The 57,671-nt window shown below is 69.4% G+C and carries 45 protein-coding genes (2 of these 45 running past the window's edge); 23 read left to right on the top strand and 22 right to left on the bottom strand.

Translation table 11 applies throughout. From position 1 onward, the window contains the following. Positions 1 to 1,255, top strand: the 3' portion of a protein-coding gene (locus GF068_RS01240) for a hypothetical protein (protein ID WP_153817457.1). The gene continues 296 nt to the left of window position 1, outside the view; the window shows 1,255 of its 1,551 coding nt (coding positions 297-1,551); its start codon lies off the left edge, out of view; it ends in the stop codon at positions 1,253 to 1,255. A 7-nt stretch (positions 1,256 to 1,262) separates the two neighbouring features. Here the strand turns inward: GF068_RS01240 and GF068_RS01235 are convergent, their stop codons facing one another. The 4 genes from GF068_RS01235 to GF068_RS01220 form a co-directional block, all read right to left on the bottom strand. Next, on the bottom strand, positions 1,263 to 3,938 hold the full coding sequence (locus tag GF068_RS01235; RefSeq protein ID WP_153817456.1) for a transglycosylase SLT domain-containing protein: 2,676 nt from the start codon (positions 3,936 to 3,938) through the stop codon (positions 1,263 to 1,265). An 83-nt stretch (positions 3,939 to 4,021) separates the two neighbouring features. Then, positions 4,022 to 4,912 carry a cell envelope integrity TolA family protein gene (locus GF068_RS01230; protein WP_153817455.1) on the bottom strand — a complete coding sequence of 297 codons (891 nt, stop codon included), beginning with the start codon at positions 4,910 to 4,912 and terminating at the stop codon, positions 4,022 to 4,024. Between the two features lie 77 nt (positions 4,913 to 4,989). After that, positions 4,990 to 5,652 carry a nucleotidyl transferase AbiEii/AbiGii toxin family protein gene (locus GF068_RS01225; protein WP_170319242.1) on the bottom strand — a complete coding sequence of 221 codons (663 nt, stop codon included), beginning with the start codon at positions 5,650 to 5,652 and terminating at the stop codon, positions 4,990 to 4,992. Continuing rightward, positions 5,633 to 9,040 (bottom strand): hypothetical protein, encoded by a 3,408-nt coding sequence (locus GF068_RS01220; protein WP_153817453.1) that lies wholly within the window; start codon positions 9,038 to 9,040, stop codon positions 5,633 to 5,635. The genes GF068_RS01225 and GF068_RS01220 overlap by 20 nt, the downstream gene beginning before the upstream one ends. A 600-nt stretch (positions 9,041 to 9,640) precedes the next feature. Here GF068_RS01220 and GF068_RS01215 point away from each other — a divergent pair. From GF068_RS01215 to folD, 6 genes are all read left to right on the top strand, one after another. After that, positions 9,641 to 10,297, top strand: a complete 657-nt coding sequence (locus GF068_RS01215) for a hypothetical protein (RefSeq protein ID WP_153817452.1) — start codon at positions 9,641 to 9,643, stop codon at positions 10,295 to 10,297. A gap of 606 nt (positions 10,298 to 10,903) precedes the next feature. Continuing rightward, positions 10,904 to 11,434 (top strand): hypothetical protein, encoded by a 531-nt coding sequence (locus GF068_RS01210; protein WP_153817451.1) that lies wholly within the window; start codon positions 10,904 to 10,906, stop codon positions 11,432 to 11,434. Positions 11,435 to 11,451: 17 nt separating this feature from the next. Beyond that, positions 11,452 to 11,934 (top strand): hypothetical protein, encoded by a 483-nt coding sequence (locus GF068_RS01205; RefSeq protein WP_153817450.1) that lies wholly within the window; start codon positions 11,452 to 11,454, stop codon positions 11,932 to 11,934. A 47-nt stretch (positions 11,935 to 11,981) separates the two neighbouring features. After that, complete coding sequence (locus GF068_RS01200; RefSeq protein WP_153817449.1) at positions 11,982 to 12,863, top strand: hypothetical protein; 882 nt, start codon at positions 11,982 to 11,984, stop codon at positions 12,861 to 12,863. A 77-nt stretch (positions 12,864 to 12,940) separates the two neighbouring features. Next, positions 12,941 to 13,396, top strand: coding sequence for a thioredoxin (gene trxA, locus GF068_RS01195; RefSeq protein ID WP_206079375.1), 456 nt, complete (start codon positions 12,941 to 12,943; stop codon positions 13,394 to 13,396). A gap of 27 nt (positions 13,397 to 13,423) precedes the next feature. Then, complete coding sequence (gene folD / locus GF068_RS01190) at positions 13,424 to 14,278, top strand: bifunctional methylenetetrahydrofolate dehydrogenase/methenyltetrahydrofolate cyclohydrolase FolD (RefSeq protein WP_153817448.1); 855 nt, start codon at positions 13,424 to 13,426, stop codon at positions 14,276 to 14,278. Here folD and GF068_RS01185 read toward each other — a convergent pair. The 5 genes from GF068_RS01185 to lspA (GF068_RS01165) form a co-directional block, all read right to left on the bottom strand. Then, complete coding sequence (locus GF068_RS01185) at positions 14,275 to 14,955, bottom strand: helix-turn-helix domain-containing protein (RefSeq protein WP_153817447.1); 681 nt, start codon at positions 14,953 to 14,955, stop codon at positions 14,275 to 14,277. The two genes, folD and GF068_RS01185, sit on opposite strands and share 4 nt — an antisense overlap. 45 nt (positions 14,956 to 15,000) lie before the next feature. After that, a complete protein-coding gene (locus GF068_RS01180; protein WP_153817446.1) occupies positions 15,001 to 15,828 on the bottom strand; it encodes a hypothetical protein in 828 nt (275 codons plus the stop codon). Positions 15,829 to 16,018: 190 nt separating this feature from the next. Next, a complete protein-coding gene (locus GF068_RS01175) occupies positions 16,019 to 17,041 on the bottom strand; it encodes a prolipoprotein diacylglyceryl transferase (RefSeq protein WP_153817445.1) in 1,023 nt (340 codons plus the stop codon). A gap of 6 nt (positions 17,042 to 17,047) precedes the next feature. Beyond that, positions 17,048 to 17,743 (bottom strand): signal peptidase II, encoded by a 696-nt coding sequence (gene lspA / locus GF068_RS01170; protein ID WP_153817444.1) that lies wholly within the window; start codon positions 17,741 to 17,743, stop codon positions 17,048 to 17,050. A gap of 91 nt (positions 17,744 to 17,834) precedes the next feature. Beyond that, positions 17,835 to 18,473: a signal peptidase II gene (gene lspA / locus GF068_RS01165; protein ID WP_153817443.1), complete on the bottom strand. Its 639-nt coding sequence runs from the start codon at positions 18,471 to 18,473 to the stop codon at positions 17,835 to 17,837. A gap of 113 nt (positions 18,474 to 18,586) precedes the next feature. Between lspA (GF068_RS01165) and GF068_RS01160 the strand changes: the two genes are divergently transcribed. Beyond that, positions 18,587 to 20,926 (top strand): DEAD/DEAH box helicase, encoded by a 2,340-nt coding sequence (locus tag GF068_RS01160; RefSeq protein ID WP_153818305.1) that lies wholly within the window; start codon positions 18,587 to 18,589, stop codon positions 20,924 to 20,926. Between the two features lies 1 nt (position 20,927). On the opposite strand, the gene GF068_RS01155 is transcribed toward GF068_RS01160, so the two are convergent. Beyond that, positions 20,928 to 21,440 (bottom strand): hypothetical protein, encoded by a 513-nt coding sequence (locus GF068_RS01155; protein ID WP_153817442.1) that lies wholly within the window; start codon positions 21,438 to 21,440, stop codon positions 20,928 to 20,930. A gap of 10 nt (positions 21,441 to 21,450) precedes the next feature. Further along, the gene (locus GF068_RS01150) at positions 21,451 to 22,854 is read right to left on the bottom strand and encodes a sulfatase (protein ID WP_153817441.1); all 1,404 of its coding nucleotides are present in this window, start codon (positions 22,852 to 22,854) and stop codon (positions 21,451 to 21,453) included. Between the two features lie 94 nt (positions 22,855 to 22,948). Here GF068_RS01150 and GF068_RS01145 point away from each other — a divergent pair, with 94 nt between their 5' ends. Continuing rightward, complete coding sequence (locus tag GF068_RS01145) at positions 22,949 to 25,057, top strand: DUF4139 domain-containing protein (RefSeq protein ID WP_153817440.1); 2,109 nt, start codon at positions 22,949 to 22,951, stop codon at positions 25,055 to 25,057. 130 nt (positions 25,058 to 25,187) lie between these two features. On the opposite strand, the gene GF068_RS01140 is transcribed toward GF068_RS01145, so the two are convergent. After that, complete coding sequence (locus tag GF068_RS01140) at positions 25,188 to 27,008, bottom strand: aconitase family protein (RefSeq protein WP_153817439.1); 1,821 nt, start codon at positions 27,006 to 27,008, stop codon at positions 25,188 to 25,190. Between the two features lie 378 nt (positions 27,009 to 27,386). Between GF068_RS01140 and GF068_RS01135 the strand changes: the two genes are divergently transcribed. From GF068_RS01135 to meaB, 6 genes are all read left to right on the top strand, one after another. Continuing rightward, positions 27,387 to 27,743 carry a roadblock/LC7 domain-containing protein gene (locus tag GF068_RS01135; protein ID WP_153817438.1) on the top strand — a complete coding sequence of 119 codons (357 nt, stop codon included), beginning with the start codon at positions 27,387 to 27,389 and terminating at the stop codon, positions 27,741 to 27,743. Next, positions 27,740 to 28,207 carry a type II 3-dehydroquinate dehydratase gene (aroQ, locus tag GF068_RS01130; protein WP_338046151.1) on the top strand — a complete coding sequence of 156 codons (468 nt, stop codon included), beginning with the start codon at positions 27,740 to 27,742 and terminating at the stop codon, positions 28,205 to 28,207. Before GF068_RS01135 ends, aroQ begins: the two co-directional genes overlap by 4 nt. A gap of 115 nt (positions 28,208 to 28,322) precedes the next feature. After that, positions 28,323 to 28,799, top strand: a complete 477-nt coding sequence (accB, locus tag GF068_RS01125; protein WP_240806561.1) for an acetyl-CoA carboxylase biotin carboxyl carrier protein — start codon at positions 28,323 to 28,325, stop codon at positions 28,797 to 28,799. Positions 28,800 to 28,826: 27 nt separating this feature from the next. Then, on the top strand, positions 28,827 to 30,164 hold the full coding sequence (gene accC, locus GF068_RS01120; protein ID WP_153817437.1) for an acetyl-CoA carboxylase biotin carboxylase subunit: 1,338 nt from the start codon (positions 28,827 to 28,829) through the stop codon (positions 30,162 to 30,164). A 126-nt stretch (positions 30,165 to 30,290) separates the two neighbouring features. Continuing rightward, positions 30,291 to 34,070, top strand: coding sequence for an FAD-dependent oxidoreductase (locus tag GF068_RS01115; RefSeq protein ID WP_153817436.1), 3,780 nt, complete (start codon positions 30,291 to 30,293; stop codon positions 34,068 to 34,070). A 13-nt stretch (positions 34,071 to 34,083) separates the two neighbouring features. Continuing rightward, the gene (gene meaB / locus GF068_RS01110; protein WP_338046150.1) at positions 34,084 to 35,100 is read left to right on the top strand and encodes a methylmalonyl Co-A mutase-associated GTPase MeaB; all 1,017 of its coding nucleotides are present in this window, start codon (positions 34,084 to 34,086) and stop codon (positions 35,098 to 35,100) included. Here meaB and nth read toward each other — a convergent pair. The 3 genes from nth to GF068_RS01095 form a co-directional block, all read right to left on the bottom strand. Further along, complete coding sequence (gene nth / locus GF068_RS01105; protein WP_153817435.1) at positions 35,097 to 35,906, bottom strand: endonuclease III; 810 nt, start codon at positions 35,904 to 35,906, stop codon at positions 35,097 to 35,099. The genes meaB and nth overlap by 4 nt on opposite strands. 120 nt (positions 35,907 to 36,026) lie before the next feature. Next, positions 36,027 to 37,793 carry a Fic family protein gene (locus tag GF068_RS01100; protein WP_240806560.1) on the bottom strand — a complete coding sequence of 589 codons (1,767 nt, stop codon included), beginning with the start codon at positions 37,791 to 37,793 and terminating at the stop codon, positions 36,027 to 36,029. Between the two features lie 306 nt (positions 37,794 to 38,099). After that, a complete protein-coding gene (locus GF068_RS01095; protein ID WP_170319241.1) occupies positions 38,100 to 43,433 on the bottom strand; it encodes a serine/threonine-protein kinase in 5,334 nt (1,777 codons plus the stop codon). 208 nt (positions 43,434 to 43,641) lie between these two features. Here GF068_RS01095 and GF068_RS01090 point away from each other — a divergent pair, with 208 nt between their 5' ends. Genes GF068_RS01090 through GF068_RS01080 form a run of 3 tightly spaced genes read left to right on the top strand, consistent with a single transcriptional unit; the run spans position 43,642 to position 47,338 of the window. After that, positions 43,642 to 43,941 carry an FtsB family cell division protein gene (locus GF068_RS01090; protein ID WP_338046149.1) on the top strand — a complete coding sequence of 100 codons (300 nt, stop codon included), beginning with the start codon at positions 43,642 to 43,644 and terminating at the stop codon, positions 43,939 to 43,941. A gap of 48 nt (positions 43,942 to 43,989) precedes the next feature. Then, positions 43,990 to 45,639 carry a GspE/PulE/PilB domain-containing protein gene (locus GF068_RS01085; RefSeq protein ID WP_170319240.1) on the top strand — a complete coding sequence of 550 codons (1,650 nt, stop codon included), beginning with the start codon at positions 43,990 to 43,992 and terminating at the stop codon, positions 45,637 to 45,639. A 19-nt stretch (positions 45,640 to 45,658) separates the two neighbouring features. Then, positions 45,659 to 47,338, top strand: coding sequence for an acyl-CoA mutase large subunit family protein (locus tag GF068_RS01080; protein ID WP_153817431.1), 1,680 nt, complete (start codon positions 45,659 to 45,661; stop codon positions 47,336 to 47,338). 454 nt (positions 47,339 to 47,792) lie between these two features. Here GF068_RS01080 and GF068_RS01075 read toward each other — a convergent pair whose 3' ends face one another. The 5 genes from GF068_RS01075 to GF068_RS01055 are packed head-to-tail and all read right to left on the bottom strand — an operon-like array spanning position 47,793 to position 52,672. After that, positions 47,793 to 49,160 carry a sigma 54-interacting transcriptional regulator gene (locus GF068_RS01075; RefSeq protein WP_153817430.1) on the bottom strand — a complete coding sequence of 456 codons (1,368 nt, stop codon included), beginning with the start codon at positions 49,158 to 49,160 and terminating at the stop codon, positions 47,793 to 47,795. A 38-nt stretch (positions 49,161 to 49,198) separates the two neighbouring features. Next, complete coding sequence (locus GF068_RS01070; protein WP_153817429.1) at positions 49,199 to 50,530, bottom strand: protein kinase domain-containing protein; 1,332 nt, start codon at positions 50,528 to 50,530, stop codon at positions 49,199 to 49,201. A 50-nt stretch (positions 50,531 to 50,580) separates the two neighbouring features. After that, complete coding sequence (locus GF068_RS01065) at positions 50,581 to 51,621, bottom strand: hypothetical protein (RefSeq protein WP_153817428.1); 1,041 nt, start codon at positions 51,619 to 51,621, stop codon at positions 50,581 to 50,583. Beyond that, on the bottom strand, positions 51,588 to 51,998 hold the full coding sequence (locus tag GF068_RS01060) for a hypothetical protein (RefSeq protein WP_153817427.1): 411 nt from the start codon (positions 51,996 to 51,998) through the stop codon (positions 51,588 to 51,590). The genes GF068_RS01065 and GF068_RS01060 overlap by 34 nt, the downstream gene beginning before the upstream one ends. After that, on the bottom strand, positions 51,995 to 52,672 hold the full coding sequence (locus GF068_RS01055) for a hypothetical protein (protein WP_153817426.1): 678 nt from the start codon (positions 52,670 to 52,672) through the stop codon (positions 51,995 to 51,997). The genes GF068_RS01060 and GF068_RS01055 overlap by 4 nt, the downstream gene beginning before the upstream one ends. 229 nt (positions 52,673 to 52,901) lie before the next feature. Between GF068_RS01055 and GF068_RS01050 the strand changes: the two genes are divergently transcribed. Beyond that, complete coding sequence (locus GF068_RS01050) at positions 52,902 to 53,348, top strand: hypothetical protein (RefSeq protein ID WP_153817425.1); 447 nt, start codon at positions 52,902 to 52,904, stop codon at positions 53,346 to 53,348. Positions 53,349 to 53,364: 16 nt separating this feature from the next. On the opposite strand, the gene mutY is transcribed toward GF068_RS01050, so the two are convergent. Continuing rightward, positions 53,365 to 54,453, bottom strand: coding sequence for an A/G-specific adenine glycosylase (mutY, locus tag GF068_RS01045; RefSeq protein ID WP_338046147.1), 1,089 nt, complete (start codon positions 54,451 to 54,453; stop codon positions 53,365 to 53,367). A gap of 44 nt (positions 54,454 to 54,497) precedes the next feature. After that, positions 54,498 to 55,799, bottom strand: coding sequence for an aminopeptidase P N-terminal domain-containing protein (locus GF068_RS01040; RefSeq protein ID WP_153817424.1), 1,302 nt, complete (start codon positions 55,797 to 55,799; stop codon positions 54,498 to 54,500). Between GF068_RS01040 and GF068_RS01035 the strand changes: the two genes are divergently transcribed. The 4 genes from GF068_RS01035 to GF068_RS46810 all read left to right on the top strand — a co-directional run. Further along, positions 55,770 to 56,516, top strand: coding sequence for a hypothetical protein (locus GF068_RS01035; RefSeq protein ID WP_153817423.1), 747 nt, complete (start codon positions 55,770 to 55,772; stop codon positions 56,514 to 56,516). The genes GF068_RS01040 and GF068_RS01035 overlap by 30 nt on opposite strands. A 33-nt stretch (positions 56,517 to 56,549) precedes the next feature. After that, positions 56,550 to 57,113, top strand: a complete 564-nt coding sequence (locus GF068_RS01030; RefSeq protein WP_153817422.1) for a hypothetical protein — start codon at positions 56,550 to 56,552, stop codon at positions 57,111 to 57,113. Beyond that, complete coding sequence (locus GF068_RS01025; protein WP_240806559.1) at positions 57,110 to 57,598, top strand: hypothetical protein; 489 nt, start codon at positions 57,110 to 57,112, stop codon at positions 57,596 to 57,598. Before GF068_RS01030 ends, GF068_RS01025 begins: the two co-directional genes overlap by 4 nt. 61 nt (positions 57,599 to 57,659) lie before the next feature. Next, positions 57,660 to 57,671: the 5' end (the start) of a phosphodiester glycosidase family protein gene (locus GF068_RS46810; protein ID WP_153817421.1), read on the top strand. The gene runs 1,206 nt beyond the window's last position; 12 of the gene's 1,218 nt are visible here — the first part of the coding sequence; the start codon lies at positions 57,660 to 57,662; its stop codon lies off the right edge, out of view.

The raw sequence follows: 57,671 nt of genomic DNA, 5'->3' as shown, positions 1-57,671 counted from the left end.
GTGGGCGATCGTGCGTGTCGTGTTCGGGCTCATCGTGCTGACGGCCGTGCTCGCGTTCAAGGATCCGTTCCTCGCCGTGATGCAGGTCGTCGTGAGCGGCTCGCTGTTGCTCTTGCTCGTCGGGGACGCGGGCAAACCTCGCGTGGCCGTGGGCGGCGTGCTCTTCGGCGTCTACGCGCTCATCAACGTGCTCGGCCTGTCCGCGACGCTGACGGGCACGAACCCGATCGCCGCGCTCGTGTGGACGGCCCGGGGCGACATCGAGTCGGAGCCGGCGGGCGTGGTGACGGGCGACGCGTCCCATTACCAGCTCCGCGCGCCCTCGGATCGCTGGCGCATGCGCAAGCCCGAGTCGGCGAAGAAGGACAACCCGCTCGCGGATCGCTGGATCACGCGGCCCGATCTCGACGCGCACGTGATGGTCATCGCCGAGAAGGTGCCCGGCATGCTGGTGCTGCCCGACGCCCTCGCCGACGCGGTGATCGAGAACGGCAAGACCAGCGCCACGGCCTTCGAGCTCGTGGGCCGCGAGCCGCTGCGCACGCACCCGGAGAACGGGCGCCTCGTGCACACGCGATCGACGACGAGCGGGATGGAGGTCGAGACCTTGACGGGCGTCGTGGCGACGTACGAGCGCGGCTACCAGATCCTCGCGTTCGCGCCGAAGAAGTCGTTCCCCCAGGCCGAGCCCGAGCTACGCGCGTTCGTGGAGTCGTTCGAGCTGCCGACCGACGAGGTGCCGGGCCTGCCCGCGGACGCCGAGCCGCTGCCGGCCGGCAGGCTCACGGGCGTGTCGACGAACTACACGCTGCTGCCCCCGAGCGAGCGCTGGGCGCTTCGCAAGGACGAGGCCGCGAAGAAGGACAACCCGCTCGCGGATCGGTGGATCGTTCGTCCGGACAAGGACGCGCACGTCTTCGTGGTGGCCGAGCACGCGCCGGGCGCGGTGGTGGATCTCGAGAAGTACACGGACGCGGTGGCGAGCACGATCAAGGAGCGCATGGGTGGGACGATCGAGTCGCGCGAGCCCTTGCGCACGGACCCGAAGAACGCGCGCCTCTTGCACGCCCGCGCCGACACGGAGGGCATGAAGCTCGTGTATTATTACGGGCTCTTCGCGCGCGGCGACCGGGGGTTCCAGGTGATCGCGTTCGCGCGGGCCGAGGTGTTCCCCAGCGTGAAGGACGAGCTCGAGAAGGTGATCGAGACGTTCGAGATGCCGCCGGAGAATACGGCGGCGAGCACCAAACCCTGACCCCGCCTCACCTCGGCGCCGTCGTCACCACCACCCGGTGCCCGCGCGCGAGCGTCCTTCGCAGCACCGTCTTCATCGTCTGCACGCTCATCTTGTCGAGCTCCTCGATCAGCGCCTCCGCGGCGCCGGGCGCGAGCGCCTCGCGGATCCGCGCGCTGTTCGCGAACTTCGGCGCGTTCTGCACCACCGGCCCGCGCTGGCTCGCGATCTCCTTCTTCAGCCCCGCCTTCAGGTGCGCGACCGCGTACGCGATCTCCACGCCCGTCGGCCCTCCCTGCACGAACGCGTCGATCTCCGCGTCGAGCTGCGGCTCCACCGCCGCGAGATCGTGCGGCACCGCGGGCACGATCTCCACCACGGCCACGCTCGCGCGGCTGCCCGCGTCGAGCATCGCGCGCACCTCCGCGGCGTACCCCTTCTCCACGAGCGCGCGATCGAGCCGACCACCTTTGGTGCTCGAAAGGATCCACATCGCCACGCGCATCGCCGCGTGATCCCGCACGTCCTCTTCGCCCGGCGCGATCCAGCCGTAGAGCGCACGCGCCGCGGGGACGTTTTGCTCCACGGTCAGCCGCTCCTCGCGCGGGTGCGGGCCGATCGGCCGCGTGTCCGCCGGCGCGGGCATCGTCGCGAAGATCCGCTTCGCGAGATCCTCGACCCGCGAGCGGCTCACGTCGCCGATCACCGTCACCGACGCGCGCGTCGGCGTGCGCTCGGCGGCCATCGACTCCGCGAGCAGCAGATCCCGCGCCACGGCCGCGTCTTCACGAGCGCCGAGCACGTGCCCTTCGAGCGGATGTCCCGCCGGGAAGAGCGCGTCGCCGAGCGCGAGCCACGCCGGACCGTACGCCATCGACTCGAGCGCGCGGCGCCGCGGCAGCGCCGAGAAGCGCCGCAAGCTCGCGAGCTGCGCGCCCGACGTCTCGCCGAGCAGGAGCCGCAAGCGACCCGCCGCGAGCTCCAGGCCGAGATCGAGATCCCGCTTCCCCACGGTGATCGTGTGCCGCGTCTCGCCCGCGCCCGCTTCGCCCGCGGGTTCACGCGTGCCTGCGAACTTCCCTTCGTCCGGCGCGATGCGGATCGTGATCGCCACGCGCGGAGCCGCGGCGTCCTCGCGCACGCGCATCGCCACGCCGCTTGGCAGCACGAACCGCTGGAAGTTGTCCGGCGGCGGCTCGAGGCGCGCGGCGGGCGGGATGAAGCCGAGCTGCTTCTCGAGGGCCGCGCCGCCGAGCCCCTTCGCGTGCGCCGCTTGCGCGCGGCGCTCCTCGGTGGCGAAGACCGCGAGCGGATCGTCCGGGCGGTTCGGCTGCCAGCCGACGCCGCCGCCGATCGAGACGTACGGCAGCTTCGCGCCCATCGGGCCGAGGCTCGACATGGAGAGCGCGGCCGGGCCCTGGCCTGGAAGGACGAAATCGGGCAGGCGATTCCTGCCGATCGGCGAGGGCCGCGGCGGCAGCGGCGCGTCGTCCTCCTCGGCGTCGTCGAAGCCCGGGACCTGCGGCGCTCGCATGGCCGTCGCGGTCTCGACGACCGGATCGGCGCCTGGATCGTCGACGCGCTCGTGCTCGAGGTAGGCCGGGAACGCCGCGAGTGTCTGCTGCACGCGCTCGGCGGGCAGGTGGATGATGTAGTCGCCGCCGAAGGGCGGGGTCCGATCCCGCAAGAGCTCGGGGTTGTACTCGCGCAAGAGGCGCGTGGGGATGCCGGCGGAGCGCGCGATCGTGCGCAGGCGTGTGCCTTCGGGCACGGCGATCTCGCCCATCTCGAGCGAGGGATCGGCGGAGACCCCGTCGAGCCCGAAGCGCGCGCGGTTGCTCGCGACGATCGCGAAGGCCACGATCTGCGGCACGTAGTTCGCCGTCTCCTCGGGCAAGAGCTTCTGCTGCGCGAGCTCGGCGAAGCCGATGGGCGTCTGCGGGGCGCCGGGCGGGCGCGTCTCGGCGACCTTCGCCATGCCACGCAGCACGGCCTCGATCCCCGCGTTGTACGCGGCGAGCGCGAGATCCCAGCGTCCGAAGCGCTCGTAGAGGTCACGCAGGTGCGCGACGGCGGCGACCGTGGAGCGCCGCAGGCTCCTGCGTTCGTCGACCCACTGCGATTGATCGAGGCCGTAGAGCGCGCCCGTCTCGGGCATGAACTGAAAGAGCCCGGCCGCGCCCGCGGGCGAGACGGCGCGGGGATCGAAGCCACTCTCGACCGCCGCGAGCCACACGAGATCCTCGGGCAAACCCGCCTCGCGCAGGGTGTGCTCGATCATCGGGCGGTACCGACCGCTGCGCTGATACCGGTCGCCGAAGATCGCGCGGCCGCCCTCGGTCTTCGCAAAGAACCGGACGAAGCGCATGGTCCTCCGGGTGACGGGGACGCGCAGATCCGGCATCACGAGCGTGGCGAGCGCGGCGCCCTCGGGGTCGTCGAGGTCGCCCTCGGTGGCCTTCTCGAAATCCTTGGCGATGGCCGCGTCGAGCAGCCTGCTCTCCTCCTCGCCCGGCGCGCGCCGGGAGATCGGCGCGGCGGGGTCCTCGGCGGCGGGCCTTTCGAGGAGGGTGGGATCGCGGAAGGCGCGGTACCCCGCGGAGATCGAGGCGCGCATCGAGGGCGAGGCGAGCGCGCCGAGCACGCCTGCCACGCCGAGCAGGGCCCCGGAGACCAAAAGCGCTCGCCTGACGCGCGGCTTCATCGCGGACATTGTTCGACAAGTCCGGGCGGGGGGGAAGCGCGTTTCGCGGAGCTGGTCCGGTCGGGGGGCGGTCTCCGTTCCTGTCACCCCTTTTCGAGCTCGGCTTCCAGCTCCTTCACGCGTTTCGCCCTCTCCGCGGCGTCCTTGCGCGCGGCCTCCAGCTCGGCGCGTTTCTCCTCCCTCGATTGCTTCTTCGCGGCCTCGGCCTGCTCCTTGTCGAGGGCGGCCTGGTGCTGCTGGCGGAGGGCGCCGAGCTCGGTCTCCAGGGAGGCGGTGCGCTCGGCGAGCTCCTTGACGCTCAGCTCGTCGTTGCGGCGGCGCGGGGGGAAGAACCAGTCGGCGAAATCATTGGGGAGCGCCTCGGCCGTGAGCTTGTGAGGCATCTCGAGCAGCTTGCCGAGGGTGGCCTTGCGGAGGGCATTGAACTTGTCGGTGAAGGCCTTGCGCTCGCCGAGGGTGCGGAAATTCTTGCTGGCCTCGACGGCCGCATTACGCGCCGTCTCCGCGTCCTGCGCGAAGGTGAGGTGCGTCTGGAGCTCCGGGAGCAAGGCGACGACGTCGGAGAACCCTTGATAGGCCGCGCCGGAGAGGATCTCGGGCCATTTGAGCATGACGGCGAGCTGGCCGCCGAGGACGGGGCGCTTGAGCTCGGAGGGGCGCTTGGCGAAGATGGCCGTATACCGCGCGTCGTTGGTGTCCTTGTTGACGGCGAGGAAGAGGGCGGCGTGGAGGCGGTCCACGAAAACATCGAGGCGCATGTCCGCAAACCAGACGCGGGCATCGGCGTGGATGACGGCGCGGAGGAGCTGGATCTCTTGCGCCTGGAGGGGGACCCATTCCTGCTCGAAGAGCGCCGTGAAGTCGGGGGCAAAGGCGGCGGTCAGGGGGTGGACGAGGATGCGGGCCTCGTTACGGAGGAGCTCTTCACCCTGCGCGAGGATGGCGGAAGTGGGGTCGATGTTGGGGGCGGCCATGGGAGGGGAGCGTACGGGAGGCGGGCGGGGGGGGGCAAGTGTTGTGTGTTGGGGGCGGATGGAAGAGGGGGGCGCGCTCAGGTTGGCGCTTCGGGGTGCGCGAGCCGCGTGAGCCGCGAGATGAGGCTCTCGATGAACGCTCGCAGCTCCGTCACCGCTACGCCTCCCGGCAGCGACGCGTCATCTCCGATTTGAATGTCCGACAGAACCCAAGCCAGGTTCGCCGGCGTGAGCCCTCCCTCCTTGCGGATCGCGTGCGGCAAGGCGCTCTCGATGGAGTACCCGGCTCGTTCCAGCGCGTACACGTCGACGAGATCACGGATCTCCGAGCGCGACAGGAGCGTGCACAGCTTGTTCGCGAGGATCTCCTCGGGCGGGTCGACGAGCACGTCGCCTTTGCGGAGCTTCGCCGGGAAGATCTGGGGGACACGCTCGACGACGAGGTCGACCTTGACGCGATCGGCGCCTCTGCGGACGAGTCGCCTGCGGAACTCGGGCGTGGTTTGCTCGTTCTCGACGGTGGCGCTCAGGTCCCGCGCGACGGCTCGCAGGGCGGCGTCGGCCTCGTCGAGGATGTTCGAGGTCGTGACGATCGTGAAGATGTCGAGATCCGCGGTCCGCCGGTGCCCGAGATGAAACCCCGCGAGCGCTGCGCCGCCGGACAGGAAGAACCGATCGTCCCGCTTGAAGAACGCCTGCAGGATCTCCTCTTGCAGCGGGCTAAGCTGACTTTTGACCAAGAAGCCCCTCCTTGCGCCATGCATCGAGCAAGAACACCCAGAACGCCTTCCTGCGGCCGAGGTGCTTGGCGATCGAATCGAACCGCGCGTCCACCTCTTCCGGCGTCGTGAACCGCCAGACGTCGGGGTCGCGCGCTTCCCGTAGCAAGAGCCCGAGGAGGCGATCCCGCTCGGGCGCCGACGCTTCCCGGAGGCGGCGCCGGAACTCGGCGACGGTCATGGGGTCGTCCCAGAGGAAGTAGGGGGTGGCGTCGTCGTCGTCGAGCTCGCTTGCGAGCGGCACGGCGAGATCGGGGTTCGTGGGGCCGACTTGAACGACGCTGGAGGCGGGTTTGGGGGTGGGGGGTTCGGGTTCTTGGGGGCGCTCGTCCTCATGAATTTCGATTTCCGTATGAAACAGACGGACATCCACGCCCTCGTGTTGCATGAACGCGACGAATTCGGAGTGGCGGCGAGCCCATGGGAAGTCGAAACGGTGATCGCGCCCGATAAGGGATGGGCGCGGGTTGCGGAATAACCAGATGGGCCAAACGATAGTTCGCCCCGTACCGGCGAGCGCCTGTTCGAGGGAGGCCCGCCGGATGACCAGCGCTTCCAAACGTCTATCGTCCCAGTACCCCTGCACATGGATCGCATGCACGTTCCCGGCGCGATCCTTGAAACGCCACTCTCTACCTTGAGTACCTCGGCGTTCGACATCGACGATCCCGAGAGCGCTGCGCAGCCAGTGCGCGGGCAACCAGGCGTTGCTTTCCCCTCCATCTGCCTCCCAGGTCAAGCCCGCCTTCGTCGCCAGAAGCTCGATCGTCGCCGAATCATCGAAGTCTTCCTCCGGCTCGACTCGCTCTACACCATACAGCGCCCTGGCCCACGGCGCCCAGACGACCTCCGATGGGTCGGCATATATGCTGCATTGAATCGATTCGCCGAATTCACTCAGCTCTCTTGGGTGGCTTCCGCGCCGGTAAGCACGGCGGAATCCTCCGCCCGACCGTAATCTTTCCGCGTCGCCTTCTTCCACGCTCGCCGAGCTCACGCGGAGTATCGATTCGCCCTGGCTGTCCCCCTCGCGGGCATTCACAGAGCAATACAGCATGAGCCATTCCGAATCATCCGCACGCTCGGGACCTGCGCTGCCCGAGAGGATGAGCCAGGGGCATAGATTGGGCTCCGGTGCGCGCTGGACCCATTCGACTGCACGCTTCAGTTGTTCGGTGGCATCGAGGTCGAGCCGCGGCGTGAGTCCGTCATCGGGCCAAGATGTCCAGTCATCATCAACCGACGTCGCGACGAGCGACATATCGGATACAGGGTTGGGGGGCAGCCGAGCGACGAGCACCGGGTCGACGGGAGGCTCGAACAACTCCAGGGTACCTGCGCCTGCATAATCCTGGATGGGAACACGTCCCGCGAGATACGCTTGGAGAGCATGACAGCCGGTCCATACATACTTCTCGTCGACCGCAGTCACCGGGCTCCTGGCGCCATGGGTTTCTTGCTCATGTCGCGAAGCGATTGCTGCGCTCATCTCGGCCAGGGCCTCGTTCCACCCGATCGCGTGCAACTGGGCGGCCAAGGCGCCGAATGCGAATTTCTGGGGGCTCAGCGAATCGAGTCCTGCCCGTTCTGCGTGCGCTTCCAGGAGCCGTTCGGCGCGTGGATCGAGCGTCTTCCCCCACGAGTCGATCCGAGGAAAGAACGGCCGGATCGCCCCCGGCACCACATACCACGCAAGATCCCCCGTGATCGGCGTTATCCCCCACCGGTCATCCGCCTCCCGCGCCGCTTCCGCATCCATCTCCAGAAGCTCATCCTTCGTCGAATAAAGCTTCCGCGCATGCTCCAGCATCTCTGCTGGGACCGGCACCCCCATCACGTTCGCCCGCTCCACGACCCCCCGCGCCGCGTGCAGCACCACGATGTCCTCGCGCCTCCGCGGCGCATCCGGCGCCAGCAAGTTCACGTCGACCCACGCCGAAAGCTGCGCCAGCCGCGCATCCGTCCCCGCCAGGCAAGCCGCGCCGAACGCGACCATGGCCGCGTCCTCCGCCATCTGCGGATCGTTCGTCTGAAAGACCAGCTCGAGCCAGCGGATCAGCTCGTCGATCCGCTTCGCCCCCCATCGCGCGAGCTCCGCCCGGAGCCGCCGCCGCCATCGATTGTCGACCGACGTGAGCGCCCAGCCGAGCAGCAACGGCGGCCCCTCGGCCGTGTCGTCCTCGACGAGCTTCACGCGCTCCAGCGCTTCCACCCCGGGGCCGGCCCAGGGCTCCCCCTCGCCCACGAGGTCCGGTGGGCCCGACCAGAAAAGATCCCGCTTCGCCGGCTTGAACGGCAGGAGCGCCTCGTGCACGAAAAGCGGACCCAGCGGGTGGGCCTCGTCGCGCGCCACGGGGATGCAGAGCTCGGCGAGCACGCGCCTGCAGGACGGCAAACTCCCGACGAGCCGCTCACGGACCCATTCTCGATACGCGTTCGCAGCACCGTCGTCCATCGAGGCAATGGCTCGCAGCACCGAGGTCTCGATCTGCTCCGGACCCCACGCAGGCGGCCACAGATCCGGCCGCCGAAGATCGACACCCTCACCGGCCAGCAGCACCGCGACCTGGGTGATCGCGTCCGGTCGCGGCGCGAGACGCTGCAAGACTGCCGCCGCGCCGCCCGCCGGGAGCACCTTCCGGATCTCGGCCTGCGCCGCCGCGGCGAGCAGGTAATCCAGGAGTGGCTCGTTGGCCGGCTCGACATGGATGGCCGGTCGCTCCAGCAAGCTCTCGGACTCCGGGGGCTCTGTCGTCAGGAGGAGACCTTCGTTCTTCGCACGCTCGAAGATCCGGCTCCACGACGCAGACGACACACGGTCCTTCACCGACGCACGCGCAGCCTCGATCGCCTCGTCATACCTCGGAGGGCTCGCGTTCACGTAGGTCTTCGCGATGATGCCCAGGAGCGTCTGGAGCGGCCTCTCCTCCAGGCCGATCCCCTCTTGTTCGCAGACGGCCGCCTCGACCCGCAGGAGCTTCGCCTTGAACAGGTTGGGCAAAGCGACGTTTTTTCGGCTCGGCGACCATCCGCCGTCGCGAGACAGCTCGCAGAACAGGCGAAGGCTCAGCGGATCCCGGATGGCCCAGCGGAGGCGACGCTCGGGGCGCGGGATCCTGTAATGGTCGCAATACGTCTGCACGAGCCCCTGCACCTCGCCGTCCTCGGGCAAGGGGAGCTCGACGAACGCCGATTTCCTCGTCTTCGTGAGGATCTCTCGCGCGCTCGTCCTCAAACTGACCGCGACGCGGATCCTCGGATGCCGCGCGAGCTCCGACGCGAGCTCTCCGAGTAGCTCCGCCCACCGCGTCGGCTGCCCCGACTCCTCCAGCCCGTCGATCGCGAGCAAAAAACACGTGGGCTCGTTCTCGACGCCCTCCGGGAGCTTCTCCTGCGCGGCGTTTTGTTGCCGCCGGACATCCGCGAGGGCCGCCGTCGCTTCGAGCGCGTTCAGGATCCGCTTGCTGCTCATCTCGGGCGCCTCGAAGGCCCACCGGAGCATGGCCGGGAGGCCACCTTGGACCGGGCATTCCTTCGCGCGCAGCAGCGCCGCCGGCAGACCCGCCTCGAGCCGCGCCTCGACCTTGCTCGCGAGGCCATACGTTTTCCCGACGCCCGGACGCCCGGTATAGGCTGCGATCTTGGTCGTCGGAGCGAGCCAGTGGAGCTCCCAATACTCGCGTAGCCGCTCCCACGCGGGATACATCCCCGTGAAGCATTCGCCGAGCCGCGCGCGGATCTCCTCCACGCCGTGGAGCGTTCGCCTGCTCTTCAGCTCGTCGAGCGTCCGATGCAGCAGCCGCGCGGAGCGCCCGTGCTCCGCCTGCTGGGGGATGTCTCCCGGACAACGCTCGCCCTTTTGCAGCCCCTCCGCCAATGCCTGCGCGGCGTCGGTGGCCGCGCGGAGGTCCGCGAGCGCATCCCTTTGTAATGCCTCCGCACCAGGAACGTGCGCCACGAAGGCCGGGTAACGAGGGAGGCGCGCCACCGCGTCGCGGGCCGCTTCGAGGATGCTCTTCACGTCGCGGACCCATCCGAGGATCTCCGCGCGCGCCCGCGGCTCGCCGAGTCGCAGGGCGAGGTCGCGTTCCAGCTCACTCGTCGCATGGACGTCGGGCACGTACCGCTCGTGGAGCCACCCGTCTTTGTGGCGCTCGAATCGGTTCTTCAGGTCGTCGAGCGTAAAGACGCTTCGCGAGAACCAGTAGGCGTGCAGGCCTTCGTTTTCGGGCTCGGCGAGGAGCTTTTCGAGCTGGGCCTCGTCCCAGAGCTCGACGGCGACGTGCGCGGTGTCGGGTTGGGCTTGAACTTCCGCGACCCAAGCGTCCCAGCGCTCGCGTTGCGACGTCTCCTTGCGGGCGCCGGGCTTTTTCTTGGTCCGGTCGTCCCCGAGTTTTCGCGGGATCGCGACGAGATATCGCGTGAGGCGCGGGTGCACGGAGAGGGCCGTGCGGAACGACTCGTCAATTTGCTTGATTTGGTTCGCTCCGAAGGCCTCCCGAAACCACTTCGCCTGAAGCCCGACCTCGTCCCCCGACGTCAGGACCGCATACGCCTCGACCCCGCCATCCCCCCCGGCTCCTTCGGGGAAGCGGACTCCACGTAGGCGCGATCCGTACTCGCGGCGGCAGAAGCGCTCGAAGAGCAGCCCCGTGAACGCCTCGAAGGCCGCGTCCGGGCTCTCGCCATGATGCTGGAAATCTGCCCACTCCATCGCCGGTCCCGGCCCCAAGATGAGGCCTGCGGCAGGAAGGATGCAAGGGATTCCCCGTCCCCCGTCAACGCCCCCTTCCGCCATCACAACCCGCCCCCGCTCCCCGCCCCCGCCTCCCCTCCGCGCGCAAAACCCGATCGTCGACGCCTCACGCCCCCCTTCCGCCGTCACAAAACCCGATCGTCGACGCTTCACGCCCCCCTTCCGCCATCACAAAACTCGATCGTCGACGGCCCACGTCCACCCTCCCCATCACAAAACCCGATCGTCGACGCCTCGCGCCCCCCTTCCGCCCGCAGAACCTGATCGTCGACGACGCCCCACCCCATTCCACCCCGCACGAACCCTCCCGTCCGCCCCGCCCCACCCGCCTCTCCCCCGCCAAACGCCCCGGTCGCTCCCTCCCCTCCCCTCTCTCGCGACGCGCTTGCCCGGGTTGCCACTCCGCTCCCCGGCAGTACAAATTCCCGGGTCAGCGCGTCACGTCGGAGGGGGGGCATGGCGTACCGGATGGAGGACCTGATCCGCGGGTCCATGCGTGGTGGGCTCATTTTCGGGTATGTCCCCGCGTCGCAGGAGCACACGTCTCCCGCGATGTACAAGGCCGCCTTGAGCGCCGAGCTCTCCCGCATGAAAGCCGCCGGGCTCGCCGCCGAGACCTGTATCTCGACCGAACTCGAAGAGCTCGACGAGGCGCGTTTGGCCCCGGGCATCACCCTCTGCGGCCTCGTCCCCGATCGTGTCGGACCCCAGGAGCTCGAGCGGATCCTGCGCTGCGTGAAGAACGACGACCGCCCCTTCTTCTCCAGGCGCTTCCGCGCCGACCCCACGAAACACCGCCCCAAACCATCCACCCTCGCCCAGGTCCAGCGCACGACCCTCTTCGAGCTCTTCCCCGAGGTGCATCAGGATTTCGTCCTGTTCATCTCGCACGAGCCACGTGTCGCCGAGCTCCTGCGCCTCTCCGTCCACGCGAGCTCACCACTCTTCGATTACCGGCATCACTACCGGATGATCGATCTGCCCTGATGTGAGAGAATCGGGCGATGGACGGATCCATCGTCGCGCGGCTCCGCGCGCTCGTCGAGGAAGGCAAGGGCGAGACGATCGGGACGGCTCGATTTTTTCCGCTCGTGACGCTCGACTCGGGCGCCCGCGTGGGGCTCGACGGCGAGGGGCGCTTCGTGCTCGCGAGGGCCGAGGGCGACACGATCGTGGTGTACACGGCGGAAGATGCGCATGTTTTCCACGAGGTCCTGGAGTGGAAACGTAGCCTCTTCGATGACACGCTCGAGGACGCCGCGCGCGCGCTGGGGCTCTCCGCGGTCGAGGTGAGCTTCGCTTTTCCCGTGTCCGGCATCGTGCGCGCGGTGCTCGCGAAGAACATGCACTACACGACCCGCCTGGCGCTCGCGTGGCTCCGGCCGTCGGAGCTACGCGACGTGCAAGACGATCTCCGCCGCGTGGCCGAGGATCGGCAACTGCCCACGACGTTGCGCGATTTCGCGCAGCGGCTCCTCGTGCCGTGATAGGTCGCCAGAGGCCGTAAACCCGTTTCGTGAAGGAAAAAGACCTCATGCCGCAGCCGTCTACGCCCCCGCCGCCGGGCCTGATCAGCGAGCAGGACGTGGAGCAGGAGATCCAGCGCCTGTTCCTCGCTCAGGCCGGCTCGGGCCTCGTCATCCGCGTCTACGGCGAGGAGGGCGGGACGGCCGAGAACATCGAGGCCTTCCGCGAGATGCTCACGTCGCTCCGCATGTACGACTACGGCTCCGCCGCCGGGGACGTGCTCGTCGACGCGCCGAACCGACAGATCCTCACGCGCGCGCTCTCCGTCCTCGCCCGCGAGCAACACCAGAAGCGCATCCTCGACCACGTGCTCACGACCTTCGGTCGGCACCTCATCGATCCCCTCGCGCTGATCCTCGACACGACGCCCGAAGGCACGATCATCTCGCGCCTCTCCATGCTGCGGGACGTCTTCCTCGCGCAGATCGTGGAGCTCAAGCTGACGCAGGAGTCGCAGAGCATGCTCTCCGAGGACCTGAAGCGGCTGCTCACGGACGACTACCTCGCGATGGTCGCCGAGCACGAGGAGCGGGTGCAAAGGCCGCGCGTCCGGCGCCTGGCCCAGCAGATTTTGCGCCTCGTCGGCTCGACGTTCCACAAGGCGCTGCGCGGCTGGCCCGAGCACGCCGAGCGTATCGCGTCGATGGTCTCGCGCCGCATGCAAGGCAAAGTCGAGCTCCGCGAGGTCCCGACGCTGATCCGCGACCAGATCTGCCACGCGATCGAGGAGTTCCTCTGGGTCGAGACGGCCAACGAGATCGAAGGCGCCCTGGGCTCGCTCTTCTCCGAGAGCCACGGCGTGATGAACGAGCCACCCCGCGAGCTCGATCGCTCCCTTTACCGGGAGTTCGCGCACGCCTGCTGGGACATCATCGCCGAATATTGCTAGGCGGCACGTCCTTCGCATACCGCCCTCGACGAGCGTGCTGTTGATGCGCGCCCGCCCGCTCGACGCCGAGGTTCCCCGTGATCCGCACTTGTCCCTCTTGCCAGACCCGAAACCGCATCCCGCCCGAGCGCCTGAGCGACACCGGTCGTTGCGGCGCCTGCAAGGCCACGCTCCCGCCGCTCGCCGAGGCGCTCGAGGTCGACGCGCGGGAGTTCGGGGAGATCGTACGCACCACGAAGGTGCCGGTCCTCGTGGATTTCTGGGCCCCCTGGTGCGGCCCTTGTCGCATGGCCACGCCCGAGGTCGCGCGCGCCGCCGCGCAACGCGCCGGCAAGGCGGTCGTGCTCAAGGTCAACACGGACGCACACCCGGAGCTGGCGAGCCGCTTCGGCGTCCGCGGGATCCCACATTTCGTGGTGCTCCAGGGGGGCGAGGTGGTCGTCTCGCAGGCCGGGCTCGTCAGCGCCGCGCAGCTCGTCGCCTGGATCGACCGCGCAGCCGGGGCCGATCCTCGGCGCGCACACGTGGCCTAGTCACGAAAGCGCCCTAGACTCCGGCCCATGGTTGCAGCCCTCCTCGACGGGAAAGCCCTGGCGCAAAAGGTGCGCGACGAGGTGCGCGAAGACGTCGCGCGCTTCGTCGCCCAGCACGGTCGTCCCCCCGGCCTCGACGTGATCCTCGTGGGCGAAGATCCCGCGAGCGTGGTCTACACGCGCAACAAGGAAAAAGCCTCGAACGAGGTCGGCATGCGCGGGCGGCTCCACCGGCTGCCCGTCGAGACGAGCGAGGCCGAGCTGCTCGATCGGATCGCCGCCCTGAACGCAGACGAGACGGTCGACGGCATCCTCGTGCAGCTCCCGTTGCCGAAGCACATCCGCGAAGATCGCGTGATCGACGCGGTCTCGCCGGCCAAGGACGTGGACGGCTTCCACCCGATCAACGCAGGGCGCCTGGCGACGGGCAAGTCGTCGCTGGTCCCGTGTACGCCCACGGGCTGCATGCGGCTCATCGCGGAGACGGGCCGCTCGCTCGAAGGCGCGCGCGCGGTCGTGGTCGGCCGGAGCAACATCGTGGGCAAGCCGATGGCGATGCTGCTGCTCGGGGCGAACGCGACCGTGACGATGGCGCACTCGCGGACGAAGGATCTGCCCGCCGTCTGCCGCGAGGCCGACGTGCTCGTCGTCGCCGTGGGCCGCGCGAAGATGGTGAAGGGCGACTGGATCAAGGAAGGCGCCGTCGTGATCGACGTGGGCATGAACCGCGACGAGGCGGGGAAGCTCTGCGGCGACGTGGACACGGAGAGCGCACGCGCGCGCGCCTCGTTCATCACGCCGGTGCCCGGCGGGGTCGGTCCGATGACGATCGCGTGTTTGCTGCAGAATACGGCGCGCGCCGCGTGGGCGCGGAAGGCCTAGAGGCGCTGCGCGTACGTCATCACGAGGTACATGATCGTCTCGCTCGCGTCCGGGTTGCGGTAGACGTGCGGGACGTCGGCCTCGAAGACGATGGCGTCACCCGTCTCGAGCAAACGTTTCTCCGGGCCGATCGTGACCTCGCATCGGCCCGTGTTCACCACGAGGTTCTCCATCGTGCCGGGCGGGTGTGGATCGGCCTGCTCCTCGGCGTGGGGCGAGAGGCGTAACTCGTAGAACTCCACGCTGCGCGGGCGATCCATCGGGAAGAGGGCGCGAGACTGGAAGGTGCCGGAGGCGCTGCGCAGGACGCGGGCGCGCGCGGCGGGCAGGACCATCGCGCCGGGGCCGGACTCGGGGTTGATGAGCGCCGAGAAGGGCACGTCGAGCGCGCGCGCGATCTTCCAGAGCACGCTGATGGTCGGCGTGCTCTGGCCGAGCTCGATCTGCCCGAGCATCGCGCGGCTGACGCCCGAGGCGCGCGCGAGCTTCTCCAGCGAGAGTCCACGCTCGGTGCGCAGGCGCTTCAGGTTGCCGCTGACCACGGGCGCGATGTCGCTCGTGGTGTCTGCGGGCAGAGGCGCGGAGCCCTGGTCGGGCGCCTCCTCGGCGGACCGCGCAGGCGCTTCTTCCCGAGAGACGCCCTCGTCCGGCCGCGCCTTGCCCTTCGATGTCTTCATGGGGGCGCGTACTTTCGAGGATGGCTCCGATCCCGTCAAGGACGCCTAGAACGCGAAGCCTGCGACCGTCGCTGCACCCGCCTGGATCGGGAGCTCGACCACGAACCCGATCTGCGCCGCGTCCGTGAGCGTGAACGTCCGGATCTCGGCGACATCGGGGGCGACGACGTTGAGGGCGAGGATCACGCCGGCCGGCCCCGTCTGCGTGATCTGGTTCGAGTAGAGCCCGACGCCCGTGTCGTAGACGATCTCCGCGCCAGGCAGCGGCGTCGTGAGCGTGACCCCGGAGAGCGGCAGGCCGCCCCGCGTGATCTTGATGATGAGCTGCGCGCGCGACGAGTCGATGACGAGGGGCGCGGGCAAGGTCGACGCGATCGACTGGAGCACGTTGCGATCGACGACGGGCAAGGTCACGGAGCCGAGGCGGGGCACCTGCACGGCCGAGTGCGTGGAGAGGATGCCCGTGCCTCCGACGGTCTCGTCACGCACGAAGATCCACGGCGTCCCGCTCACCACGGACGGCAGCGTGAAGCTCGTGATCGTGTCGCTGTAAGGCGCCTCGAGGAGCTGGCCGCTGCTCGAGGTGGCGAAGATCGTGGCGGCGCCGGCGTAGGGGCCGATCACCGTGAACGACGCCTCGTTGAGCACGCCGACGTTGCCGGTGACGTCGCTCGAGAGCTCGCCGCCTTGTCCGCCCTGCCCGCCCGCGCCACCGCCGCCGCCGGTGTTGGTGCCTCCTCCGGACGGGTTGACGCAGCCCTCGCCGGTGCAAGGCGGGCGCGGGTCGAGGTCGGTATCGGCGGAGCTACACGCCGCCGCGGCGAAGACGAGGCTCAGGAGCGCGGAAAAACGAAGCGAAGAGAGCGACATCATGTCGCCAGGATATGCCGCTTCCCGAGCGCTGCAAAAGGCCTCGCTCGGGATCCAGGCGGGACGCTCCGAGGGTATTCCACAGGCTGCTGCGCGGCGCGATGCGTCGGTCGGACTCGCTCACCGTACAAAGTACGCCTCGCTCGTCCTCCCTAGCCTCGCGCCGCTCGCGACGCCTGTGGAACACCCTCTCTCAGGCCGCCGCCGTCTTGACGGTCGGGGGGCGCGGAGGCGCGGCGGAGGCGCGGAGGCGCTGCTTGTGCAGGGCGAAGGCGAGCCCGCAGATCAGCAGGCCGATGAGCTGGGAGGTGGAGAGGCCGAGCAGGGCGCCGCGATCGTCGGCGCGCAAGAACTCGAGCAGGAAGCGGCCGATGGCGTAGAGGCCGAGGAAGGCGACGAAGACCTGGCCGTCGTAGCGCTTGCGGCCGTGCACGTAGAGCAGGCAGAAGGCCGCGATCGCGAACGAGACGGCCGACTCGTAAATCTGCGTCGGATGCACGGGGTGCGAGACGTGGTTCAGGCCGGGCAGCTCGTGGAGCTTCCACTGCGCCTCACTCGCCGGGCTGTTCGGCGGGAACGCGAGCCCGAGCGGGCCGTCCGTGCGCACGCCGAAGCAACAACCCGCGAGCAGGCAACCCATGCGCCCGAAGCCGAGCCCGAGCGGCACGGCGAACCCGGCCATGTCCGCGGCTTTCCAGAAGGGAAAACGGTCACGCTTGAGCAGGTACACCGCCATCAGCGACGAGCCGATGAACCCGCCGTAATACGCGAGCCCGCCCTGCCAGAACTTCGCCCACGCGAAGCAATCTTGCGCCGGCGGATGACAGACCCCGCGCGAAGCGTCCCAGACCCCGCGCGCCGCCCGCACCTCCTCGCCGAACGGATACCAGCCGAAGAGGTTCACGCCCGATCCACGCGGGACGAGCTGGTTGCACTGGGCCTCGGTGTAGGGCCAGTCGACCTTCGAAGGATCCGTGCAGAGGTGCACGTAGTCCCAGAAGTAGCCGTCCGCGATCACGTGGAGCAGGCGCCCGCCGACGACGCCCATGAGCAAGCACGCGAGGCCGAGATCGACGACGACGTCCGGGTCCTGCCCGATGCGCCGGGCCCACATGGAGCCGATCGCCGTGGCGAACAGGAAGCCCGCGAGCAGCAGGCCGAAATAGGCCGGGAACCCGATGTCGAGGTAGAAGACGCGGAAGAGCTCGGGTCGCATGACTCCTCAGGGAGAGGTTTCTTCGGCCTTCTTCGGCGGCTCGTCCTTCTTGCGCGCCGTGAACATGTCGACGCCCATCAGGATCACGCCGGCTACGATCGCGATGTCGGCGATGTTGTACGTGGGCCAGTGGTACTCGCGCATCGGCCCCGAGATCTTCTCGACCAGCTTGTCGAGCCCCGTGCCGTTGCCGATGTACATGTCGATGAAGTCGATGACGTGCCCGTAACGGATGCGATCGACGAGGTTGCCGAGCGCGCCGCCGAGCACGAGGGGCAGGCCCCACTTGAGCGCCGTCTGGCTCGGGGTGAGCTTGCGGTAGAGCGAGACGATGAAGGCGACCGCGACGATCGAGACGATCACGAAGAACGGCCTGCGCACGTTCTCGCTCTCGTTCTGCAAGAGGCCCCAGGCGCCGCCGCGGTTGTGCGCGAGCGCGAGCGCGAGGTAACCCTTGATGAGCTCGACGCGGGCGAACGGCTTGTCGAGGTTCTCGACCGCCCACCACTTGCTGCCGAGATCGAGCGCGAGCGTGACGGTCGCGATCACGGCGAGGAAGACGTACGAGGAGCGATGAGGAGCGGCCTTCGAGGCCTGCAGCGCCTCGCCGCCGCCCTTCTCCGCGGGCTCCGCGTTTGGCTCTTTCGCGCCCTCGCCCGTCGCCCCGGCGGCCTCTAGCTCCTCGGATTTCTCTTCCGTCATGGTCTTCGTGATGGTGCGCCCCGGGGGAGCGCCGAATCTCGCGTGTTCGGCGGTACCGCGAGGCGTGTCGGCTGTCCAGTGTCGAATGCGCTCACGCCTCTTCGGGAGGCGCGGTCGCCGCGGGCGGAGAGGGCTCGGCCGGCGCGGCCAGCTCGCCCGATCCGCCGTGTGTCTTGCGCGAGAGGAACGTGTCGAGGGCCATGAGCGCGACGCCGGCGACGATGGCGATGTCTGCGACGTTGAACGTCGGCCAGTGCATCTCGCGGCCGTTGCGGATGACGTAGAAGTCGATGAAGTCGATGACCGAGCCGTAACGGATGCGATCGACGAGGTTGCCGACCGCGCCGCCGAGCGCGAGCGGCAGGCCCCAGCGCATCGCCCACTGATCGCGGTGGATGCGGCGGTAGACCGAGACGATGAAGACGATCGCGGCCGAGGAGACGAAGAGGAAAAAAGGGCGGCGCAGGTTCTCGGGCAGGCTGCGGAGGAAGCTCCAGGCTCCGCCCGGGTTGAGCGTGTAGATGAAGTCGAAGTGATCCTTGATCACCTCGATGCTGCGCGTGCGCCCCTTCTCCCCGGAGAGCGCGGCCTTCGCCCAGCCCTTCGAGGCGAGATCGGCCGCGGCGGACACGACCGTGACCACGGTGAGGAAAAGCATGGAAGGCCGGTAGGCGTCGTTCGGAGGCGCCTCCGCGCGCTTTTCCTCGGGGTCTTCGCCGGTGCCGGTCATGGAGTCGGACGGTTGTACGCGATGCGCCACGGACCTGCAAAGCCGCCCAGGGGGGCCCCTTGTTCCCCGGGGCGTGGTAGCGCACCGCGATACATCCGTTTAGTATGCGCGCCATGCCGCTGCCGCCGTGGAAGCAGCCCGTGGGCGTCGATGCCGTGATCGAAGGCTGGCTCGCCTCGGGGTACGTGCGCCCTTGCCTCACCGCCGATCGGGCCCTGCCCGCGTCCGAGGGCGACTACCGCGAGATCCCCGCCAGCCTGCCCGACGCGCTGCGCCGGGCCCTCGCCTCCCGCGGGATCACGAAGCTCTACGCGCACCAGGCGGAGGCGCTCCGGGCGGCGCAGAGCGGCAAGCACGTGGTCGTCGCCACGCCGACCGCGAGCGGCAAGAGCATGTGCTTCCACCTGCCCGTGCTCTCGGCGCTGATGGCCGATCCCGACGCGAGCGCGATCTACCTCTACCCGACGAAGGCGCTCTCCCGGGATCAGGAGGCCGGGGTGCAGAAGCTCATCCGCGACGCGGGGCTCTCGATCCCGGCGATCGTCTACGACGGGGACACGCCGGGCGACGCGCGGCGGGCGGCGCGGGAGCGGAGCCCGATCGTGATGACGAACCCCGACATGTTACACGCGGGGATCTTGCCGCACCACGCGCACTGGGCGCGCACGTTCCAGCGGCTCAAGTACGTGGTGCTCGACGAGCTGCACACCTACCGCGGGGTCTTCGGCTCGCACGTGGCGCACGTGCTCGCGCGCGTGCGGCGCGTGGCCCAGTTCCACGGCTCGGATCCCGTGTTTTTGTGTGCGACGGCGACGATCGGCAACCCGGGCGAGCACGCGTCGCGCCTGCTCGGGGTGCCGGAGGATCGGATCTGCGTGCTCGGCGAGTCGGGCGCGCCGCGGGGGGCGCGGCGGCTCTTCGTCTACAACCCGCCCGTGGTGAACGCCGAGCTCGGCGTGCGGGCGAGCACGCTGAAGGCGTCGGTGCACCTGGCGGTGGCTCTCATCCGGGCGCGGGTGCCGACGATCGTGTTCGGCCAGTCGCGCAACTCGGTCGAGATCATGCTGAAGTACCTGCGCGATCGCGTGGGCGACGAGGTCGGTCCCGACGCGATCATGGCGTACCGCGGCGGTTACCTGCCGGAGACGCGGCGGCGCGTGGAGCACGGCTTGCGGGAGGGAGAGATCCTCTGCGTCGTGGCCACGAACGCGCTCGAGCTCGGCATCGACATCGGCGAGCTCGACGCGGTCGTCTGCGCGGGTTACCCGGGCAGCATCGCGGCGACGTGGCAACGCTTCGGCCGCGCGGGGCGTCGAGGCGGCACGAGCATCGCAGTGATGGTCGCGAACTCGACGGCGCTCGATCAGTACCTCGCGACGAACCCCGAGTACCTCCTGCGCGGGGAGATCGAGCAGGCGCGGATCGATCCGGAGAACACCGAGATCCTGATCCAGCACCTCAAGTGCGCGGCCTTCGAGATGCCGTTTTTGCGCGGCGAGGACTACCGCGGCATGGACCCCGAGAACACGGAGGCGGCGCTGCGTTTCCTCGCGGGGCACGGCGTGGTGCACGAGTCCGACGATCGGTTCCACTGGTCGACGGACGCGTACCCGGCGAACCACGTGAGCCTACGGACCGTGGGCTGGGACAACTTCGTGATCATCGATCGCGCCCAGGGCAAGGTCCTCGCCGAGCTCGACTTCCGCTCGACACACACGATGCTGCACGAGCAGGCGATCTACCAGCACGACGGCGAGCAGTACCAGGTGGAGAAGCTCGACTACGAGAACCACAAGGCGTTCGTCACGAAGGTCGAGCCCGACTACTTCACGACGGCGATGACAAAGCGAAAGGTGGCCGTCATCGAGGAGAGCGCGCGCGCGGCGCTCGGCCGGGCCACGAGCGGCTGGGGCGAGGTGAGCGTCGTGGAGAAGATCGTCGGGTACAAGAAGATCAAGTTCCACACGCACGAGAACACGGGCTACGGCGACGTGCGGCTGCCGGACATGCAGATGCACACGACGAGCTTCTGGCTGACGGTGCCCGAAGAGGTCTGCATGGAGCTCGGGCTCGGTCGCGCCGCGGCGATCGAGGGGATGCGCGGGATCGCGGTCGCGCTGGAGACGGTCTCGACGCTCGCCTTGATGTGTGATCCGCGGGATCTCGGGCAGACGCTCGGCGACGGCGGCGACGACGAGAACCAGCCGCCGCAGGCGTCGGGCGGGCCGCACGCGGGGTTCGATCCGACGATCTTCCTCTTCGACAACGTGCCCGGCGGCGTGGGTTTGGCGGAGCGGATCTACGAGTCGGCGCACGAGCTCGTGGCGCGGACGCGGCAGCTCGTCTCACGTTGCACGTGCCAGGCGGGCTGTCCGATGTGCGTGGGCGCGACGAGCGGAGACGGGATCCGAAAGAAGGCGGCGCTCGGGCTGCTCGCCTCGATCTTCCACTGAGTCAATCGTCGCGATCGGTCGCGTCGTCGTCGTCGTCCGCGTCGTCGGCGACGCGGGAGCGGTCCTTCGTGAGCGGCGGGTAGAGGTTGTCGACGAAGGCCTCGTTCATGACGCCTGCGATCCGCGTGTCCATCTCGCAGAGGTGGGCCCGCAGATCGCCGATGGCGAGCTCGAGCGCGGCCTTCAGCGTGCGCTGGCGCGGCAGCGACTCGCGTTCCATCGCGGCCCTCGCCTCCCCGAGGCGATCGCCGTCGGAGGCGTGTTGCTGGAACGTCGCCGCGCGGATCGCGCCGCGGTACCGCACGCGCTCGCGCTCCAGGAAATCGCGATACGCCTTCACGGCGCTGGAGAGCTCCTGGATGCTCGCGTCGAGCCGCACGAGCTCCTTCTTCAGCGCCTCCTTCTTCTCGCCCGGGAGCCCGGTCCGCTCCACGTGCGCGGCGAGCGTCGCGTAAATCTCCCGCGCCCACCGGAGGTGGCGCAGCCCCGAGGCGCCTCGCGTGAGTTTGTCCAAGGCCGCCTCCTCAGCAGGGCTTCTTCTTGTTCCTGCCCTTGAGCTTCTCGCGCATCTTCGGACAAACGTCCTTGATCGTGCCGCTCTTTTCCTTGTACGCGGCTTTGATCTTCTCGAACTCGTCCGCGTTTTTTTTCTTGAGGTCCACCTTCTCGGCGGGGTCGTCCTTCAGGTTGAAGAAGCGGTAACCGGAGTCGTCGCCCTCGGCGATGAGCTTCCAGTCCCCGCGGACGAACGCGCGGCGGCGGTCGTTGTCACTCGTGCGCGGCAGATCCATGATCACGTCGCGCTTCTCGGGCTCCGCGCCGTAGAGCTCGGGCACGAGGCTCGTGCCCTGCATGGCCGGATCCTTGGGCTGACCGAACATCTCGAGGATCGTCGGCGCGAGATCGACCCCGCTGCGCGGCTCGTCGATCTGGCGCGGCGTGATGCCCGGCGCGCGGATCATGAGCGGCACGTGCGTGAGGTTGTCCCAGAGCTCGAAGCCGTGGCGGTACAGGCCGTGCTCGCCGAACCCCTCGCCGTGATCACTCGAGATGATGATCGCCGTGCGCTTGCCCCACTCCTGCGACTCGACGAACTCGAAGAGCTTGCCGAGGTGCCCGTCGGTGAACGTGACCTCCGCGTCGTACTTGTCCCGCGTCGACTTGCCGTACGGGCCGATGCCGTCGTGCGGCATGTACTGATCGTGCGGGTCGAGGAAGTGGAACCAGGCGAAGAAGCGGCCGCCCGTGTTCGCCTTCTCCGAGAGGATCTTCTTCGCGAGATCGACGTGCTGCGGGCTCGTGACGTTCTTGTCCGTGGTGTTGTCGACCGAGAGGCCCGGGATGATCTCGTAGACATCAAAACCCTGTCGGAAGCCGGCCTTCTGGTCGAAATAGAAGTGCGCGTGGGCGGTCAACGTGCGCACGCCGGCCTTCTGCAAGAGCTCCGGGAACATGAGCACGCTGTCGGGGTAGTTGCCGAAGAAGTAGCCGCTCCGCTCGAGCTCGCTCGGATACCGGCCCGCGAGGAAGCCGCCGAGGCTCATCGCGGTGTACGAGGAGACGGCGTAGAAGCGCGAGTACGAGACCGCGCTCTTCGCGAACTTCGTGAGCACCGGCGCGATGTCGCGCGGATAGCCGAGCCAGGGCATGTCGGCCCGCAAGCTGTCGACCGTGACCACGAGGACGTTGAGGTCCTTGGGCAGGCCCTTCGCCTCGGGCGCCCCGGCCTTGGCGGCCTCGGAGGCGGTCGGAGCCGCGGCGGCCGCGCTCGTCGCGGGCGCGCTCGAGGCCACAGGCGCAGCAGCACTCGTGGCCTCGGCCGCAGGCGTGGAAGCAGGCTTCGGAGGCTGGGATTCGCCGTTCTGGGTGCAGGCAGCGGAGGCCCCGAGCAGGGCCAGGAGCGCGGTACGACGCAGAGCAGAGGGCATGGCGCCGGGGTTCTACCCCCGTTCGTGCCGGACGGCCGCGAAAACCGCACATTTTGCTGTAAGGCGGCGTATCCTCGCGCGTTCGAGGCAACGAATGAGCCGCTTTTCTCGCTTTCGACTGGGCACGGTGGGTGGACTTCTCCTTCTGACCTCGGCGCTCCCCCTCGCGGGTTGCGCGCGTGGGCCGGACGTCGCGAGCGGACTCGCGCTCCGCCGCGTGATCATCTACCGCAACGGCGTCGGCTACTACGAGCGCGCAGGGCACGTGGACGAGCCCGAGGTCGCGTTCAAGGTCCGCACGGAGCGCATCGGCGACTTCCTCGCCACGCTCGCGGTGATGGAGCAAGGCGGGAGCAGCGTGCGCAGCGCGTCGTTCCCGGTCGAGCTGGACAAGGACAAGGACGCCGAAGACGACGAAGAGGACGGCGAGGACGGCGAGGCCGAGCCCATCGCCGAGCACCGGATCGGCATGCCGATGCCGCCACCTCCGCCGAAGAAGAAAAAGAAGAAGGCAGACGATCGCGAGACGGTGCGGCTCACGCTCGACGGCGAGGAGCACGATCTCGTGGTCGGATACGTCGCGGAGACGCCGGTCTGGCGGCCCTCGTACCGCCTGGTGATCGCGAAGGCCGGCAGCGCCGGCGAAACGAAGGCGGATCTGCAGGCCTGGGGCATCGTGCAGAACCAGTCCGGCGAGGACTGGAACGGCGTGCGGCTCTCGCTCGTCGCAGGCGCGCCGCTCGCGTTCCAGGCGACCCTGGACAAACCCGTCGTGCCGCCGCGCCCGGTGGTGACGGATCAAGGCGAGGTGATCGCGTCGGTGCCCGTCGGCGAGACGAGCCTGCCCACGATGGCGCCGGCGGCCCCGCCGCCGCCTCCGATGGCCGCGCCGCAGGAAGAGGGCGGCGAGCGCCTCGATGATCTGCTCGCGGAGGCCGAGTCCGCGAAGGACGAGGCCTTCGCGGAGTACGACCGCGCGCCGACGACGGGCGCGACACGATCGACGGCGACGCGCTCGGCGCCCGCGAAGAAGGGCCGCATGGGCGCGAACTACGGCGGCGGAGTTCCAGCCGGCTCCGCCGCGCCCGCGCCGTATCCGACGGAGATGCCGCGCCCGGTGACACCGTCGAACCCGCGCAACGTGAACGCGCTGGCGGCCGTCGCGGTGGAAGGCGGCACCACGCGTTACGATCTCCCCTTCCCCGTCGACATCCCGAACAAGAGCGCGACGATGGTCCTCCTGCTCGCGCAACGCGTGCCCGGCGAGGCGATCTTCCTCTTCTCGCCGGACGGCGGCGTGCGTGACTCGTTCTCGCATCCGTTCCGCGTCGCGCGCTTCACCAACAACACGAAGGGCCTGCTCGAAAAAGGCCCGATCGCGGTCTTCGACGACGGCGCCTTCCTCGGGCAAGGCATGGTCGATCCGCTGCCACCCGGCGCCGTCGCCACGGTGCCCTTCGCCCTCGAGCGAGGCCTCGCCGTGACCACGGACCGCAAGGAGGACGAGCTCAGCGCGCGCCTCGCGAAGATCGACGGCGGCCAGCTCTACATCGAGCGCGACTGGGTCTACCACACGAAGTACACGATCAAGAACGGCACGGACTTCGACGCAAAGACACTCGTCAAGCACTCGCGCATCCCCGGCACGCGGCTCGAAAACCCGCCCAAAGGCACCGAGGACAACGTGGGCACGGGCAGCGCGCTCGTCCCGCAGACGACGCCGAAGCGCGCGACGAACGTGCTCGACGTGGAGGAGCGCCGCAGCTTCACGCGCCAGATCGACGCGCTCTCGCCGCTCGCAGACGACGCGGTGAAGGCCTACATGAACGACGCGCGCGCCGACAAACTCGTGGTGGCAGAGCTGAAGAAGGCGTGGGACGCGCGCGGGCGCCTGCGCACGGCGCTCGACGAGCGGAACAAGCTCCAGTCGGAGCAGGCGACGCTCGAGCGCGAGAGCGAGCAAGTCCGGCGAAACCTCAAGGCGATCGAGAAGATCAAGGACGACCCGCGCGACACGGTGTCGCGGCAGAACACCGAGAAGATGCGTCAGGACTTCACGGAGCGTCTCGGCAAGGCCTCGTCCCGCCTCGGCGAGATCACGAAGCGCCTGACGATCCTCGAGATCGAGGTGAACGAGCAGTCCGTGCGCCTGCGCGACATCCTCGCCTCGATCAAGCTGGAGAAGCCGCTGTCGAGTCCGTGAGCGGAGCGCCGCCGGGGTTTCACCCCGGACCCCAGGAGGGGGCTGTCCGCCCCCTCCACCCCGGACCAGGCACGGCCTGGACCGATGGTGGATGAACTGCGCAGCGCGCAGTTCATCCAGCGGGGAGCGATCAGGATTTGGAGGCCTTGGAAGAGCCAGGCGAGCGTGAGGTGCCCGCGTGCGTCCACGTCCGCTCGGCGCCGAGCGCGAGCCAGGTCAGCTCGATCGTTTGTTCTCCAACGATCACGCCGACCTTGTCACCCCAGGCCGCAGGCTCAGGCAAGGAGAGGCTTTTTTGTCCCTTCAAGCCCTCGAGCGAAGCTGGCGGCACCTCGAACGTCGCGATGCCTTCACTCGCGAGCGCGGCGACCGCAGTGCTCGGCACGAAGGGAGCGACGACGGCGCGGAGCGAAGGCAGGTCGATCGTCTTTTCCACGACGGCCCGCACCTCGTCGAGCGAGCGCAGCACGACCACGACGCCACCCGCGACGGGCGCACCCCCAGGAGAGACCTCCGCGACTTTGCCGTTGGAGCCCGAGCGCGACGCACCCTCGACCAGATCGAGGACGAGCGGCCCCTTCCACGACGCAGCCGGCGGCAACGCAGGCGACTTGCCCGCCGCCGCGCCCTCGCCCTTCTTGTCGCGGAGCACGAGCACGTCGTCCGTGGGCAACGCGCGCGGCACGGTCACGCGCACCGGGCGCTTGAACGATCGCGGATCCCCCACGGTCCCCGTGGCCACCGCATACGCGAGCGTCTCGGCCGAGGCCACGACGAACGAAGGCACACCCGGCACACGCGGAGCCGGCTCCGCCGTGCGCAGCGAGATCGTCCCCGCGGGCGGCGGATAAAGCTCACACGTCGTGACGCGCCGATCAGGCTCGATGATACGAGCCCCCGTGGCCACGAGATCCACGAGCGCGCCCGACTGCGCGAGGACCTCGAGCACCTGCCGCGAAGGCGGCGCCACGAGCAGGTCGAGGCGCGACGGGACGCGCTTCGACTTGAGCAGCATCGCAGCCGCGAGCATGTCGCGCAGGGTCACGCCCGAGTCGCCGCCGAGCACGACCTGACCCACGGGTTTGCCCGCGAGATCCCGCACGGGACGCACGACGCCCGCCTCGTCCATGAGCAGCGGATCGACCGTGCTGAGATCGATGGAGACGACCTCCTCGCACGGCGCGCCCGGATCCGGGACGAGGGCGCGGTGCGCCTTGGAGCGGCGCTGATCCCGCAGGAAGACCTCGGTCTTCTCGTCACTCACGAACAGGGCCGCAGCCGCGCCGACCTGCGGCGCGATGCCGCAGAGCACCGCGCGCTCCGCGACCGAGAGCAGCCGCGCGCTCGGGCCCGCGAACTCCAGCACGACCGGCGCGTGGTGCTCCGACTCGATGCGCCGCACGACCTCGTCGATGCCCCGGCGCAAGAGCTCGAGCGCGACGTCGCGCGCGCAGACGAACGGGCGCACGCGGCCCGAGAGGTGGATCTGCACGCTGCGCGGCGGGCGCACCCAGGTCGAGCCGGTCGCGAGGGCCTGACCGAGCTGGCTCGGCGAGACCACGAGCGTCAGCATCCCGACCCCGCCGACCGGCGCGAGGCGCGCGTCGTCCGTGAGCGCGAGCCTCGCCGGCGCGGCGAAGCGCTCGAGGTGCACGGGCGCGGGGAAGCCGATGCCGCCGCGCGCGATGGGCACGTTGTACGCGGGGAACTCCGGCGAGACGGCCTGAGGCGCGCCCGCGGCCACGTCGGCGAGCGCGCGCGCGTCGGTCACGCACGTACCGTCGTAGGCCACGGCCATCTCGACCGGGGTCTTCTTCATCCCAGCCGAGAGCGCCTCGCCGAGGGCCCTGCCGGGCGATCGCGAGAGGATGATCTGGTCGACCTTGACCTGGACCAGATCGCCTCGGAGCTGCGGATCGGCGGCGCGTCCCGCGAGGATCTTCTGGGGCATCGTGCGGGGGGGATCCCCGGCTCGTGCGCGCATTTCTTTGGGCCGTCCTTCTCGTTCGGTCGTTCGGAGACGTGTGGACAAACCAGGTGCCATCGCAAGGGCGCGATGGGCACGTAGCCGCGACGCACGTTAGCCGCTCGGCGGGACGAGGGTCAAGCGCCGGTTGGGGCGGGCCCGTAGGTGCGGGAATGGCCCGGTTGGCATCGGGATGCAAGAGGCAAAAGTGGCTCCCCCCAGACTCCAGAGACGACCGGAAGACGAAAAGAGCGGCCGGACGGACGGGGGGCCGGGGGGGGCTCACCGCAAATCCGCGGGTCTTCGAACGAACCTCCCCTTTCTTTTTCCCGTCCGCCTCTGGTTTCGCTAAGGTTTCAGCCCATGTTCCAGAGCGTCCTCAAGGAGGTCGTCGAAGGCACCGAGGGTGGCATCGCCAGCCTCCTCATGGATTTCGAGGGCATCCCGGTCGACAGCTACTCGAAGCCCGACGCCCCCTTCGACATCAACACGATCGGCGCGGAGTTCAGCGTCGTCATCAAGTCGATCCAGCGCGCGGCCCAGATGCTCGAGGCCGGCGACACCGCCGAGATCGCGATCCAGGCGGCGAAGGTCACGACGGTGATCCGCGTGCTGAACGAGCGGCACTTCGTCGCGGTCTCCGTGCGGCCGGACGGCAACGTCGGCAAAGCGAGGTACATGCTCCGCGTCAAGGCGCCCGTGCTGCTCAAGGACATGTGAGCGCCGGCGAAGCGCGCAAGCGGGTCCTCGTGGTCTCGGGGCCGAACCTCGACCGGCTCGGCAAGCGCGAGCCTTCCATCTACGGAACGACCACCCTCGACGACATCCACAAAGCCGTCGAGGAGGTCGCGCGGAGCGAGGGTGTCGACGTCGCCTTCCTTCAGTCGAACCACGAAGGCGAGCTCGTGACCGCGATCGGCCGCGCCGCAGACGAGGGCTTCGACGGCATCGTCATGAACGGGGCCGGCCTCACCCACACCTCGGTCGTGCTGCACGACGCCATCCGCGCGAGTGGCCTACCCGTGGTCGAGGTGCACATCACGAACACCGCGGCGCGCGAGCCATTCCGTCACCACTCGATCACGGCCGGCGCGTGTCTCGGCACGGTCGCGGGCTTCGGCCCTGCGTCGTACGTCCTCGGTTTGCTGGGGCTCGTGTATCACCTGCAGCACCGAGGCCGCTGACGTAGGACGTCACGCCCGTGACGTCCCTTGCCCTCGAATCTCCTTCCTTTTTGGCGGTCTTCCGCTAGAAAACACCCCGGCTCGGGCGGCTGCTTCTCGGACGAAGGGCCGCCTCATGCGCGGGAACGGGATCGGCATGAACATCGACCTCAAGCAGCTCCGGACGCTGCTTCGTGTCCTCGAGAAGCGCAACGTCACCGAGTTCGAGTTCGAGGACGAACACGCGCGCATCCGGCTCGTGCGCGGGACGAGCGGCGCGCGCGTCGTCGCCTACGAGGAGCGCGCCGCGCCGGTCGCTGGTGTCGCGCCGCCCGTCGCCGGTGCGGCTCAGCCGGCGGCGCCCACGGAGCCGGTCGACTACGTGACGTCGCCCTTCGTCGGCACCTTCTATCGCTCCCCTTCCCCGGACGCGCCGGCCTTCGTCGAGGTCGGGAGCGTGGTTCGAGAAGGACAGACGCTCTGCATCGTCGAGGCGATGAAGCTGATGAACGAGATCGAGTCCGAGCAGTCGGGCACGATCGTCGAGATCCTCGTCGAGAACGGCAAGCCGGTGGAGTTCGGGCAGAAGCTCTTCAAGCTCAGGCGCGCGTAGGGCCGCCGCGGCAGAGAGGTAAGCGCCTTGTTCGGCAAGATCCTCATCGCCAACCGCGGCGAGATCGCGATGCGCGTCGTGCGGGCGTGCCGCACCCTCGGCATCCGTACGGTTGCCATCCACTCGGACGTCGACGCGAGCGCGCCGCACGTGCGCTTCGCCGACGAGGCCGTGTGCGTGGGTCCGGCCGATCCGCGGCGCAGCTACCTCAACATCCCGCAGATCATCGCCGCGGCCGAGATCACGGGCGCCGAGGCGGTCCACCCGGGCTACGGGTTCCTCTCGGAGAACGCCGAGTTCGCCGAGCTCTGCCGGCGCTGCGGCCTGACCTTCATCGGCCCCACGCCCGCGGCGATGCGCCTCTGGGGCGACAAGGTCCGCGCGCGGGAAGCTGCGAAGCGGTTCGGCCTGCCGCTCCTCCCGGGCACGACCGTGCTGCGTGACGCCGAGGACGCCGCGGTGCAGGCCGCGCAGATCGGCTACCCCGTGATCCTCAAGGCCGCGGGCGGCGGCGGCGGTCGCGGCATGCGGGTCGTGCGTGACGACAGCGAGATCCGGCGCGCGTTCGAGACGGCGACGAGCGAGGCGCAGGCGGGCTTCAAGAACCCGGACGTCTACCTCGAGAAGTTCGTCGAGGAGCCGCGGCACATCGAGCTGCAGGTGCTCGGCGACAACCACGGCCACATCTTCACGTTCGGCGAGCGCGAGTGCTCCCTGCAGCGGCGGCACCAGAAGGTCATCGAGGAGGCGCCGAGCCCGGCCATGACCCCGGACAAACGCGCCGAGCTCTCCGCGGCCTGCACCCGCGCGCTCGTCGAGACGGGTTACACCTCGCTCGGGACGCTCGAGTTCCTGATGGATGAGCAGGGCCATCTCTACTTCATGGAGATGAACACCCGCGTGCAGGTCGAGCATCCGGTCACGGAGATGGTGACGGGCATCGATCTCGTGGAGAACCAGATCCGCGCCGCCGCGGGGGAGGCGCTCACGCTCCCGAGCGGGCGCGCGCTCGGCCTGCGCGGGCACGCCATGGAATGCCGGATCAACGCGGAAGATCCGCGCACGTTCGTCCCCTGGCCCGGCCTCATCACCGAGTACCTGCCGCCCGGCGGCGGCGGCGTGCGCGTCGACTCGGGCGTCTACGGCGGCTTCCGCGTGCCGAACAGCTACGACCCCATGCTCGCGAAGGTGATCACGCACGGCGCCACGCGCGCGGAAGCGATCGCTCGCATGCGCGCTGCGCTCGACGAGTTCATCATCGGCGGCATCCGCACGAACATCCCGCTGCACCAGGCTCTCCTCCGGGATCCGGACGTGGTCGCCGGCAAGATGTCTACCCGCACGATCGAACGACTACGGTTCTAGGAGGCCCCGAATAAGGCGAACGGGCCGGACAGGCGTGAGCGAATCTCCACGCGTCCCCTTCATTCGCCGGGGTGGCTTCCCCATATTTCATCGCTAAAGACAGCAGTCACGACAGGAACGCTGGTGATGCAAGACGGTCTGCAAGTCGACTTCTCCTCCTGGGTGAACGCCACCTCCGAGCCCTCCGACCTCGCCCTCGGCGAGCCAGGGTTCGAGTACGCCGATCTCTTCGACGCCGGCCGGTTGGCCGAGCTCACGGGGCGGTTTTACGCGTACTTCGAGGCCGCGGATCCCACGGGGTACGCGCGGTTCTCGAGCTACCGCGCGTGCCAGGGGAGCGGCATGAGCGCCGAGGAGATCTCGGAGGCCTTGCTCGCCGGCGCGCCGCACCTGTCGCGGTTCGTCGCGCGCCTCTTCGGCGTGGAGCGTGAAGTGGAGGCCCTCGCCGCGGGCGCCGAGGAGCGCTCGCCGCTCTGGGCCTTCAAGAAGGATTTCGCGAAGAAGCGCCTCTTCAAGCCCGGCGCGGGCAAGGCGTGGAAAGGCACGGCCGTCGAGGCTGCGCACGCGGCGCGGCGCGCGCTCGCCGCGGTCGGCGCGGAGTCGAGCCGGCTCGAGTGTGGCTCCGAGGCGGAGGAGCTCGCGGTCGCGCGGGCGACGATCGCGCTCGTCGAGATCGACGAGGTCGCGCGCAAGGCGGCGAAGTCCGGCGGCGCCTCGTGGACGCCGGAGCTGCACGAGAAGGCGGCGAAGGTGCGGGCCGCGATCGTCGCGGATCCGATGCTCTCGCAGGTCGCCGCGGCGGCCGTTTCCGTCGCGGGGGATGCGCCCACCGACGCGGAGGACGGCGTCGTCGTCGCGTTTGCGCTCGACGCGGTGGAGGCTTGGCTCGCGGCGCGGCGCGCCGATCATCACGACCCGGCGCGGCGCTGGTCCTCGCTCAAGGCGCCGCACAACCTCGATCACAACCAGCTCGTCCAGCTCCGCCGCGCCGACGAGAAGCTGCCCGAGCTCTTCGTCGGCCCCGAGCACGAGCGCCGCCATCGCGACGGCTTCGCGCTCACCGATCGGCGCGGCACCGCGCGCGAGGTCGAGAGCGAGGTCGACTACTGCCTCTACTGCCACGACCGCGACAAGGACTCGTGCTCGAAGGGCCTGCGCGACAACAAGACCGGCGCGATCAAGCCGAACCCGATCGGCGTGGCGCTGAACGGCTGCCCGCTGCACGAGAAGATCAGCGAGATGCACGTGATGCGTCGGGCGGGCGACTCGATCGCCTCGCTCGCGCTCGTCTGCATCGACAACCCGATGCTGCCCGGCACCGGTCACCGCATCTGCAACGACTGCATGAAGGCGTGCGTCTACCAGAAGCAGGAGCCGGTCAACATCCCGCAGATCGAGACGAGCGTGCTCACGGACGTGCTCGGTTTGCCCTGGGGCTTCGAGATCTACGGCCTGCTCTCGCGCTGGAACCCGCTCAACGTGAAGCGGCCGCACCCGCGCCCGTACATCGGCAAGAACGTGCTCGTCGTGGGCCTCGGGCCCGCGGGGTACACGCTCTCGCACCACCTGGCGCTCGAAGGATTTGCCGTCGCGGCCGTCGACGGGCTCAAGATCGAGCCGCTCCCGGTCGAGCTCACGGGTGACGCGACGCGGCCGCCGCGGCCCGTGAAGGACTACAAAAGACTCTACACGGAGCTCGACGAGCGCATCCTGCTCGGGTTCGGCGGCGTGAGCGAGTACGGCATCACGGTTCGCTGGGACAAGAACTTCCTCACGGTCCTCTACGTCACGCTCGCGCGGCACCAGAACTTCCGCGCCTACGGCGGCGTGCGGTTCGGCGGCACGCTCGATCTCGACGACGCGTGGAAACTCGGCTTCGACCACGTCGCGATCGCAGCGGGCGCGGGGCGGCCGACGATCATCCCGCTCAAGAACAACGTCGCGCGTGGTATCCGCAAGGCGAGCGACTTCCTCATGGCCCTGCAGCTCACGGGCGCTTACAAGCGCTCGTCGCTGGCGAACCTGCAGGTGCGCCTGCCGGCGATCGTGATCGGCGGCGGCCTCACGGCGATCGACACCGCGACCGAGCTCATCGCCTACTACATGATCCAGGCGGAGAAGACCGACACGCGTATCACGAAGCTCATCGCCGAGCGCGGCGAGGCCGCGGTGATGGCGTCCTTCGACGAGGAGGAGCGCGAGTTCGTCCTGGAGCAACGCGCGCACGCGGCGCAGATCCGCGAGGAGCGCGAGAAGGCCGAGCGCGAGGGGCGCGCGCCGAACCTGCAGAAGCTGCTCGACGCGTGGGGCGGCGTCTCGCTCGTGTACCGCAAGCGCGTGATCGACTCGCCGGCCTACCGCTTGAACCACGAAGAGGTGGCGAAGTCGCTCGAGGAGGGCGTGCGGTACATCGAGAACATGGCGCCGGTCGAGGCGGTCCTCGACGAGCGCGGCCACGTGCGCGCCATGATCTTCGAGCGCCAGAAGGTCGACGAGGCCGGCAAGTGGACGGCGAGCGGCGAGATGGTGGAGCTCGCGGCGCGCAGCGTGTGTGTCGCGGCGGGCACGAGCCCGAACGTGATGTACGAGAAGGAAAAACCCGGCACCTTCGCCTTCGACAAGAAGAAGCAGTACTTCCAGCCGCACAAGGCGTTCGTCGACGAGTCGGGCAAGCTGAAGGTCGAGGCCGTCGCGGATCCGCGCGAGGGCTTCTTCACGAGCTACAGCGACGGCGCGCACGCGGTGAGCTTCTACGGCGACAACCACCCGCACTACGCCGGCAGCGTGGTCAAGGCGATGGCGAGCGCGAAGGACGCCTACCCGCACGTGGTCTCGCTCTTCGCGAAGGACATCGAGCGCCTCGCCGAGGAGCCGCAGGCCACGCGCGACGAGCGGCGGCGCGCGCTCTTCGCGTCGCTCGACGACGACCTCAAGGCCGTGGTGGTGAAGGTCGAGCGCTTGACGCCGACGATCATCGACGTGGTCGTGCGCGCGCCCGCCGCGGCGCGGAAGTTCGAGCCGGGCCAGTTCTATCGGCTGCAGAACTACGAGGCCTCCTCGAAGGTCGTCGACGACACGCGCCTCGCGATGGAGGGCATCGCGCTCACGGGCGCGTGGGTCGACAAGGAGAAGGGCCTGCTCTCGCTCGTCGCGCTGGAGATGGGCACCTCGACGCGCCTGCTCTCTTCGCTCCGCGTGGGCGAGGAGGTCGTCGTCATGGGCCCGACCGGCACGCCGACCGAGATCCCCACGGGCGAGACCGTGCTGCTCGCGGGCGGCGGCCTCGGCAATGCGGTGCTCTTCTCCATCGCGAAGGCGCTCAAGGCGTGCGGCGCGAACGTCGTGTACTTCGCGGGCTACAAGAACGGCGAGGATCTCTTCAAGCAGGAGGAGATCGAGGCCGCGACGGATCAGGTCGTGTGGTGCACGGACGCCGGCGCGGAGATCGCCCCGCGCAGGCCCGTGGATCGGCACTTCCGCGGCAACATCGTGCAGGCGATGAAGGCCTACGCCGAGGGCGCGCTCGGCGGCGAGATGTTCAAGCTCGCGCAGGTGAGCCGCATCATCGCCATCGGCTCCGATCGCATGATGAACGCGGTGCGCGAGGCGCGGCACGGCGTGCTCGCGCGGCACCTGAACCCGAAGCACGTGGGCATCGTGAGCATCAACTCGCCGATGCAGTGCATGATGAAAGAGGTCTGCGCGCAGTGCCTGCAGCGCTGGGTGGATCCGGAGACGGGCAAGGAGCAGTTCGTCTTCACCTGCTACAACCAGGACCAACCCATCGATCGCGTCGACTTCAAGAACCTCTCGGCGCGCCTCCGCGCGAACAGCGCGCAGGAGAAGATCACGAACATGTGGCTCGATCGGATTCTCGCGAAGAAGCCCGATCTCCGGCGGGTCTAGGAGCGGACACGCCGTGCATCCGCTCGCCGAGAAGGTGCTCGCCCGGGACATGCGGGGCACGGCCCGGGCCTGCCGTCTGGCCGACGATCGCGCCGGCGACTACCTCACGATCCTGAAGGATCTCTTCCCGCACACGGGCCGCGCTTGGACCATCGGCGTCACGGGCAACCCCGGCGCGGGAAAGAGCACGCTGACGGATCGGCTCATCGCGGTCTTGCGCAAGCAAGGCAAGCGCGTCGCCGTCGTTGCGATCGATCCGACGAGCCCCTTCTCCGGCGGCGCGATCCTCGGCGATCGCATCCGGATGCAGGCACATTTCAGCGATCCCGACGTGTTCATCCGCTCGCTCGCGACGCGCGGCGCGCTCGGCGGTTTGTCTCGCTCTGCCGCGGACGTGATCCGCGTGCTCGACGCGTGGGGCGCGGACGTGATCCTCGTCGAGACCGTGGGCGTCGGGCAGGACGAGCTCGAGATCACGCGCACCGCGGACACGACGCTCGTGGTGATGGCCCCGGGCCTCGGCGACGACGTGCAGGCCATCAAGGCAGGCCTGCTCGAATGCGCAGACGTCTTCGCCGTGAACAAGGCGGATCGCGAGGGCGCAGACGCCGCGGTGCGAGACCTCGAGCTGATGATCGCGCTCGGTGGTGAGGTCGTGAAGGCAGGCGTGCACAGCCGAGGACACGCGGCCGGCGCGCTCGACATCCAGAAACAGGTGGTGCGGCACGACGCGAACAAGTGGATCCCGCCCGTGACGCGCACCGTGTCGACGCGAGACGAAGGCGTGGCCGCGCTCGTGACGCAGCTCGAAGCGCATCACGCGTGGCTCACGGGCACGGAGGCCGGCGCGGCGCGGCGGTTCGAGCGGCTGCGCGAGGCGATGCGCACGCAGCTCCGCGAGGCGCTGCTCGAAGCGGCCATGGCCGAGCTCGGCGGCGCGCTCGACGAGGCCGCGCAGGCCGTGGCGCATCGGCAGACCGATCCGTACACGGCGGCCGAGCGGCTCGTCACGGCCTTCCGCGGCCGTTAACCCTTCCGGCTCCCCTTCCCTTTCGCCGCGGCCTTCTTCGTGGCCGCCTTCTTCGTGGCCGCCTTCTTCGTCGCGACCTTCTTCGCCGTCGCCTTCTTCTTCGGCGCCTCGATGACCACGGCCGGCCGCTTCTTCGGCGGCTTGCGCCCCACGTTCTCCGCGGCGAACGCGCTCGGACAGGCGTCGTTCACCCCGCACGCGGCGCACGCGGGCTTCTTCGCGAAGCACACCCTTCGCCCGTGAAAGATCAAGACGAGCGACACCATGTTCCAGTCTTCGGGCGGGAAGAGCGCGCAGAGCGCCGGCTCGATCTTCTCGGGCTTCGTCTCCGTGGTCCAGCCGAGCCGCTGCGCGAGCCGCTGCACGTGCGTGTCCACGACGACGCCCTCGGGCCTGCCAAACGCGACGCCGAGCACCACGTTCGCCGTTTTTCGCCCCACGCCGGGCAGCTCCACGAGCTCGGCGAGTGTCCGCGGCACCTCGCCGCCGTGCTTCTCCGCGAGCTTCTTCGCGAGCCCGACGATGTTTTTCCCCTTCTGGTTGAACATCCCGAGCCGCTCGCGCAGCACCGCCGAGACCTCGGCGACCGGCGCCGCCGCGAGTGATCTCGCGTCGGGCCAGCGGGCGAACAGCTTCGGCGTGATCTGATTGACGAGCACGTCCGTCGTCTGCGCGCTGAGCACGGTGGCGACGAGGAGCTGGAACGGGTTCACATGGTCGAGCTCGCAGTGTGCGTCGGTGTGGATCAGGCGCAGACGCCTGAAGGTGTCCTGCGCGCGCGCTCGGGCCTGGTTCGTCGCGGTCATGGCAGAGGTCCCGGTGAAATGGCCATCGCCCCGGGATCACGCTCGAGAGAGCGTCACCTTCGGGGCGATGGTTTTACCTTCTGGAACCCTTCCTGAAAAGGGGCCGCGTTTGTCTCCGGATCAGCTCACGAAAGCGCGCTTTCGGGTCTCGTACTCGTCGAGGAGCTTCTCCACGCTGGAGAGGGCGTTCTCGACCGCCTCCTGCACCATCTGGAGCACGGTCGTGGCCGAGCCCTTGAGGGCCTCGTAGTACCGCTGCCGCTCGGTCGAGTGGATGATCGACGGCGGCAGGCCCGAGCGGATGAGCAGGAGGTTCATGAACAGGCGCGCGACCTTGCCGCTGTCCGACTGGAAGGGATAGACGCGGAGCAGGTCGTAGTGGGCGCGGGCCGCGATGCGCAGGCCATTGCGGGTCTTGCGCGTCTCGGGATCGTTCAGCCAATCCACGATTTGCCGCACCTTGTAGGCGATCTTGTCCGGCGGCGCATACTCGTGGAAATACAGCCGGTGCTGCGGGATGTCCTTCCGGTACTTGACGGTCTTGATGTCTCCCTCTTCCGGATGGAGGATGAGGTAGATCTTCTTGATCACGTCGATCGTGACGGGCAGCTTCTTCTTGCCGTAATCGCGGACGAACTCGATCGCCTCCTTGTGGCGGCGAATGTCGTCGTACGTGGGCTGAAGGTTCGTGTCCGAGACCGGCGGGGCATACCCGGAGAGCGCCGTCCGTAGCTCCTCGAAGGTGTACACGACGCCCTCGAGCGCGCTGTCGTGGAAGATCCACGACATGTCGAAGCGGTCCGTGTAGTTCTTCTGGAACTCCTCGGTCTGCGCAGCGAGGCGCTTCTCGATGATCTCGGAGCGCTCCTCGATGGTCGCGCGGCGCTGCGGCGGCAGGAGCGGCAGCGGCAGGGTCACGACACGCGGGGCAGGCTCGCGCACCGCGATGAGGCGACCCTCACGCGGCTTGTCGGCCTTGAGGAGCTTGCCCTCCTTGCCCTTCTTCTTGGCCTTGCCGCCCTTTTCCTTGGCGGCGGGCGCCCGCTCCTCGGCCGGCTTCTCCTTGCCGACTTTGCCCTTCTCCTTGAGCGGGAGGGCCTTGGCCTTCTCCTTCGGAGCCGGGGCCCTCTCGGCCTCCTTCTCCTTGCGCTCCTTGCGGGCCGCTTTGTCCTTCTTCGCCCGGCGCGCCTCCTTGGCGGCGAGCCGCTCGGCCTCCTCCGCCTCGCGCGCGGCGCGAGCCTTGGCGGCGGCCTTGGCCTCCTTGGCCTCCTTGGCCTCCCGCGCCTCCCTGGCCTCCCGCGCCTCCCGCAGCTCGGCCTTCTTGCGGGCCTTCTCGACCGTGCGGGCCTTCGCGGCGGGGCGAGCGGGGCGCTTGGGACGTGCCGGCTTGGCGACACGTTTGGCCGCGCGGGCCTTCGTGGCCTTCGCGGCCGGGCGCGCGGCGCGCTTGACCTTGGTGACCGCCGCCTTCTTCTTGCGCGGGATCACGCGGGCCGCGCGGCGCTCGACCGCGCGGACGGGCTTACGCGCGACCTTCTTCGACTTCTTCTTCGTGATGGCGCGCTTGACCCTCTTCTTCGCGGGGCTTTGCGCTTTTCGGACCGGCGCGCGTTTGGCGCGGACGACCGCCGCTTTTTTCTTCGGCTTCGCGGCGGCCTTGGCCTTCTTGACGGCCGCGCGTTTCTTCACCACGGCCACGCGTTTCGCGCGCGAGGCAGTGGTCGAGGCCACCTTGCGGACGGCCTTCTTGGCGGCTGGCTTCGCCCGCTTCGTGGCCTGCGCGCGCGGCTTCTTTTTGAGCTTCGCCGCTGCGGTTTTTCGCGGCGGGGCCGCGCGCCGACTCGCCTTGGCTCGGGGAGCTGCCTTCTTCTTGGTGTTCTTGGCCAATTTACGGGTCTTTTTAGCCGCCATGGAGCGTGATTCCAGCGGTCGCTCGGAGAACCCCCCGCGGCGACACGGCACGATGAGTCTGTCGGGCCCCTCGGCCCCCTTCGACGGGGCGTGAGGGTAGCAACCAAGGATTTTGCCCGTCAACCGCTGTTCTTGCACGAATGGCGCGGCCGCGTCGCGCCAATTCGTACCGTTGGGGGGCCAAAGCGCAACGCCCGGGGTTTCACCCCGGACCCCGACCAGGGGTTGTCCACCCCTGGACCCGGACCAGGCACGGCCTGGACCGGGCGTTTGGGGCGATGCTCAGGCGTCGATGTTGATGCCGAGCTTCTGGCGGATGGCGAAGTAGTCCTCGCTGACCGCGAAGAGCGTGAGCTCCTTGAGGCGCTCCTTCTGCGGCACGGCGGTCGAGGCGTCGTCGGCAGCCTTGATGATCTCGTGCGCGATCTCGAGGTCGTTCGCCACGATGAAGCCCGCACGATCGGCCGTGAGGTCGACACCCGCGACCCACTTCTTCAGGTCGATGGCGCCGGCCTGAAGCAGCTTCGTCACTGCGCTCGCGAGCTCGTCGCGGCGCGCGCCCGTGATCGTCGACTCGATCACCGCGAGGTTCTCCTTCACCGGACCTTCGATGTCCTTGGAGATCGGGAAGTTCGGCGAGATGAGCTTGATCGCCGCGAAGAGCCACGCGCGGAGCCCCGTGCCCGTGGGGACGAGGTGCCGAAGGTACATGCCGGACCGGTAGTACGTGAGGTGGCGGCTCGCGATGAACGCGCCCATCTGCGGGGGCACCTCCGCGGCGAGCGCGGCGGCGCCGAGCACGATCGAGGGCGTGTGCGCGTGCAGGAAGCTCATCCCTCCAGGATCCATGGGATTCTGGAAGCAGAGCGGCAACTCGAGGCCCAGCACGCCCGCCGAGAACACGATCGTCTGCGAGAGCGGATACGGGTGCCGCATGAGGTCGATCGCGTACGCCATCTGATAACCGAGCGCCTCGAGCGGCTGGCCGTTCTTCATGATCACGGCCGGCTGGATGACGGCGAAGACGTTCGTCAGCAGCGGGTCGGCGTCCGGGTGCGTGAGGTTCGCGAACCAGTCCTCCTCGCCGAGCGGGACCTGCGCCGCGGCGGCCGTGTCCGAGCGCATGCGCTTGAAGAAGCGCTCCTCGTCGGGCTCGGCGAAGCTCATCAGCGTGAGCGCCTGGCAGAGGCAGAAGGCCGCGTCCGCTCGCTTCGACTCGGTGTAGAGCTTGCGCAGGAGCTTGTAGGGCTCGGGGCGGTACGGGTTTCTGCGGAGCAGGATCGCCTGCGCGGACACGGCCTTGTCGAGGTACTGCGCCGGGTCGCTCGCGTAGAGCTTGGCGAGCTGCTCCTCGCGCTCGTGGTTCTCGGGATCGAGCGTCTGCGCGGCCTCGTAGGCGTCGATCGCGTCGGCGATCGCGCCGAGCTTGTCCTTGTAGAGCGCGCCGAGCTTCTCCATCGTGGCGAGCATCTTCGGCGTGTCGTTGTGATCGGTCGCTCGCTCGAGATCGACGCGGTAGAGGCGCTCCACGCCCTCCCAATCGCCCTTCTGCTCGCGGACCTCGATCGCCTCGGTGAGCGCCTTGTCGAGCGAAGGATCGAGCTCGAGGACCTGGTCGTAGTACTCGATCGCCTTGTCGATGTCGCCGAGCTGACGGGCGCTCACGATCGCGGCGGTGTGCATGTACTTCGCCTTTTGCCGCTTGTCGTCGATCTTGCTCGCGAGCTTGAGGACGACCTCGATGAGCTTCGACCAGTCCTTCTCCTCGCTGTAGAGCTGCATCAGCTTGGTCAGGATCTTCCGATCGTCCGGCCTCTCGTCGAGCGCGGCCACGTAGCTCTTCGCCGCGCGCGTGCGATCGCCGAGCTGCGCCGCCATGATGTCGCCGACGTCGAGCAGCAGCGCGACGCGCTCTTCGCCGCTGACGACGTCGATGCGGCGCATCTTGAGGCGGATGACCTCCTCCCAGTCCTTCTTCGCCTCGTAGAGGCGCACGAGCGCCGCGATGGGCTCGGGGGCCTCGGGCATGAGGTCGGCCGCGTCGAGCAGCGGCAGGACCGCCTCCTCGACCTCGCCGAGCGAGAGCCGCGCCTGGCCGAGGTAGAGCATCGCCTCGGCGCGATCCGAGGGCTCGAGCTTGTCGCCGAACCGGTTCGTGAGATCGACGTAGAGCGCGGCGCTCTCCTTGTACTGCTTGGCGTCGTAGCGGACCTTCGCCGCGCGGCGGATCGCCTCCGGGACGTCGGGCGCGAGCGCGAGCAGGGTCGGCAGGACGGAGACGGCCTTCTCGGTCGATCCGCTCTTGCTGAGCGCGTCGATGTAGTGGCTGACCACGTCGAGCGCGAGGTCCTTCGGCATCGCGTCGGAGCGGTTCGCCAGCGACTCGAAGTGCTTCGCGGCCTCGACGAAGCGGGTCGCGTTGAAGGCGATCTCGCCCGAGACGTAGAGCGCCTTCATGTTCGTCGGGTCGAGGTCGATCGCCTTCGTCGCGGCGGCCTGGGCGCGCTCGGTGTCCTTCAGCTTCTCGTGGAGGAGGAAGGCCATCTCGCCGTAGAGGCGCGCCTTGGCGAGGTTGCCCTCGGCGGCGTCGATCTCGCGGCCGAGGAGCTCGACGGCGCTCGTGGCGTCGCCGCGCGCGAGGTAGGCGGCGCGCAGCGCGGTGGAGGCCGCGACGTTGCCCGGCTGGGCGTCGAGGGCCTTCTTGTAACGCTCGATCGCGCCGTCGCGATCGCCCTTGTCGTCGAGGAGCTTGGCGGCGCGGATCCAGAGGTCGGCGCGCGTCTCGGGCGTCGTGGCCTTCACGGCGAGCGACTCGATCGCGGAGAGCGCCGCCATCGCGTCGCCGGACGCGGCGCGGACGTTGGCGAGCGACTCGAGCGCGCCGCCGTGTTGCGGATCGATCTCCATGACCTTCTCGTAGGCCTTGGAGGCGCGCTCGGGCGATCCGACCTGCTCGACGAGCACGCGGCCCATCGCGAGGAGCAGCTCGATCACGCGCTTGTCCTCGGTGACGATGCGGAGGAGGCGCTCGTAGAGCGAGACGACGTCCTCCCAGCGCTCGAGCGCGCGGTAATGCCGCATGAGCGCGGTGAGCGTGCCCTCGTGCGCCGGATCGATCTGGAGGATCGCCTCGTACGCCTCGGCGGCCTTGCCGTGATCGAGGAACTGCTCGTCGTGGATGCCGGCGAGCCGCTCGTAGAGGTTGATCTTCTGGCGAGGCGTCGCGCTGATCGAGATCTGCTTCTCCAGGTTGCCGACGAGCTCCTTGTAGCGGCCCGTGCGGTTGTAGATGCGGTCGAGGCCGCGCAGCGCGGTGAGGCTGTGCGGGTCGACGTCGAGCGCGGCCTCGTAGCGGCGCGTGGCCTCGCCGAGGTCGTTGAGCTGATCCTCGTAGAGCTCGGCGACCTTGCAGATGGCGTCGACGCGAGCCTCGCCGCGGAGCGCGTCGGCGCGGCGCTCGAGGATCTTCGCGTAGCCGGCCCAGTCCTCCTGGCGGTGGTAGATGCGGCCGAGCGCGTCGGCGGCTTTGTCGTTGCTCGGATCTTCCTGGAAGATGTGCTCGTAGAGGTCGCGGGCGCGCGAGGCGTCGTTGAGCCGCGTCTCCAGCACCTCGGCGGCCTCGGCGCGGATCTCGCGCGAGCGCTCCGGCGTGGCGGCGCGATCGGCGCGGGTCTGGAGGATCTGGCAGAGCTCCTGCCACTGCTGCGCGCGGCGGTAGAGCTGCGCCATGCCGTCGAGCGCGCCGTCGTGCCCGGGCTCGGCCGAGAGCACGGCCTGGAAGCAAGGCAGGCCCATGTCGGGGCGCGCGATCTTCTCGGAGTACCAGCGCCCGAGCAGGTTGAAGAGCGCGATCTTCGACTCGGTCGACATCTCGGCGCTGGTCGTCGCGGTGCTGAGGATCTGCAGCGCCTCGGCCCAGATCTTCATGTCGCTGCCGGCCGCGCGCTCGAGATCCTTCGAGTAGTCCTGGTTCTCGGGGAGGATGGAGAGCGCCTGCGCGAAGGCGAAGACGCCCTGCTCGACGTCCTCGAGCTCGCGCACGTACAGGCGGCCGATCTCGTTCAGCGCGCGCGCTCGAGCCGGCGGATCCTGCGCCTTCTCGCTGCGCTCGAGGAGCATCTCGACGACCTCCTCGTGCTTGCCGAGCTGCCGGCGCACGTCCTCGAGCGCGCTGAACGCGACGTCGTCGTCCTCGTCGAGCTCGACGATCTGCTGGAGCACGCCCTCGGCCTTCTCCAGATCCTTCGCGACGTTCTCGTAGGTGCGGGCGGCGCGGAAGAGGAGCTGCTTCTTCGTCTCCGCGGCCTTGATCTTCTCGCCCGCGCTCTCGCCCTCGTCGACCTCGGAGGCCGCGATCACGAAGGCCTCGGCGACCTTGTGCGGATCGGCGCCGTCACGCGACGCGCTCTCCAGCGCGAGGGCCGAGTCGTGATCCGTCGGATCGGCGAGCAGGAGGTCGGCGAGGTCGTTGATCTCCTCGTCCGTGAACGTCTTGCCCTTGGGCGCCTCTTCGGCCTCCTTGGCCTTGGGATCGACGAGATCGAGCGCGCCGCGCGCGCCCTTGGGGCGAGCGCTCGGGTCCTTCTGGAGCAGCTTCGTGATGATCTCGTCGAGCTCCTTGTTGACCCAGCCCTTCGGCGCGACCGTGGACGCGGCGGGCGCTTCGCGGACGAGGTGCGCGGCAGCGACGTCGGCGGACGTCTCGCCGGTGAACGCCGGCTTGCCCGCGAGCAGCTCGAAGAGCAGGGTGCCGAAGGCGTAGACGTCGCTCTGCGTGTCGACGAGCCCGCCGCGGATCTGCTCCGGAGAGAGGTTCCGCGTGATCTGAGGGACGCCCTCGGGCCAGCCCGCGCGGATCATGCGATCGCAGCCGGCGTCGACGAGGTACGCGCGGACCTTGCCGCCTTCGCCGCGGCCGACGAGCACGTTGTCGAGCTTGACGTTGCCGTGCACGAAGCGAGCCTCGTGCAGCGCGGCGAGCGCCGAGAGGACCTGCCGGACGATCTCGCGCGCCTCGTTGATGTGCAGCGCGCCCGTGCGCGTGACGCGCGCGGCGAGCGGCTGGCCGTCGATGGGCGCGTACGCGACGTACGCGCGACCCGAGACGACGCCGGCCTCGAGCGAGGCGGGCAGGCTCTCGTGCTCGACCTTCGCGGCGAGCCGCACGGCCGTGAGGAAACGATGGAGCGCGCGTGGACCCGACGCGGCGTCCTTGCGGAAGACCTTGAGGATCCGCTCCTCGGGCTTGCCTTCGCCCTCGGCCTTGCGCGTCGCCGCGTAGACGAAGGCGCGCGGGCCCTCGCCGATCTTGCGCGTCACCGTGAAGGAGCCAAACGCCTCGCCGTTCTTGAGCTCGGCTTCGGCGATCGCGCCCTTCTTCGCGAGCTCGCGGAGCGACGCGCCGGCCTCGGGCCTCGCTGCGAGGATCGCGTCGACCAGCGCGGCCTCTGCGTCGTTCTCGAAGCAACGGTCCGCGAGCGCGCGCGCGAAGGATGCCTTCGAGGCGGCGCCTCCCACCTGGGCCGGATCGAGCCCGAGCAGCTCGCTCGACAGCGCGGTCATTTCATCGAGCGAGAAGAGGCGCTCGAGCTCACCTCGGACGATATCGATCGACATGCAATCTCCTCGGATCCTTCGCGGCGGCGCCCTCATCTGGTCAACGTCCGGTCCAGCCAAACCGACCAGGGCGCCCGCGGCCGGGCGTATGCTAGCCAAAGGTCCGGTCGTTCGCGAAGAACAACCGATCCAAAAAAGCGTGCGCTTTCCGGACGGCGGGAGCCCGGAAAGTTGACCGAACGCCCCCGGCCATGGCAGGGAGGGAGACGTGCGTCGACTCACCTTGGCGATCGAGCGGGTGCTGCCGGTCGGGATCCTCGTCGTGGCCGTCATCGGGGTGCCTGTGATGATCCTCTCCCCCGAGGGCTTGCCGCGGCTGCGGGGCCTCGAGCGGGAGCTCGAGCAGGTGGAAGAGGAGAGCGCCGAGCTCAGGCGCGAGATCGACGCGCTGCGCGGGCGGGTCGAGCGGCTGCGGGACGATCCGACGGCGGTCGAGCGCATCGCGCGGGACAACCTCGGGCTCGTGCGACAGACCGAGGTCGTCTTCCAGTTTCCAGCGTCGCGTTGAGGGGCCATCGGGCCCCTCGCCGACATGAAGAGTGATATCGTTCGCCCCGTGTCGGTCGAGTTGGGGCGACGCCTGATCGCGGCGAACCTGGTGACGCGGGAGAAGGTGCAGGCGGCGCTTCTCCTGTCGGTCGTGCGAGGGATCCCGTTCACGCGCGCGCTCGTGGATCGCGGGGCGATCACGGAGGCCGAGCTCGACGAGGAGATCGCGCGGTACGCAGGGCCGGGGCTACGTCACGTGCAAGGCGCGCCGGATCTCGTGGCGAAGCTTCCGCGCGCGCTCTGTCGCAGGCTCTGCGCGCTGCCGACGCGGCTCGATCCGTTCACGGGGACGGTCGACGTGGCCGCGGCCGATCCGCTGGATACGCACATCGAGTCGGAGATGTCGTTTCACCTCGGCGCGCCGGTGCGGGTGCTGCGGGCGCCGATCGGCGCGGTCGAGGAGGCGATCCGGCGGATCGAGCTCACGGCGGCGCACCCCGAGGCCCCGAAGAAGAATCGATCACGGCGGGCGACGCCTGCATCGCCGTACGGCGCGCCGGTGTCGTCGCTCCCGCCGCCGCCGACGATCAGCACGCCGATCCCGCTGGTCAAACGTGTGCCGGAGGGGAGCGACGTGGACGCGGCGCACGCGTCCGCGCCCGCGACACGACGCGGGACGCCGGGGACGCTGCGTGGCGCTGCGCCGGTCGAGCGAGCCGTTCGATCGGCGTTGCCGACGACGAAGGCCGCGGCTGCGTCGGCGGCTCCGGACGATCCGCCGCGAGTGTCGTTTCCGTCGACGCCGCCGCCCGGCCCGGCGTCGGTGCCGTCGCCGCTCGCGGTGGCGCCGCCCGAGCTCACGGCGTGGCGCGGCGCGACACGTCCGACCCTGGATCCGTCGGTCTTTTCGCGTGTGCCGTCGAGCGACGGGGGCACGGCGCCGCGCGTCGTGGAGGACGCGTCGAGCGACGAGAAGGCGCCGCGCTCGGCGTCGATCTGGACGACCCACGACGCGCCCGTCGCGGGTCCGCTCGCGCCGGTGCTGGGGGCTCCGATCGCGGAGCCGATCGCGGGGCCGAACTCGTTTGCGCCTGCGCCGTCGGCGCGTCGGGGTGGCGTGTCGGTGCCGCCGCCTGCGATGTCGCTCCCGGTGCCCGCGAAGGGCCAGGCGCCGGCGCCTGTGCCGGCCGAGGGGCACGACGAGGAGGAGCCGCAACGCCAGACGTTCGTGGGGCCGCCTCCCCTGCCCTTTCCGGATCCGAGCGCGATCCTCGGGGCGCTCGGGCGAGCTGCGACGCGTGACGAGATCGTGTCGCTCGCGCTCGGGGGTGCGGCGCTCTTCGCGCGTCGGGTGGCGCTCTTCGCGGTCAAGCGCGACGGGTTCCACGGCTGGACGTGCAACGAGGAGTTCGGGGACGAGGAGGCGCTGCGAGCGCTCTCGATCCCGCACGACGTGCCGAGCGTGTTCGCGACGGCGACGGCGACGTCGATCTACCTCGGCCCCGTGCCCGAGACGCAGGCGCATGCGGGGTTGCTCGAGGTGATGGAGCGAGCGAGCCCGGACGTGGCGGTCGTGGCGGTGCGCGTGGCGGGGCGGCCGGCGGCGGTGCTCATGGTCGACGAGCTCGGCGACACGTTGACGGGCACGCGCAGGATGGATGAGCTTGCCCGCGCCGTGGGTGAGGCGCTCGCGCGGCTCCTGTCCGCGCGAGGATGAACGTCGAGGACGACGAACGATGAGCAGCAGCAACGACGATCGATCGAAGCGCGACGAGTTTGGAAAGCGTCTCGCGAAGGCGCGCAAGGCGGCGAGGCCACGTGCTCCGTTGCTCTCGGGGCCTCCGGGATCGGTGGGGATCGACGCGGACGATCTCTACGACGAGGAGACGCTCGAGCGTCTGGGCTTCGATCCTGCGCGGGATCTCGGCTTCCCGGGGATGCCTCCGTTCACGCGTGGCGTGCAGCCGAACATGTACCGCGGGCGCCTCTGGACGATGCGTCAGTACGCGGGGTTCGGCACCGCGGAGGAGTCGAACAAGCGTTACCACTACCTGCTCTCGCAAGGACAAACGGGCCTCTCGGTCGCGTTTGATCTGCCGACGCAGATGGGGCGCGACTCGGATCATGCGCTCGCGGCTGGCGAGGTGGGGCGCGTGGGTGTGGCGATCGACTCGCTCGGTGACATGCGGCGGCTGCTCGCGGGGTTGCCGCTCGACACGATCTCGACGTCGATGACGATCAACGCGACGGCGGCGACGTTGCTCTCGCTTTACGTCGCCGTCGCGGACGAGGCTGGGGTCCCGAGGGACAAGCTGCGTGGCACGATCCAGAACGACATCCTCAAGGAGTACGTGGCGCGCGGGACGTACATCTATCCGCCGCGGCCTTCGCTCCGGCTCATCAGCGACATCTTCGCGTTTTGTTCGAAGGACGTGCCGCACTGGAACACGATCTCGATCAGCGGCTACCACATGCGTGAGGCTGGCTGCGACGCGGCGCAGGAGATCGCGTTCACGCTCGCTGACGGGATTGCCTACGTGAAGGCTGCCGTCGAGGCTGGGCTCGACGTGGACGACTTCGGCGGGCAGCTCTCGTTTTTCTTCAACGGGCACAACAACTTGCTCGAGGAGATCGCGAAGTTTCGGGCGGCGCGCAGGTTGTGGTCTTCGATCATGCAGACGCGCTTCGGCGCGAAGACGGATCGGGCGCGGGCGCTCAAGTTCCACTGCCAGACGGCGGGCATGACGCTGCTCGCGCAGCAGCCGATGGTGAATGTGGTGCGGGTGGCGATGCAGGCGCTCGCGGCGGTGCTCGGGGGTTGCCAGAGTTTGCACACCAACGGCTTCGACGAGGCGCTCGGGTTGCCGACGGCGGAGGCGGCGACCTTGGCGCTTCGGACGCAGCAGGTGATTGGCTACGAGTCGGGTGTGACGGACTTCGTGGATCCGCTCGGCGGCAGTTATGTGGTCGAGGCGCTGACGACGCGGCTCGAGGAGGCGGCGCGCGACTACATCCGCAGGATCGACGAGCTTGGCGGGATGGTCGCGGCGATCGAGCAGGGCTACGTGCAGCGCGAGATCCAGGCGGCGGCGTATCGTTATCAGCTCGAGATCGAGGAGAAGAAGCGGATCATCGTGGGGCTGAACGAGTTCGCCTCGGAGAGCCCGCCTGTACCGGTGATGAAGATTGATCCACGCATCGAGCGTGAGCAGTCCGAGCGGACGCGCGCGTGGCGGGCCGAGCACGACACGCCGGCGAAGGCGGAGTCTCTCGGCGTGATTGATCGCGCGGCGCGGGGTCGGGAAAATCTACTGCCGCCGATCCTTGCGGCGGTGAAGGTGGGCGCGACGGTTGGCGAGATCAGCGACGTGCTGCGCGCGGCCTGGGGCGAACACACCGAAATCCTGACGATCTGATCCCTTGGATGGCCCATCGGGCCATCCACCCTGGGTCCAGGCCCTGCCTGGTCCGGGGTGGAGGGGGCGGACAGCCCCCTCCCGGGGTCGAAGGGGCAGCGCCCCTTCCCTCTCCTCCGGCCTAACTCACTCGTTTGCGTGTCGACGAGGGCGCGATCCGAGCTGCCCGCGTGTCCTCGCGAGTCGACAGGCACGCGAACCGCGTCGGAGTGTGAACTCGTCAACTGACGAGTGCGCGCTGGGCGTCGGGATCCTGCGCTGGCGAGTTGACGAGTGCGCGCTGGGAGGTCCGATTGCGCTCTGGTGAGTGGACAGGAGTACAAACGGCACACGGATCACGTCCTGGCGAGGTGGCAGGAACGTGTGGGGACGGCGAGTGCGCTCTTGACGACTCGCAAGGTCACGTTTGGACCTCGGATCGTGTCCTTGCGGGTCGACGAACGCGCGTGGAGGCTCAGGTATCGCCGGGGTCGTACAGGCCGCGCTTCTTGAGCAAGGCGCGCAGGTGGTTGCGGGCGACGTCGGCTTGGCGTGAGGCCTTCGAGAGGTTGCCGCCGCAGCGGCGGACGAGGGCGTCGAGGTAGGCGCGCTCGAAACGATCGATTGCGCGGGACTTTGCTTCGGCGAACGTTCCTTGGAGGTCCAACGGTTCGCGCTCGGCCTCGCTGCCGCGGAAACCAAAACCTTCGCCGGCGAGGTCGTTCTCCGTGATGGTGCCGTCCTGGCAGAGTGCTGCCGCGCGCGCGATCACGTTGCGCAGCTCGCGCACGTTGCCTGGCCACTTGCGCAGCGTGAGGCTTCGCAGCGCCTCCTCCGTGATGGAGAGTGGGCGCTCGGAGGTGGAGAGTTCCTCCAGGAAATGGCGCGCGAGCAGCGGGATGTCGGCGGGGCGGCCGCGGAGCGGCGGCAGGAAGACGCGTGCTTCGGCGAGGCGGAAGTAGAGGTCTTCGCGGAAGTGGTGCGCCTCGATCTCGGCGCGGAGGTCTCGGTGGGTCGCGGCGATCAGGCGGAAGTCGACCGGGATGAGCTCGTGGCCGCCTACGCGGGAGAATGAGCGGCTCTCGAGGACACGCAGGAGCTTTGGCTGCAGGTCCATCGGCAGCTCGCCGATCTCGTCGATGAACAACGTGCCGCCGTGGGCGCGCTCGAACGTGCCGATGTGGCGTGTGTCGGCGCCGGTGAATGCGCCGCGCTCGTGGCCGAAGAGTACGCTCTCGGCGAGCGTCGGCGGGATCGTGGCTGCGTCGAGCACGACGAACGGGCCCTCGCGTCGCGGCGAGTGCTTGTGGATCGCGCGGGCAAGCTCCTCCTTGCCCGTGCCGGTCTCGCCTTGCGCGAGCACGGTGAGCTGGCTCGGCGCGACGCGCTCGAGTGTCGCGAAGAGCTCACGCATCTCGGCGGAGATGCCGATGAGGCCGCCGAATCGGCCGCCTTCGCTGCCGCGCTCGGGCTCGGCGCGGTCGTCGACCTCCACGCGGACGAGCGAGTCGCCGAGCTTGAGCAGCGCGCCCGGGCCGAGCTCGGCTTCGCTGAGGCGGTGCGGTCCGAGCCACGTGCCGTTCGTCGTGCCGAGGTCTCGCACGAGCACGCGGCCCTCGGGCCTGCGCTCGAGCTCGAGGTGCGTCGCGGAGACGCGTGGGTCGGGTAGGACGAGGTCGTTGGTCTGGTGTCGGCCCACGGTGGCGCGGGCGCGCGTGACGAGCAGCGTCTTGCCGGCACCCGGTCCCTGGGTGACGACGAGGCGCGCAACGCCGCCGCCTTGTTTTGCTTGGCGGGGCGCGATTTCGGTCGCGGGCAGCTTGGGGGAAGCGGTGTCGCTCACGGTCCACCCGTGGGTATCATGAACGGGCGCCGTGTACTCTAGAAACCCGCCTCGTTCACCTGCGTGAGGGGTTTCGTGCCGCCTCGCGTCGTGGTGAGCGCGGGGCGCGTGGCCGGGGGCGAGGCTGAAGTGGCGGTCGTGCTGGTTGCTTGCACCACGGGGCGTATTGCGGGCGCGGACGTCGGGGTCGCTCCCGCTTGTGTCGGGATCGGCGTGGGCTTCGCTCGAGGGGCTTCGGGCTGCGTGGTCGCCGCGGCGGCGCTGCTCGTTGGCTTCGTGGGGGCGAGCGGCGTCGGGGCTCGATCCTTCGTGACGACGACGGCGATCGTCGCGCCCAGGACGGCCGCGCCGGCGGCGAGGAAGAGGGCGGCGACGGCGCGGGAGCGGCGTGGCTTCGGCGTCGTGATGGGCGGTGGCGAGAGCCTCGGGGAGGATGTGCTCGCGGGTTTCTTCGCCTCGGGCGGCGGCTCTGCGGGCGTCGGGTCCGCGGCGGCCGAGCAGAGCGCGATCTCCAGGGCTTCGGCCATCTCGGCGGCGTCCTTGAAGCGCCCTTCGCGCTCGGTGAGCAGGCATCGATCGACGAGCTTCGCGAGCGCGGCGGGCACGTCGCTCGCGACCTCGGCGAGCGCGGGCGCGTCCTTGCGGCGGATCGCGGCGAGCACCGCGTTCGCGTTGGGCGCTTCGAACGGGCGCCTGCGCGCGAGCATCTCGTAGAGGATCACGCCGAGCGCCCAGACGTCGCTGCGCGCGTCGACGTCTGGATCTCCGAGGGCCTGCTCGTAGCTCATGTACTGCGGCGTGCCGAGCACCTGCCCCGTCGCCGTGAGGGTCGCGCAGAGCTCGGGATCCGCCGCCGCTGCGCGCACCTTGCTGATGCCGAGATCGATGATCTTCGGCACCGTCCCTTCCTTCGTTTGATGCAGGACGATGTTTGCGGGCTTGAGGTCGCGATGGACGATCCCAGCGTGGTGCAGGGCGGCGACGCCTCGCGTGATCGCCAGCGAGATCGCGCCGGCTTCCTTCCAGTCGAGGGGCGGATCGCGGGTGATGCGATCGGCGAGCGTCTCGCCGTCGAGCAGGTCGAGGACGAGGTAGAGGAAGCCGTCCTCGGTCTCGCCCACGTCGCGCACGCCGACGAGGTGCTCGTGCCGGGCGAGCGCGAGCAGGCGCGCCTCCTTCATGAAGCGGTCACGCACCTCGGCGCGCCATCCGGCTGCGTCGAGCGAGATCGACTTGATCGCGACCTCGCCGCCGGTGTCGCGATCCTCTGCGACCCAAACGGTCGCCATCGCTCCCTCCGCGAGGGGGCGGACCAGCGCGTAACGCTCGGCGAGGACGCGGCCGATCTCCACTGCACGAAGGTGTATCACACGAGGCTCGTATCCGGGGAGCCGCGGGGTCCCCGATGCGCGCCTCGGGCTCAGTCGGAGGACATCGGGGTGATCACGATGTGGTCGTCGTCGGTGCTGTCGAGGGCGGCCTCCACGGTGGCACGTACGCCGCCGCAGGCGAGCTCGAGGATCTTCGGCGCGCGGGAGCGCTTGCGACACGACGGATCGTCCGAGATCCGCGCGAAAAACTCCCGCCGCACGAGCGCCGTCGCGCGGGAGACGCCCGCCGCGCGGCCGCTCGGATCCCCGGGTTCGATCGCGCGTCCGCTGAACGTCTCCTCGAGGCGCACGAAGAGATCCGGTCCGCCGATCGTGACGCGTCGCGGCCTGCCACGCGCGTCCTCGACGACCACGACCTCGACGGTCGCTTGACGCTCCTCCGTGCCTTCGCCTCTCCTGACCTCGTAAGGCAACTCGAAGAGCTTCTCGCAGCGCATCTCTCCGCCGGGGGCCTCGTCGTTCCACGTGCACCGCGGCCTCGGGAGCGAGAGGCTCCACGGGACGACGAGCTCCGCCTTGGCCTCCGAGAGAGGGCGCGCGAACGCGTCCGGATCGAGCCACATGCGGAGCGACGTCGTGATCTGCTCGCGCGCGGCGCCGCGCTCGCCGGCGAGCCTCGCGAGCCTCGCGTTCGTGTCCATGACGGCTCGATCGAAGCCACCCTCCGCGCGGGGTCCCTTCTCGGCGAGGCGCTCGAGCCTTTGACGCGCCTCCGCGGCGTGGGGGCCACGCGGGAGCGCAGCGAGGTAGACGTGTAGGCCCTCGGCCGTCGCGCGGTGCTCCTCGAAGTAGAGCGGCTCGGCCATCGTGTAGAAGCCGCGGACCTCCGTCACGAACGCGCCGTCGGGGTAACGCGCGAGGTAACGCGCCGCCGCGACGATGCGGCCTTCGAGCGTGGGCGAGACGCGCGTCGTGCGGTACGCGCTGTACTCGGCCGCGGACGTCGTCACGGGGCGCAACGCGGCGCAGCCCGAGGCGAGGCCGGCGAGGAGCGCCGCGAGGACGAGCCCTCGTGCGTCGAGGCGCCGCGCGAGCCTCACGGCTTCGCCTCCGGGGGACAGAAGTTGCACTCGGTCGAGATCGTCGATCCCTCGTCGGCGACGAAGCTCGCGTACGTGTCGCACGAGGCCGCTTCGAGCGCGCGTAGACAAACCTCGCCGTCGTGCACGATGGGGAAACAGCCCTCGGGGAAGGTCGGAAGCGGCTGCGCCGGATCACAGGCGCGCGTGCACGCGGCGGTGCTGAGGTCACACGCCTGGCAACGCGCGCAGTCGACGGCGGCCTTCTCGCGGAAGAACGCGGCCGCGTCGAGATCCGCGGGCGGCTCGCCGCAGCTCCCGATGTCGCCCACGGTCGGCGCGGCGACGACGAGGACGAGCGTCGCGGCGAGGCGAAGGATCTCGGCGCGACCGATCACGCGGCGCGGCCGTGTCCGGTCACGCGTCATGGCAAGAACTCCACGTCGACGATCACGCCGAGCGACGCCGAGAGCACGGGATACGTCGGGTATTTTTTCTCCCACGTGCTCGCGCCGTAAAACAGGTTGCCCGCCACGTCGAGCACGAGCCCGAGCCCGCCCGTCACGAAAAACGCGGTGCCGCCGGCGACCTCGAGGCCCACGTTGAGGTCGGGCGAGAGCACGATCGAAGGGCCGGCTCGCCCGTACACGAGCAGTCGACCCGGGCCGCGGTACATCAGGGTGTACCCGGGGGTGAGCACGGTTTGCCCGACGCCCGAGAGCGCGATGGAGAGCCCGAGCGTCCCTCCATGCTGCAAGCCATCGGGCGGCCCGAACGCGAGCGCGCCCGTGAGCATCAGGTACGGAGCGGTCGCGCTCGGCGACTCGGCCGACGCGCCGAGCTGCGTGGCGAGACGATACGGGTTGTTGAAGCGCAGCCCGGAGCCAAACGAGAGGCCAGCGAGCGTGCGCACGTACCCCTTGGGCTTCGCCGAGAGCGTTTCGTAGAGGAGCGCTCGCCTCGCCGCTGCCTCGTCCTCTTCCCCCGAGGCCGGCGCGGCCTCACCCGCGGACGCGACCTTCGCCCAGGCGAGGATGCACCCTGTCATGACCGTCGTCACGAGGGCCGTCGAACGGCGGGGCCGCGGGCGTTTTTCGCGCATGCTGGGGCCCTCGGGTCTTACCGCGTAACGTGCGTTCTTCGCACGTCAAATCACGCGCGCGACTCTTGCATTCGGGCCCGACGTGAACAGCAACAAACCCCTCAAGCCGGCCCGATCCGGGGCGAAACACGCGCGGGCGTCCGCCTCGTCTACCGAGGCACAGCCCCCCGCATCGAGCGTACGCAGCAGCCAGAGCCGTCACAGCGACGTCCCCTCGCTGCGCGCCGGGATGTCGTTCGAGGAGCGGGCCCCGCGGCCCGTGCTCGAAGACCTCGACGAGTTCGCCGCGCCGCCTCTGCCGGGCAAGGTGCATCCGGCCGACGCCATGGACGAGCCCGTGCACACGCTCGACGACAGCGACCGGGTCTTCCGGCATCACCCGAACGATCAGGTCAGCGAGGGTTTTTCCTTCGATCCCGACAATGCCGACGCGGCCGCGGATCTCGCCGGTGACCTCGGGGCCGAGTTCCTCGAGGGCGCGACGCGTGGCCGCGACATGAGCGACATGATCATGTCGGACGAGGGCCAGGACCTCGACACGCCCTTCCTCGTCGAGGAGATCGGCGCCGAGGCCGAGGACGTGTACTTCTCGGAGGACGAGCGCGCCGGCCTGGAAGACGCGGCGCGCGAGCAACACAAGCCAGCCTCGCGCAAGCGCGCAGGGCCGACGGAGTGAGGGAGCGGGCGGGGCGCTACGCGCGAGCCTTCTTGCTCCGCGGAGCGCCCTTCTTCTCCGGCTTCGCCGCGGCCAGGATCTTGCGCGCCAGCGTGGAGACGCCGACGCCCTCGGCGCCTCGCTCCATCCACGCGAGCCTCTCGTAAGGCGCCGTCGTCGGCGCCTCGAGGGGCCATGGCCGATCCACGCGCGCGCGCAGGACGAGCACGTCGAGCTCGCGGTGCGTGAGCACGTGCTCGACGCGCCCCGCCTCCACGAGCTTCGCCTCGATCGCGACGCCCGCGCCGCAGAGCGAGGCCTTCGCGTCTTCGGCCGTCTTCGCCTCGACCATCGGCGGCTCCCACAACCCGCCGAAGAGCCCACCTTCCTTGCGCCGCGCGAACAGGAAGCGCCCCTCGTGCTCCACCACCGCCGCCACCATCGTCACGCGTGGCGACGCTCGTTTCTCGCCCACGACCGGCAGCTCGCGCTCCCTGCCCTGCGCCCGCGCCGAACACGCGTCACGCACCGGGCAGATCAAGCAGGCGGGGCTCTGCGGCGTGCAGATCGTCGCGCCGAGCTCCATGAGCGCCTGGTTCCACGCGCCGGGCTCTTCCCGCGGCACGAGCTCCTCCGCCACGCTCCAGATTCGCTTCATGCCCGCAGTGCTCTTCACGTCGTCCTCGATCGCCTCGAGGCGCGCGAGCACCCGCGCGACGTTGCCGTCCACGAGCGCCGCGGGCCTGCCATACGCGATGCTCGACACGGCCCCCGCGGTGTACGGGCCGATCCCGCGCAGCTTACGCAGCTCCGCGGCCTCCGCGGGGAAGACGCCTCCGTGTTTGTCCGCGACCTCCTGCGCGCAACGATGCAGCTCCCGCGCGCGGCGGTAGTAGCCGAGCCCGCTCCAGAGCGAGAGCACCTCGTCGAGCTCGGCGGACGCGAGCGCGCGCACGTCCGGAAACCGCCGCAAGAACCGCTCGTAGTACGGGATCACCGTCTCCACGCGTGTCTGCTGCAGCATCACCTCGGACAACCAGATCGCGTAGGGATCCCGCGTCCTGCGCCACGGCAGATCCCGCGCGCTCTTCCGGAACCAGCCCGCGAGCTCCGCGACGAGCGTCACGGCTCGCGACGCCGCTTCCCCTGCGTGGCCCTTCGTTTTTTGCTTCAAGCGTCTCGACAGGCGCGCTCGACCTCGTCCGGCGCCTTCGGGATGTCGGCCGTCAGGACCTCGTAGCCCGTGGCCGTGACCAGGATGTCGTCCTCGATGCGGATGCCGATCCCGCGGCACTCCGCCGGCGCCTTCTCGTCGTCCGGCGCCACGTAGAGACCCGGCTCGATCGTCAGCACCATCCCCGGCTCGAGCAGCCGCGCCTCGCCGTCGCGGTAGTAGTGCCCGACGTCGTGCACGTCCATGCCGAGCCAGTGGCTCGTGCGGTGCGGGTAGAGCCGCTTGTACGTCTCCTTCTCGATGATCTCGTTCACGTCGCCCGAGAGCAGTCCCTCGCGGACGAGCCCCGAGACCAGCGTGCGCACCGTGATGTCGTGGATCGCGTCCACCGTCGTCCCCGGCTTCACCGACGCGATCGCGGCGAGCTGCGCGGCGAGCACGACCTCGTAGAGCCTGCGTTGCAGGGGCGAGAACGTGCCGCTCACGGGGAACGTACGCGTCACGTCGCTCGCGTAATACTCGTACTCGCAGCCCGCATCGATGAGCAGCAGCTCTCCCTCGCCGAGCCGCTTCCTGTTCGCGTGGTAGTGCAGGATCGTCGCGTTCGCTCCCGATCCCACGATGGGCTGATACGCCGTGCGCTCGGCGCCGTTCTTCCGGAACACCTCGCGGATCAAAGCTTCGACCTCGTACTCGTAGCGACCCGGCGCCGCGAGCCGCATCGCGCCGAGGTGCGCGTCGCGCGTGATCGCCGCGGCGCGCCGCATCCACCCGAGCTCGGCCTCCGACTTCGAGGCGCGCATCTCGTGCAGCACGTCGCCCGGCTCCACGATCTCGGTCGGCCACGTCTTCTTCGTCCGCGTCCCCTTCAGCCGGATGAGCTCCCTCGCGCGGAGCACGCGCTCGTCGAGGGATCGATGCTGACCGAGCCGGTAGTAGAGCCTCCGGTTGCCCTCCATGTACTCGAGCAGCTTGTCGTCGAGCTCGTCGATGGTGAACGCCGCGTCCGCGCCGTAGTCCGCCTTCGCGCCCTCCACGCCGGCCCGCGACCCGTCGTATTTCTCCCGCTCCGGGTCTCGCTTCCGGACGAACAGAACCACCTTGTGTTCCGGGTGCTTCGGGGCCAGAACCAGCACGGCCTCGGGCTCCCCGAAGCCCGTGAGGTAGTGGAAGTCGGAGTCCTGGCGGTACTCGTGGTGGACGCTGTTGTTGCGGATGAGCTCCGGCGCCGCCGGGAGGACGAGCACACCCGGGAGTCGCTCGAGGAGTTGCCTGCGACGCTCGGCGAAGACGTTCATGGGACGCGGACTCTAGCGCAGAACCCTCCCCGGCCAAACCCGCCGCGCCGCGCGTCGCTGCTCGTCGCGCTCGCGTGCCTCTCCCTCGCCGCCTGCCGCGACCGCCCGCGCCCCTGGGAGCAGGCCGGCGGCGCCGTCGACGCCTCGTCCCCGCCGCCCACCCCGCCCCTGCCCAAGCTCCCGCCCTCGATGCTCGGCGAGGCCCCGACCGACGCCGACGGCGGCGTCGCCGAAGCGGGGCGTCCCCTCGCCCGCGAAGAAGATCCCGTCGCCTCGCCCGTTCGTGTGGGTGGTCCCTGGGTTCGTTGTTACGGCAACTTTCGCCTCGAAGGGGATCCACGGAAGGACCTCACCCGGCTGACCATGCTCTGTGGGCCTGCAAACGGAATGCGGCGGGTCACGAAGGAGGCGTTCGAGGGGGAGGTCGCCGAGGGGGGCGCGCCGGTTTCGTTCCCGCTGAAGGCCAAAAAAGGCGAATGTTATCGGGTTTTTGCCGTGGCCGACCCGACGGTGACCGACCTCGACGTCGTGGTCCGATCGAGCCGGGGCACGTCGATCGCCAAGGATCATGGCGAGGATCGGTGGCCCATCGTCCAGCCTGATCGGCCGTTCTGTCCGCTGGAGGACGATACCCTGACGGTGGAGCTTGCCGCCCGGCGCGGAAAGGGAACGGTCGTCGCGGAGGTTTGGGGGCTCCGGGTGTCGATGTCCGATTGACGACACCCCCCTTCCTGGCTAGTGAGCCGGCGGATGGGCGACATCGACGATCTTCCGCACCGTGAAGAGCAGCCGCCCGAGGGGGAGAAGCCGGAGACGGAGCGGCGGCGCACCTTCGACCGCGCCATCCCGGAGCTGCTCAAGCGCGCCGTCGAGCGCGCCGTGGAGACCGGCGTCGGCAAGCTGAGCGAAGGCCCCGACACCCTTCGGCATTTCGTGGGGGACATGAAGCTGCCGAAAGAGGTCCTGAACTACCTCTACCAGCAGATCGACGACACGAAGACGGGGCTCTACCGCGTCGTCGCGAAGGAGATCCGCGACGTCCTCGAGCACACGCAGTTCGCCGACGAGCTGACGAAGGTGCTCACGAAGCTCTCGTTCGAGATCAAGACGGAGATCCGCTTCGTCCCGAACGACGCGCGCCCGGCCGAAAAAGCGCCGGCCGCGGAGCCCGACGCCGAGGAGCCGGAGGAGGGCGAGGCGGCAGCCACGGAGAGCCAGAGGGGTCTGCCGAAGCCGTCCGTCTCCGCGCACGTGACGGTCAAGGATCGAGGAAAAGAGACGCGGCGCGAGCGCAAGAGACGCGAGGGTACGTGATCACGAAGAAGCCGAAGACCGGTGGCGAGATCGATTCTTATTGCACGAAATGCAAGCTCGACCTGACTCATCGCATCATCGCCATGGTCGGCGACGAGGTGAAGAAGGTCGAGTGCAAGACGTGCGGCTCACATCACCTCTACCGCCGCCCGAAGAGCGAGAAGCTCGCGCCGCTCGCGCCGAAGACGAAGTCGGCCAGCGCGACGAGACGCGAAGGCGGCGAGGAGCGCAAGACGTCGGGCGCCCGCGCGAGCGCCGCCGCGCAACGCGAGCGTGACCAGACGATGCAGTGGGAGCACGCGATCGCCGGGCAACCGATGGGCGCCTTCAAGCCCTACCGCGTCACGCTCACGCTCGGCCCCGGCGAGCTCATCCGTCATCCGAAGTTCGGCGACGGCGTCGTCGCGCGCGTGATCGATCGCGGCAAGGTCGAGATCCTCTTCAAGGACGGGCCGAAAACGATGGCGCACGGCCAGGTCGTTTGAGGTTCCGCACACACGCCTCCGCTTGGGTCCCCGGGGCTTCCTGGGCTACCCTCCCGCCCCCGTGACCGGCCCC

The sequence above is a fragment of the Polyangium spumosum genome (assembly GCF_009649845.1).
Classification (GTDB): domain Bacteria; phylum Myxococcota_A; class Polyangia; order Polyangiales; family Polyangiaceae; genus Polyangium; species Polyangium spumosum.
The sequence above is the reverse complement of the archived record's forward strand: the minus strand, read 5'-3'. Positions and strand labels throughout refer to the sequence as shown.

Excerpts from the sequence above, each read along its gene's own strand:
- GF068_RS01205 (WP_153817450.1), top strand. The coding sequence starts at position 11,452 with ATGGACGGATCCATCGTCGCGCGGCTCCGCGCGCTCGTCGAGGAAGGC.
- GF068_RS01140 (WP_153817439.1), bottom strand. The coding sequence starts at position 27,008 with ATGCCCCAGAAGATCCTCGCGGGACGCGCCGCCGATCCGCAGCTCCGA.
- lspA (WP_153817443.1), bottom strand. The coding sequence starts at position 18,473 with ATGACCGGCACCGGCGAAGACCCCGAGGAAAAGCGCGCGGAGGCGCCT.
- lspA (WP_153817444.1), bottom strand. The coding sequence starts at position 17,743 with ATGACGGAAGAGAAATCCGAGGAGCTAGAGGCCGCCGGGGCGACGGGC.
- GF068_RS01115 (WP_153817436.1), top strand. The coding sequence starts at position 30,291 with ATGCAAGACGGTCTGCAAGTCGACTTCTCCTCCTGGGTGAACGCCACC.
- GF068_RS01180 (WP_153817446.1), bottom strand. The coding sequence starts at position 15,828 with ATGATGTCGCTCTCTTCGCTTCGTTTTTCCGCGCTCCTGAGCCTCGTC.
- GF068_RS01175 (WP_153817445.1), bottom strand. The coding sequence starts at position 17,041 with ATGCGACCCGAGCTCTTCCGCGTCTTCTACCTCGACATCGGGTTCCCG.
- GF068_RS01145 (WP_153817440.1), top strand. The coding sequence starts at position 22,949 with ATGAGCCGCTTTTCTCGCTTTCGACTGGGCACGGTGGGTGGACTTCTC.
- GF068_RS01210 (WP_153817451.1), top strand. The coding sequence starts at position 10,904 with ATGGCGTACCGGATGGAGGACCTGATCCGCGGGTCCATGCGTGGTGGG.
- GF068_RS01185 (WP_153817447.1), bottom strand. The coding sequence starts at position 14,955 with ATGAAGACATCGAAGGGCAAGGCGCGGCCGGACGAGGGCGTCTCTCGG.
- GF068_RS01230 (WP_153817455.1), bottom strand. The coding sequence starts at position 4,912 with ATGGCCGCCCCCAACATCGACCCCACTTCCGCCATCCTCGCGCAGGGT.
- GF068_RS01095 (WP_170319241.1), bottom strand. The coding sequence starts at position 43,433 with ATGTCGATCGATATCGTCCGAGGTGAGCTCGAGCGCCTCTTCTCGCTC.
- GF068_RS01160 (WP_153818305.1), top strand. The coding sequence starts at position 18,587 with ATGCCGCTGCCGCCGTGGAAGCAGCCCGTGGGCGTCGATGCCGTGATC.
- GF068_RS01080 (WP_153817431.1), top strand. The coding sequence starts at position 45,659 with ATGAGCAGCAGCAACGACGATCGATCGAAGCGCGACGAGTTTGGAAAG.
- GF068_RS01050 (WP_153817425.1), top strand. The coding sequence starts at position 52,902 with ATGTCGTTCGAGGAGCGGGCCCCGCGGCCCGTGCTCGAAGACCTCGAC.
- GF068_RS01030 (WP_153817422.1), top strand. The coding sequence starts at position 56,550 with ATGGGCGACATCGACGATCTTCCGCACCGTGAAGAGCAGCCGCCCGAG.
- GF068_RS01135 (WP_153817438.1), top strand. The coding sequence starts at position 27,387 with ATGTTCCAGAGCGTCCTCAAGGAGGTCGTCGAAGGCACCGAGGGTGGC.
- GF068_RS01200 (WP_153817449.1), top strand. The coding sequence starts at position 11,982 with ATGCCGCAGCCGTCTACGCCCCCGCCGCCGGGCCTGATCAGCGAGCAG.
- nth (WP_153817435.1), bottom strand. The coding sequence starts at position 35,906 with ATGACCGCGACGAACCAGGCCCGAGCGCGCGCGCAGGACACCTTCAGG.
- folD (WP_153817448.1), top strand. The coding sequence starts at position 13,424 with ATGGTTGCAGCCCTCCTCGACGGGAAAGCCCTGGCGCAAAAGGTGCGC.
- GF068_RS01150 (WP_153817441.1), bottom strand. The coding sequence starts at position 22,854 with ATGCCCTCTGCTCTGCGTCGTACCGCGCTCCTGGCCCTGCTCGGGGCC.
- GF068_RS01055 (WP_153817426.1), bottom strand. The coding sequence starts at position 52,672 with ATGCGCGAAAAACGCCCGCGGCCCCGCCGTTCGACGGCCCTCGTGACG.
- GF068_RS01060 (WP_153817427.1), bottom strand. The coding sequence starts at position 51,998 with ATGACGCGTGACCGGACACGGCCGCGCCGCGTGATCGGTCGCGCCGAG.
- GF068_RS01040 (WP_153817424.1), bottom strand. The coding sequence starts at position 55,799 with ATGAACGTCTTCGCCGAGCGTCGCAGGCAACTCCTCGAGCGACTCCCG.
- GF068_RS01235 (WP_153817456.1), bottom strand. The coding sequence starts at position 3,938 with ATGAAGCCGCGCGTCAGGCGAGCGCTTTTGGTCTCCGGGGCCCTGCTC.
- accB (WP_240806561.1), top strand. The coding sequence starts at position 28,323 with ATGCGCGGGAACGGGATCGGCATGAACATCGACCTCAAGCAGCTCCGG.